The organism is Actinomyces sp. ICM47, assembly GCF_905369875.1.
In the GTDB taxonomy this organism is placed as follows: Bacteria; Actinomycetota; Actinomycetes; order Actinomycetales; family Actinomycetaceae; genus Pauljensenia.
This window is the reverse complement of sequence record NZ_CAJPJE010000007.1, coordinates 1-57,671: the sequence shown is the minus strand read 5'-3', so window position 1 is coordinate 57,671 and position 57,671 is coordinate 1. Positions and strand designations below refer to the sequence as shown.

38 protein-coding genes and 1 pseudogene (1 of these 39 running past the window's edge) are annotated in these 57,671 nt (G+C 66.0%); 10 read left to right on the top strand and 29 right to left on the bottom strand.

Going from position 1 to position 57,671, the window contains the following annotated elements:
• On the top strand, positions 1–1,376 hold the end of the coding sequence (locus tag QZ149_RS02735; protein ID WP_291449679.1) for an FAD-binding and (Fe-S)-binding domain-containing protein. Its footprint begins 1,885 nt before the window's first position; the window shows 1,376 of its 3,261 coding nt (coding positions 1,886–3,261); the start codon falls outside the window, past its left edge; the stop codon is at positions 1,374–1,376.
• A 428-nt stretch (positions 1,377–1,804) separates the two neighbouring features.
• Here the strand turns inward: QZ149_RS02735 and QZ149_RS02730 are convergent, their stop codons facing one another.
• From QZ149_RS02730 to QZ149_RS02690, 9 genes are all read right to left on the bottom strand, one after another.
• Positions 1,805–2,341 (bottom strand): hypothetical protein, encoded by a 537-nt coding sequence (locus tag QZ149_RS02730; RefSeq protein WP_291449719.1) that lies wholly within the window; start codon positions 2,339–2,341, stop codon positions 1,805–1,807.
• Positions 2,342–3,553: 1,212 nt separating this feature from the next.
• Complete coding sequence (locus QZ149_RS02725; protein WP_291449676.1) at positions 3,554–5,617, bottom strand: FAD:protein FMN transferase; 2,064 nt, start codon at positions 5,615–5,617, stop codon at positions 3,554–3,556.
• Positions 5,618–5,675: 58 nt separating this feature from the next.
• Positions 5,676–6,239 (bottom strand): FMN-binding protein, encoded by a 564-nt coding sequence (locus tag QZ149_RS02720; RefSeq protein ID WP_291449673.1) that lies wholly within the window; start codon positions 6,237–6,239, stop codon positions 5,676–5,678.
• Positions 6,236–7,048, bottom strand: a complete 813-nt coding sequence (locus QZ149_RS02715) for an ABC transporter ATP-binding protein (protein ID WP_291449671.1) — start codon at positions 7,046–7,048, stop codon at positions 6,236–6,238. The genes QZ149_RS02720 and QZ149_RS02715 overlap by 4 nt, the downstream gene beginning before the upstream one ends.
• A gap of 10 nt (positions 7,049–7,058) precedes the next feature.
• Positions 7,059–8,243: an FtsX-like permease family protein gene (locus QZ149_RS02710; RefSeq protein WP_009648271.1), complete on the bottom strand. Its 1,185-nt coding sequence runs from the start codon at positions 8,241–8,243 to the stop codon at positions 7,059–7,061.
• Positions 8,244–8,248: 5 nt separating this feature from the next.
• Positions 8,249–9,526 carry an ABC transporter permease gene (locus QZ149_RS02705; RefSeq protein ID WP_291449666.1) on the bottom strand — a complete coding sequence of 426 codons (1,278 nt, stop codon included), beginning with the start codon at positions 9,524–9,526 and terminating at the stop codon, positions 8,249–8,251.
• 10 nt (positions 9,527–9,536) lie between these two features.
• On the bottom strand, positions 9,537–10,856 hold the full coding sequence (locus QZ149_RS02700; protein ID WP_291449664.1) for a DUF2318 domain-containing protein: 1,320 nt from the start codon (positions 10,854–10,856) through the stop codon (positions 9,537–9,539).
• Between the two features lie 137 nt (positions 10,857–10,993).
• Positions 10,994–11,626, bottom strand: coding sequence for an iron transporter (locus QZ149_RS02695; RefSeq protein ID WP_291449661.1), 633 nt, complete (start codon positions 11,624–11,626; stop codon positions 10,994–10,996).
• Positions 11,627–11,682: 56 nt separating this feature from the next.
• Positions 11,683–13,308, bottom strand: a complete 1,626-nt coding sequence (locus QZ149_RS02690; protein WP_291449659.1) for an FTR1 family protein — start codon at positions 13,306–13,308, stop codon at positions 11,683–11,685.
• A 328-nt stretch (positions 13,309–13,636) separates the two neighbouring features.
• On the opposite strand from QZ149_RS02690, the gene QZ149_RS02685 reads away from it, so the two are divergent.
• Positions 13,637–14,428, top strand: coding sequence for a type II CAAX endopeptidase family protein (locus tag QZ149_RS02685; RefSeq protein WP_291449657.1), 792 nt, complete (start codon positions 13,637–13,639; stop codon positions 14,426–14,428).
• 1,099 nt (positions 14,429–15,527) lie between these two features.
• On the opposite strand, the gene ppdK is transcribed toward QZ149_RS02685, so the two are convergent.
• The 14 genes from ppdK to QZ149_RS02615 all read right to left on the bottom strand — a co-directional run bounded on the left by ppdK (position 15,528) and on the right by QZ149_RS02615 (position 41,551).
• The gene (gene ppdK / locus QZ149_RS02680) at positions 15,528–18,245 is read right to left on the bottom strand and encodes a pyruvate, phosphate dikinase (protein WP_291449654.1); all 2,718 of its coding nucleotides are present in this window, start codon (positions 18,243–18,245) and stop codon (positions 15,528–15,530) included.
• A 337-nt stretch (positions 18,246–18,582) separates the two neighbouring features.
• On the bottom strand, positions 18,583–19,602 hold the full coding sequence (locus tag QZ149_RS02675; protein ID WP_291449651.1) for a hypothetical protein: 1,020 nt from the start codon (positions 19,600–19,602) through the stop codon (positions 18,583–18,585).
• Between the two features lie 136 nt (positions 19,603–19,738).
• On the bottom strand, positions 19,739–21,229 hold the full coding sequence (locus QZ149_RS02670) for an FHA domain-containing protein (RefSeq protein WP_291449648.1): 1,491 nt from the start codon (positions 21,227–21,229) through the stop codon (positions 19,739–19,741).
• The gene (locus QZ149_RS02665) at positions 21,229–22,101 is read right to left on the bottom strand and encodes a protein phosphatase 2C domain-containing protein (protein WP_291449645.1); all 873 of its coding nucleotides are present in this window, start codon (positions 22,099–22,101) and stop codon (positions 21,229–21,231) included. The genes QZ149_RS02670 and QZ149_RS02665 overlap by 1 nt, the downstream gene beginning before the upstream one ends.
• A gap of 141 nt (positions 22,102–22,242) precedes the next feature.
• A complete protein-coding gene (locus tag QZ149_RS02660; RefSeq protein WP_291449642.1) occupies positions 22,243–23,778 on the bottom strand; it encodes a serine/threonine-protein kinase in 1,536 nt (511 codons plus the stop codon).
• Positions 23,775–26,456, bottom strand: a complete 2,682-nt coding sequence (locus QZ149_RS02655) for a transglutaminase domain-containing protein (protein ID WP_291449639.1) — start codon at positions 26,454–26,456, stop codon at positions 23,775–23,777. The genes QZ149_RS02660 and QZ149_RS02655 overlap by 4 nt, the downstream gene beginning before the upstream one ends.
• Positions 26,453–27,649, bottom strand: a complete 1,197-nt coding sequence (locus QZ149_RS02650; RefSeq protein WP_291449636.1) for a DUF58 domain-containing protein — start codon at positions 27,647–27,649, stop codon at positions 26,453–26,455. The genes QZ149_RS02655 and QZ149_RS02650 overlap by 4 nt, the downstream gene beginning before the upstream one ends.
• A gap of 50 nt (positions 27,650–27,699) precedes the next feature.
• Positions 27,700–28,665: a MoxR family ATPase gene (locus QZ149_RS02645; RefSeq protein WP_291449633.1), complete on the bottom strand. Its 966-nt coding sequence runs from the start codon at positions 28,663–28,665 to the stop codon at positions 27,700–27,702.
• 52 nt (positions 28,666–28,717) lie between these two features.
• Entirely contained in the window at positions 28,718–34,582 is a 5,865-nt protein-coding gene (locus tag QZ149_RS02640) for an Ig-like domain-containing protein (RefSeq protein ID WP_291449630.1), read from the bottom strand.
• Between the two features lie 186 nt (positions 34,583–34,768).
• Positions 34,769–37,237 (bottom strand): ATP-dependent Clp protease ATP-binding subunit, encoded by a 2,469-nt coding sequence (locus tag QZ149_RS02635; protein ID WP_009647610.1) that lies wholly within the window; start codon positions 37,235–37,237, stop codon positions 34,769–34,771.
• 787 nt (positions 37,238–38,024) lie between these two features.
• Complete coding sequence (dtd, locus tag QZ149_RS02630; protein ID WP_291449625.1) at positions 38,025–38,597, bottom strand: D-aminoacyl-tRNA deacylase; 573 nt, start codon at positions 38,595–38,597, stop codon at positions 38,025–38,027.
• Positions 38,597–39,766: a folate-binding protein gene (locus QZ149_RS02625; RefSeq protein ID WP_291449622.1), complete on the bottom strand. Its 1,170-nt coding sequence runs from the start codon at positions 39,764–39,766 to the stop codon at positions 38,597–38,599. Before QZ149_RS02625 ends, dtd begins: the two co-directional genes overlap by 1 nt.
• Positions 39,759–40,430 carry a heme-binding beta-barrel domain-containing protein gene (locus QZ149_RS02620; RefSeq protein ID WP_291449619.1) on the bottom strand — a complete coding sequence of 224 codons (672 nt, stop codon included), beginning with the start codon at positions 40,428–40,430 and terminating at the stop codon, positions 39,759–39,761. The genes QZ149_RS02625 and QZ149_RS02620 overlap by 8 nt, the downstream gene beginning before the upstream one ends.
• A gap of 200 nt (positions 40,431–40,630) precedes the next feature.
• Complete coding sequence (locus QZ149_RS02615; protein WP_291449616.1) at positions 40,631–41,551, bottom strand: hypothetical protein; 921 nt, start codon at positions 41,549–41,551, stop codon at positions 40,631–40,633.
• 19 nt (positions 41,552–41,570) lie between these two features.
• On the opposite strand from QZ149_RS02615, the gene QZ149_RS02610 reads away from it, so the two are divergent.
• Positions 41,571–41,801, top strand: a complete 231-nt coding sequence (locus QZ149_RS02610; protein WP_291449612.1) for a hypothetical protein — start codon at positions 41,571–41,573, stop codon at positions 41,799–41,801.
• Positions 41,802–42,206: 405 nt separating this feature from the next.
• On the opposite strand, the gene QZ149_RS02605 is transcribed toward QZ149_RS02610, so the two are convergent.
• Both QZ149_RS02605 and QZ149_RS02600 read right to left on the bottom strand, forming a co-directional pair.
• Positions 42,207–43,487 (bottom strand): adenylosuccinate synthase, encoded by a 1,281-nt coding sequence (locus tag QZ149_RS02605; RefSeq protein ID WP_291449609.1) that lies wholly within the window; start codon positions 43,485–43,487, stop codon positions 42,207–42,209.
• 97 nt (positions 43,488–43,584) lie between these two features.
• The gene (locus tag QZ149_RS02600; RefSeq protein ID WP_291449607.1) at positions 43,585–44,079 is read right to left on the bottom strand and encodes a DUF456 domain-containing protein; all 495 of its coding nucleotides are present in this window, start codon (positions 44,077–44,079) and stop codon (positions 43,585–43,587) included.
• A gap of 163 nt (positions 44,080–44,242) precedes the next feature.
• On the opposite strand from QZ149_RS02600, the gene QZ149_RS02595 reads away from it, so the two are divergent.
• Entirely contained in the window at positions 44,243–44,836 is a 594-nt protein-coding gene (locus QZ149_RS02595) for a hypothetical protein (protein ID WP_291449605.1), read from the top strand.
• Between the two features lie 8 nt (positions 44,837–44,844).
• A complete protein-coding gene (locus tag QZ149_RS02590) occupies positions 44,845–45,456 on the top strand; it encodes a hypothetical protein (protein WP_291449603.1) in 612 nt (203 codons plus the stop codon).
• A 112-nt stretch (positions 45,457–45,568) separates the two neighbouring features.
• On the opposite strand, the gene rlmB is transcribed toward QZ149_RS02590, so the two are convergent.
• From rlmB to thrC, 4 genes are all read right to left on the bottom strand, one after another.
• Entirely contained in the window at positions 45,569–46,546 is a 978-nt protein-coding gene (gene rlmB / locus QZ149_RS02585) for a 23S rRNA (guanosine(2251)-2'-O)-methyltransferase RlmB (protein ID WP_291449599.1), read from the bottom strand.
• 217 nt (positions 46,547–46,763) lie between these two features.
• The gene (locus tag QZ149_RS02580) at positions 46,764–47,312 is read right to left on the bottom strand and encodes a DUF1697 domain-containing protein (protein ID WP_291449596.1); all 549 of its coding nucleotides are present in this window, start codon (positions 47,310–47,312) and stop codon (positions 46,764–46,766) included.
• A gap of 892 nt (positions 47,313–48,204) precedes the next feature.
• Positions 48,205–49,662 carry a cysteine--tRNA ligase gene (gene cysS / locus QZ149_RS02575; protein WP_291449594.1) on the bottom strand — a complete coding sequence of 486 codons (1,458 nt, stop codon included), beginning with the start codon at positions 49,660–49,662 and terminating at the stop codon, positions 48,205–48,207.
• Positions 49,663–49,801: 139 nt separating this feature from the next.
• Entirely contained in the window at positions 49,802–51,259 is a 1,458-nt protein-coding gene (gene thrC, locus QZ149_RS02570) for a threonine synthase (RefSeq protein ID WP_291449591.1), read from the bottom strand.
• 324 nt (positions 51,260–51,583) lie between these two features.
• Between thrC and QZ149_RS02565 the strand changes: the two genes are divergently transcribed.
• The 5 genes and pseudogenes from QZ149_RS02565 to QZ149_RS02545 all read left to right on the top strand — a co-directional run.
• Positions 51,584–51,844, top strand: a complete 261-nt coding sequence (locus QZ149_RS02565; RefSeq protein WP_291449588.1) for a hypothetical protein — start codon at positions 51,584–51,586, stop codon at positions 51,842–51,844.
• Between the two features lie 15 nt (positions 51,845–51,859).
• Positions 51,860–52,363 carry a 2-C-methyl-D-erythritol 2,4-cyclodiphosphate synthase gene (gene ispF, locus QZ149_RS02560; protein ID WP_291449586.1) on the top strand — a complete coding sequence of 168 codons (504 nt, stop codon included), beginning with the start codon at positions 51,860–51,862 and terminating at the stop codon, positions 52,361–52,363.
• 69 nt (positions 52,364–52,432) lie between these two features.
• Positions 52,433–54,343, top strand: coding sequence for a hypothetical protein (locus QZ149_RS02555; protein ID WP_291449584.1), 1,911 nt, complete (start codon positions 52,433–52,435; stop codon positions 54,341–54,343).
• A gap of 88 nt (positions 54,344–54,431) precedes the next feature.
• On the top strand, positions 54,432–56,480 hold the full coding sequence (locus QZ149_RS02550) for a hypothetical protein (RefSeq protein ID WP_291449582.1): 2,049 nt from the start codon (positions 54,432–54,434) through the stop codon (positions 56,478–56,480).
• Between the two features lie 68 nt (positions 56,481–56,548).
• Positions 56,549–57,671, top strand: a pseudogene (locus QZ149_RS02545) (hypothetical protein); the annotation flags it as partial.

Below are 57,671 nucleotides of genomic sequence, written 5' to 3'. Positions count from 1 at the left end.
CCGCCGTCCACCGCTGCACCGGCGTGGGCAAGTGCCGCGCCGGAGTCTCCGGGACCTTCATGTGCCCCTCCTACCTGGCCACACGCGACGAGAAAGACGTGACACGAGGGCGCGCCCGCATCCTCCAGGAAGCCGCGAACTCGCAGCTCGTAAAGGCCATTGACTCCCCCGAAGTCCTCGAGGCCCTCGATCTGTGCCTGGCCTGCAAGGCCTGCTCCACCGACTGCCCCGCCGGCGTCGACATGGCACGCTACCGCTCCGAAGCACTCTTCCGCACCTACCGGGGACGCATGCGCCCCCTCAGCCACTACACGCTCGGCTGGCTGCCGCGCCTCACCCGCGTCACCGCGCGCGTGCCCGGCCTGGCACGCATCGCAAACGCCATCATGTCGGTCGCTCCCCTGCGGTCGCTTGCCTTCCGCATCATCGGCCTCGATCCTCGCCGAGGCATGCCCGCCCTCCAGTCCGGCACCTTCACCGCGTGGGCTCGCCGCCGCAACCTGCTGGCAAGTAACGTTCCTGCGTCTGCTTCATCGGATCCCATTTCTGAGGCCCGCGAGCGCGATGCAGCCCCGGCCTCGTCTGACTCTGCTCGTGAGCGCGAAGGGGCCACGGCCTCGTCGATGTCGGGTTCCACCGTCCTGAACGGCCCACGCGACCCGGGCGGGCGGCCGTATGCGCTCGTGTGGGCGGACTCGTTTAGCCAGACCCTGGACGACACGGGGGCGCGCGCGGTCGTCGACGTGCTCGAGGCGAACGGGTTTGCGCCCATCGTCGCTCCGGACGCGTGCTGCGGACTCACGTGGATTACGACGGGTCAGCTGACGGGCGCGAAGAAACACTTGACGTCGTTGCTCAGTGTGCTCTCTCCCTTCGCGGCGTCAGGAATCCCAATTGTCGGCGTTGAGCCTTCGTGCACGGCGGTACTGCGCGACGACCTGCTCGACCTGTTGCCCGAGGATCCGCGCTCGGCGCTCGTGTCGGGCGCGACGCGAACGCTCGCCGAGGTTCTGTCGGCCGTGCCAGCGTCCGCGCGTCGCCTGCCGAGCCTGGAGGGCGTCGAGATCGTCGCGCAGCCGCACTGCCACCACTACTCAGTCATGGGGTGGGACACCGACCAGGCGCTGCTCGAGTCGCTGGGGGCGCGCGTGACCCGACTCGAAGGCTGCTGCGGCCTGGCCGGTAACTTCGGCATGGAGGCGGGCCACTACGACTTGTCAGTCGCGGTCGCATCGCATTCGCTGCTGCCCACGCTTGATGCTCAGCCGGACGCGGTGTATCTGGCGGACGGCTTCTCGTGCCGCACCCAGGCAGCCCAGCTCGCGGGCCGCGGGGGCGTCCACCTGGCGACGCTGCTGGCTGGGTATTCTGGCTGATTGCCGACGGTGGTGTGTGGTTCCACGGGTGCTCCGGGCACCGTCGCACCTTGCCGTGAGGCCGGGTTGCTTGGCATGCCGGCGGGCGGCGGCCCGCCCGCGAGCCGTCCGCGCCGCGAGCTTCGCTCGGCGCGTCGTCTCGAAGCCCGGCCAGGCCCTGCCACCGCCCACCGGCACCGCAGCCAGGCCCCGCATGATTTCTGGTATTGCTACGTTGCCCCACGGGTGTTCCAGGCCCCTCCGGCACCCTCCACACCAGCGGCGCTCGGCATGCTGACGTACGGTTTAGCGCATCGTCCCGCTGCGGCATCTGATCGGGCACATATCCACGCATTCACTTGTTACCGATGAGGCGTTACACCCGATCCGTAGGCATTACACCCCTTCTGTTCGGGTGCAGCGCCACGTAACGGGTGCAGCGCCTCCGATCATGTGTATGACCCTTGCAACCGCCGTCGGGATGCCCCCGTGTGAAACCGCCGATTCGGTCCGTCGCAGGCCTGTGTTGGAACCGCCCACAAGCGCTGTGCCGATGCGGGGATCGATGCTTGGTATGGCGCTAATAACTCAGTCACCCAGGCTCTCAGTCGCACTAAGTCTTCATAATCCGGCCAGGACACCCGATAGATCGTCCAACCAGCGCTGCGCAGATCATTTTCACGTTGAATCCATTCACGTTTCGCCTGAGCAAAGTCAGCTTCATTCTTTCCGAGCTTTCCGATCCCATCGAACTCAAAAATGATCATGAGACCAGGAATCGCAATGTCTGCAAAGTACTGTCGCCCATTGACAACGATTTCATACTGGGTCACCACTTCGAACGCACAAACGGACTTCACAACCCATAGCAAGGCGGCCTCGGCAGGATTATCACACCCCGGATCAGCGGCTCGGATGAGGGCTGCTGCTCGGCGCGCCGGTATGTTGTCGTTATGTTGACGCCACTCCGTGAGCCTCACGAGCATCTCTGACCGAACCCCCTGTGCCCGATCGCGACACTCTTCCTGCGAAAAGAGGTCAAAGGACGACTGCCTATTCAGCACCATGCAGATCCCCACAAATGCGCTCAGGGACTCAGACCAACAAGCCATACGAACCGCCGCATCGATGACGCCTTCAGCCAGGACGCCACCAACAGTCTGTAGCTCTCTCTCGAGAGGTGATACAACAGACCATCGCACCGAGACCCCGGGTACGAGGACCCCTGCTGCGCGAACCGCGCGGAGAGGCTTACTCCCACGCCGAGTAGGAGCCCAGACGTATACGTCCGGATTCGCCTCCCACAGAGGAATACCTCGAGAAGCAAGTGAACTTGCACCAACGAATACTCGATCCCCGCTCCCCAACGCATGGACGGCGAGGAGACGAGCTCGCGCCACTGTTATCCAAGTGCGCCACGGAGTGTCAAGAAGACGCGTGTCTTCGACTCGAACGTAGCATCCTCGCATCACGTGTAAGAAAGCGCCTGATTCTTTTTCCTCATGCGCCATGCGACACGCCTCCGAGGAACGAATGACTGTCAATTGGTGGCTGCTCATATGTGGATTCTCGCAGCCCCACGAGTTGAGATCATCAAGGCGATCAACCCCTGTGGATAACCAGCGACACGAACAAGGGACTGTGGATAGAGTGCGAGGCAGCCTTCCCCCCTGTGCGAGGCAGCCCTCCCCCCTGTGCGGCACAGTCACCTCTGCACACGCCGACCACACTTTCACTTGTTCTGAGGGGCAGCGCACCCGATCCGTAGGCATTACACCCCTTCTGTTCGGGTGCAGCGCCACGTAACGGGTGCAGCGCCGGTGGCTCGCCCCCTGCACACCAGTCCACACACAACGGCGATAACGCGGAAGTATTCCTGAAGCACGTCGGCAATTATCGAGGCCAACCTCAACAACGATCCCGTGCCTCACACCGCCCAGCTGACGGTCATCACAGTTGCCTCAGTACTTTCTCAACGGGTGATCGATCACAGGGGCATCGGACAACACACGGTTGGCTCCAGCACTCATGGCTTCCGCCGCATAGAGGTCGTCAGCCGAGCGACAGCTGGAACGAACACGCCCTTCGAACCTTCGGTTGCGAGTCTCGGCAGTGTCACATCACGCCTGGCGGGTAGACCACCTGAGCCACGCCCCCTCGCACCGCAGGCACCGACCTGGCCGGACCGCGCCTGGACCTCACCCTTGCTCTGCCCGCGCCAGGCCAACGATCTGCGCCGAGGCCGGGGTGCCCGTCACGCGAGCCCAGCGCGCCACGACCGCGTCAACATCCAGCGACGGGTCAACGAGGAGCGCCGTCGACAGCGCTTCTGCCAGCACCCCCGACGTCGCCACCACGCTCACCTGGCGCACCCCCGCACGCGCCGGATAGCCTGTGCGCGGGTCGATAATGTGGTGATCGAGCAGGCGCGAGGAGGGTGCCGCCCCATCGACGTGAGAGGACGCGGTAGCATCGGTCGCGTACACGGGTGTTTCACGAGTTGTTTCACGCAGGGACGAGGCCTGCCCTCCCCCGGTGGGCGCGCCCGGCTCGGCAGCAATAACAGTGGCATGAGTACGGCCATCAGTGCGAGCCTCAGCAATCACACCATCAGAGCCAGCGCCACCCGCTACGGAACCCTCGCCCGACACGCCACCGCTGGCATCACCACCGGCACAGTCCCCACCACCCTGCGCACCGCCATGCACACAGCCACCCGCACCTGTTTCACGCGACGTTTCACGCGCGGCAGCGTTTACTGCGACGCTGCTACCAGCCCCGCCGCTACCATCGACGGGACGAGCGGCATCGCAGTGCTCGGGTGCGTACTCGCGAGCATGATCATCAGCAGAATCAGCAACCCCACGCTCGCCGTCGCGCGCGGCGCCAAGGCCGCCCAGCGGTCCCAAGTTGTCGCCGGACGTTGACAGGGATGCCATATCGCCCACGGGAAGTTCCACGACGCCAGAGACGGCCGTGGGCGCGCCGCGAGGGTCCCGCATGCCAACCCGCCACGCAGAACCGTCGGCACGAGTCCCAAACACGGCCACCGACGACGTCCCCACCGACACGAGGACGCCGCGCGCCCCCATAGACACCGCGAGATCGCGGCATGCATCGGCCGTGTATCCTTTCGCAATCCCGCCGAGGTCCACGCGCGGACTCAGTGCGTCACGCCCCTGATCGCCCGGAAGCACAGCCACGCCCGTATCCGTCTCGCAGCCCACCAGCGCACGCGCGCCCGAGGCATCAACGCGTGCCGCGTCTTGAGCACCGCCGGAACGAGCGGCACCGGCCCTTCCCCGCCCTAACGCGCCTTCACGCTGCTTATCGCGGGTACCGTCGCCTGGCACGCAGCGCGCGCCAGGTCCTGCGGCATCGGTCCTGCACGCAGAGTCGTCAACGCTGCTCAGCGCCCACTGCCTCTCGCCGACGCGCGATAACGAGCGCCACGACGAGGCATGCACCGCCGCCTCGACGACACGAGCAGACGGCGCGGGAGGTAACGGCGCACCCGCGACGAAGGCGGCCCGCATGGCCCGCACGTCCCACGCGGCAACGAGCGGCCCGACCAGCGGATTGAACGCTCCCCCGGTCGCCTCCGCGAGCGTCAGCGCGTCGCGCAGTAGCCGGTCGGTTTCTTCGCTGACGACGAGGCCTGGGCTGACCCCCGCATTAGAGGTTCCTTCGCGGGATGGTTGCGGGCGGTGACAGGAGGCATGCGGTGCATCAGAATTCTTGGTTGTGTCGGAGGACGTAGCGGACGCTCCAGCGGCTGTGGGGTCACCGCTCCCATGCGTGCCCCTGATCGTGAGAGTCCCTGAATCTGGCACGCACGAGCTATCAACGCGGAACGCAGCGTTGAGCCGCGATATCTCCGAGGAGGGCCGGAACACGCTCCACAGATCTTCGTGACGCGCCACGACCTCGACGAGAGCGTTCACGATAGCCATGCCCTCGCCGCCCCACCCGATGATATCGACACGGGTGCCCATCGCTGGGAAGGAAGAGCGCCACATCGGTGGGACGGAGGGAACCGCAGCCCCCTCATGAGCAGCGACACCGGTGTGCGATTCCTCTGCGGCGCCCGGCACGCCGGAGACGCCGCGAGAATCGGTGGCCGCATCGCCGCACGTCTCAGCCGCAGTATGCGACGCACCCGCCGCGCGAGCAGACCCCGGGAACATAGCCACGGCCTCGTCCCCCGAGCCGCCCGCAGAGCGCACGACACCCACGGAACCCCCAGAGCGCACAGGACCCACAGAGTCCACGGCACCTACAGACACCGCAGAGTCCACGCAGCCCACGGCGCGCACGGGCTCAGCTGTCGGAGCCGTCGACGTCGCTGTCCTTCATGGAGTCGTTCAGGCCGGGGATGTCGATGTCGTCGGCACCGTCCGGGGAGACGCCCTGTGCGGCGGCGATGGCGCGGATCGCGGCCTGCACGAACTGCTGGTGGGCGACGGTGGCACCGGTGATGACGTCGACCTTGGCGGGGTCGCCGACCTGGGTGAGGTTGTCGGAGTACTCCTGGTAGGAGGCGACGGCGGCCTGTGCCTTCTTGTAGTAGTCCTCGTTGAAGACTTCGCCCGACGAGCTCTTGCCGTATTCGGCACCCTTGTCGGTGCCGTCGGCGAGCGTCGTCTCGTAGGAGGTGGCTGTGATGCGCCCGCCTTCGACGGTGATGGTGATGGTGCCGATAGAACCCTGGTCGTCGGCGTTGGACTGGGCGGTCCAGGTGCCGTCGCTGAGCGGCTTGCTCATGTCGAGGCCGGTGGTGGGCGTGCAGGCGGCCAGAATGGTCGCGCCGAGCGCACCGAGGACCGCGAACGAGGCCGGGGCGACCCAACGGGACCGGGTATCGAGCGTGGTGGGCGTGGTCATCGCACCTTGTCCTTTCCGCTGCGCGCAACGCCATCGCGGCCAGGCAGAACCAGTCCGGAGGCGCGCTCTTCGAAATCGTGGTCGTGCCACGTTTCCTTGACGACTTTACCGTGGTCGAGCCGGATTTCGCGCTGGCCCTGTTCGGCGACGAGCGCGTCGTGTGTGACGACCATGAGGGTCGTGCCGTCCTGGTGGAGCTGGTTGAACAGGTCGAGGACGATTTCCTCGTTGGTTTCGTCCAGGTTGCCGGTGGGTTCGTCGGCGAGGACCAGCTTGGGGTAGTTGATGAGGGCGCGGGCCACGCACACGCGCTGCTGCTCGCCGCCGGAGAGCTGGCGGGGCAGGTGGCTGGCGCGGTCGGCGAGACCCACGCGGTCGAGAGCCTCGAGGGCTTCCTTTTCGTCGGGCATCGAATGGTAGTACTGCGCGACCATGACGTTCTCGAGGGCGGTCAGGTGGCCGATGAGGTGGAACTGCTGGAAGACGAGGCCGATCGTGCGGCAGCGGACCTCGGTGAGTTCGTCGGCGGTCAGGTCGGAGATGTCGTGCCCGTCGAGCATGACGGTGCCCTTGGTGGCCGTGTCCATGGCTCCGACGATGTTCATGAGGGTCGTCTTGCCGGAGCCGGAGGGGCCGACGATGGAGACCCACTGACCGCGCGGGATCTCCAGCGACACGTTGTCGAGGGCGTGCAGGTCGCCGTAGATCTTGGAGACGCTCTCCAGGCTCAGCAGCGCGTCCGTGGAGGCCGACGAGGCCTGGGCGGCCTCGGGCGCATCGGCGGCGGTGGGGGTGTCGGGGGTAGTCATGGTGGCTCTCTCATTCTCCGCGCAGGACGAGCGCGGGATCGACGGCCAGTGCGCGGCGCACGGGCGGGAGGCAGGCGAGGACGGCAATGAGGATGGAGCAGGCGACCGTGCCGAGGAGGATCACGGGGTGCAGCGAGATGGACCGGTGGAACACGGAGGTGGAGATGAGGACGGCGAGGCCGTAGCCGGCCCCGGCACCCAGGACTCCTCCGATGAACCCGAGCATGACGCCCTCACCCATGAACTCGCGGGTGATGGATCGGGCGGTCGCGCCCAGGGCCTTGCGCAGGCCGATCTCGTTGCGGCGCTCGGTGACGACGGCGATCATCGTGGTGGATACGCCGATCATGGTCAGTGCCAGGACGATGACGGTGATGACGATGAGCAGGGACCTCAGCATGGTGAGGACGCCCGCGTCGGACTGGGCGAGACGTCGCACGGTCTGGGCGTGAATGTCAGGGTTTGCAGCGTTCATCGCGTCCGCAACGGCGCTGAGCTGTTCGCCTTCCAGGGTGATCGAGTACTCGGCGAGCGACACAGTGCCGCTGGTCCCGGTCAGCGCGTCCATGTCCGAGGTGGACATGTACACGTAGCCGTCTTCGTTGCCTCCGGTCTTGAGGATGCCGGACACGGTCAGGGTGACGGTCCTCGGATCAACCTTGAGGGCCGAGGCCTGCGCCCCGGACTGCGCGGCAGCCTTCGACGAGGCGCTCGCGTCCAGTTGGCTGATTGTGATCGTGTCTCCGGCCTTGACGTCGATGGTCGAGGCAACCTGCTCGCCCACGAGGACCTGGCCCGAAGCCTCGGGCCACTCCCCGTCCACAAACCAATACGGGTTCATGGCATGCACGGCACCCAGGTCTGCCCCGCCCGCGACGTAGGGCTGGTCGTTGATGGTGACGGTCTCGTAATCAAACGCGGCGGATCCGACCAGAGCGCTCGCGGGCACCTGAGCGGTCGAGGTGGCCACGGCCTCGTCCGTGAGGACCCCATCACCAGCGGGCGTAACGACGAGGTTCGCGCCGTAGGAGCGGATCTCGCGGGCCATCTGCGCGGGCACATCCACCGCGATAGTGACGAGGCCGGACAGGGTCGTCGCGCCGATGGCGACGGCGAGAATCGCGATGAGGACGCGGGAGCGGCGGCGCAGGATGGAGGAGATGACCATCCGCCAGAACATTGCTCGTCTGGACATAAGCATCACCTTCCGTGCAGGACTTCGGCCGCGTTGAGGCGCAGCAGGTAGCGGATCGCCGGGATGGAGGCTCCCAGGACGACGAGGATGACGAGGACGGCGACAAGGCCGACGACGACGGGCGCGAACGCGATGGACGAGTGGAAGACCATGTATCCGATCGCCTGGGCCAGAGCGAGGCCTCCGCCGTAGCCGAGGACCCCGCCGGCCAGGCCCACGATGATCGTCTCCGTGAGGAACAGGGCGATGATCTGTTTATCTTTCGCGCCCACGGCCTTCATGAGGCCGATTTCGCTGGAGCGCTCCATGACGCCGGCGGTCACCAGGTTCGCGATCGCCAAGGCCGAGGCGATGAGAGCCAGGATGGTCACGAGGACCATGAGCAGCTGGGTCTTCTCCAGGATCGTGCCTTCGGACTGGGCGACCTGTCGGACAGGGCGGGCCACGGAGTCCGTCATGACTTCCTCGATCTGGTAGGCGATCGAGGAGACGTAGGCCGTGCAGTACCACGTTTCCTTCTCGGACACGCTCAGCGAGTTCGGGTTCTTCGCGGCCTTGCGAGCCAGGTCATTGTCGGGGGTCGTCAACGCCGAGACCTCGACGCTCCCGACGGCCCCCTCACGCCCAATGAATGTCTGGGCGGCGGGAAGCTGGATAAAGACGCCGCGGTCGGCGTCGTCACCGCTGGTGATGATCCCGCGCACCGTGAAATCCTGAGAGACGCCCTCGCGGGTGAGCGTGAAGGTATCGCCCACGTTCAGGCCGCGCGCCGAGGCGTAGGAGGTGCCAATGATCGCGCCGGTCGCGTCATCGTCCGCCGGCCACGCGCCCTGAAGGCCCCACCAGCCGCGCAGCTTGTCCAGACCGGTCTCGACGCTCTCACCGGTGGCCAACTCGAGGTGATGGCTGAACCACGTCCCCGTCGTGGGCACATGCTCGCCGCTGGCGTCGGTCGCCGACACGTTCAGCAGCGGCGCAAAGTCGAGAATGTTGTAGGTCCAAAAGATCGTTTTGATGTTGCCAAGCTCATCCTCGCGCAGGTACGAGCGCGCCTCTGAGGTCTCGCCCGTGTTGTACAGGTCGTCGAGGACGGCCGCGCCCTGCGGGCGCACCACGATGTTCGCGCCGTAGGACTTGAGTTCCTGGTTGACCTTGTCGCCCACGTTGAACATGACGGAGAGCATGGACGTGGCCACACCCGCGCCCAGGGCGACGGTCAGGGCGATCATGAGGTGGCGGTTACCGCGCCTCGTGAGGGCCCCTCGCAGCATTCGGAAAAACACGTGAGTCCCTTTACTTCGCGAAGATGGAGGCCGAGGCCTCAAGCGCCGAAATCGGCACGGTCAGTGTCCCGTTCGAGACCTTGTAGTCAATGGGGATGGGGTTACAGCCACCCTTAAAGCCGATGGTCGCGATGTTCATCGCCACTTCACACAGCTTGCAGATGACCTTGCCGTCCTTCTCGTAGTAGCCGGTGGGGCCGCAGATCTCACACGCATCCAGACCCACACCATAAGAGGAACCGGACTTTTGAATGACGATGAAACGCACCTTCACGCCGCCCGAGGTCGTGTACTCGAAGCGGTGCAGGTGGCCGTCAGAAATGTCGGCCAGGTTGACGCTCACCTGGTCCTCGACGACGCTGTACGACTCGGGGGCGGACAGCTCAACTTCCTGGCTACCGTAGGCGACGCCGACGGTGATGAGCAGCGCGCCGCACAGGTAGCCGATGGCGGCGGTGCCCGCCATGGACTTATACAGGCGCGAGCGGGCACGGCCCAGGCGGCCCTCGGCCGGGTTAGCTCCAACGGTCGGAATGGAGCGCGAGGCCACCCACGTCAAAACAACGACGACGCCCAGAGCCACGGCGGCCACGATGGTGAAAACGGCCTCATTGTTGATGAACCAGGAGATGACTGCCCACGCTTCCTTGGACGTCTTGATCCAGCGCTTCGCCTTGAGGATGCGCACGAACAGCAGCGCGTAGTTCGACAGCAGCGCAGCCAGGATTACGGCTGCCGGCCATACGCGGTTATTCCACGCGCACAGCCGGTACGACACCCACGTCAGGAAACACACGAGCACCCACGCCAGCGCATAACCGACAATCGCGAGCACCATCGGCGTCGAATACAGCTGCACGCCGCCCGACGTCATCATGAGCGCCTGATTCATCGCGGTGGGCACGGCACGGAACAGGGCGAAAGCAATGAAAAGCGCGCCGACCAGACGCACGAGGCCGTCACCGCGCAGGGCGGTCTCCATGGACGAGGCCGCCCGGGCCTCGTCGTCCATCGTGTTCGTCAGGTGGGCGCGCATCCGGCGTGCGCGTACAGCAACCAGAGCGAGGAAAATCAGGGCGAGGGCCACCGCGATCGGCAGCGTATAGAGGCCCACGGTCTGGCGGTTAACAGACTTGGGGGCTTCAACGTTGATAATCGTGAGGACCAGGGAGGACGCCACGCCCACGATGATGCCGCCCCACACGGCCCTCGAGCGCGCCAACTTTCCGCGGCGTCCCCGTCCAGCTGCGGGCATGAAGCGGATGACGGCTCCGACGGCAAGCATCGTCAGCAGCAACGTCAGCGTCGCCTCACTCATCTGCACAAGCATTGGCTTTCCTCTCTCACCAAAGGCACACCGAAGTCATGCGGCTCCGGTGCCGAGTGTAGTCCCCCACGGGGGCACGGGGCGAGGCCAGTGATCCCGGGTGGAACCACGGCCTCGTCCCCGCGTTGCTTACGCGTCGATCACCACGAAACGGCGGTGGGGTCCCACTGCCAATCCGGGAACTCGGCGACGAGGGGCTCGGTCCAGAAACGGCCCTCAACGCCCGTGGTCTTATCGGTGTGCAGCAGCCAACCGCTGGGGGGCTTGATCGTGAAGGTCACGTCGTAGGTGCCGGCGTCGAGCTTGGGCAGGTTCAGGCCGTAGTGCGGGCCGTCGGACGCGTTCATCGGCATGAGCGTGCCCTCCTGGACGGCCGTGCCGGACTTGTCCTTGATCGCGTAGTCGACGGTCAGGCCGGGGACGAAGTCGCCCGCGCCGTAGCCAAGCTTGTTGTCAGCGGCGGCGGAGACGTCGGCCTCAATGTGCATCGAGGACTCGGCGGCCGGGGTACCCATCTCGGGCTCCATATCGACGGGCTGGAAGTAGACGCCGCCCACGACGAGCGGGCCGACGTGAACATCGTCACCCAGGGGCTGCTCCTCGAAGCCAGCGTCCTCGCCGGGCGCTGCACCCTCGGAGGCCGAGGTGGAGGTGGAGGTGGAGGTGCCCGTCTTGGAGGTGGACGAGGAGGAACCGGCGGAGCAGGCCGCCAGAGTACCTGCGAGTGCCAGCGTGGCCAGGGCCGCGCCGACGCGGAACAGAGAACGCTTCATATGATGATCTCCTGTGCGTGTTGGTTGGGTAAAACGTCGGTGTCGCTCGAGAGGAGTCAGTCCTCAGCCCGCGACTGGGCGGCGGCCTCGCGGGCGAGGCGAGCTTTTCCGAAGAAATAGAGACCGACGATGATGACGAGAACGATGGCTTGCGCGGCCAGGTTCTCCACTCGGGGGTAGATCCCCAAGAGGTCAATGGTGGGGAAGCCGGAGATGGGCGTCAGAGACACGACGTCCGCCTCCTGCAGTTCCCCGATACCAGAACCCGTGAACGTGAAGGCCATGAAAGCCATCAGCAGCGAGGTAATGGTGAAGAAGGGGCGCAGCGGGATGCGAACCGCCGCGAACTGGATGAGCAGGTAGATGACAACGAGGGCCACGAGGCCGACCGCCAAGCCGATCCACACGTAGTGGACCTTGTCGCCCGCGGCGGCGACGATCGGGACATAGAAGAGGATCGTCTCGGCACCTTCGCGCAGGACCGCGAGGAAGGAAATGAAGGCGAGGCCCAGCAGGGAGCCGCTGCTCAGCGACGCATCCGTCTGCTTCTTGATGTACTCGTCCCAGGCCTTGTTGGACGACTTGTTGATCATCCAGTTGGAGACCCAGATGAGCATGACGACCGCGAAGAGCGCAGCGAAGCCCTCGAGGAGTTCCTGGTTCGCGCCCGCCAGGGAGGTGACGTAGCTGAAGAGGACGGCCAGGCCGATGGACAAGGCGAAAGCGAGCGCCACACCGCCCCAGACGATGGGGGTCTTGTTCTTGTGTCCGGCCTTGGCCAGGTAGGCCAGGACTGCGGCGACGACAAGGATCGCCTCCATGCCCTCACGCAGGATCACGAGGAGGGAGGGCAGGAACTGGGCGAGCCACGGGGAGGTGCCCGAATCCTGAGTGGCCTTGCCAGTGTAGCCGTCGAGGCTGTTGGCATCCTCGCGGATGTAGTTCGTCAGCGTCGCGAGGTGCTGGTCGACCGCCGCCGAATCATCATCGGTCATGGCCTTCTTGAGGAGAGAGAACTCCATTTCGACCTGGGAGACGCGCGAACCGGAGATACGGCTCATGACCTGCTTCTCCATGCCGGTGATCTCGTAGTGCTTGTAGTAGGCCTCGTTGACCTTGTCCTTACCGGCCTTGGCGTCGCCGCCCTTGTAGGCGTTGGCACCGTCATTAAGGATGCCGTTGATAGTCTTGGCGACCTCGCCCCACGCGCCGGGGCTGTAGTCGTCCGACGAGGCCTGGGAGGACGTACCGGGGGCTACACCGTCCAGGGACGCGGCGTCTTCAACAATGTACTGCTTGAGGGTCGTGGCATGACTGTCGACGCCCGCGCTATCACCGTCCGTCATGGCCTTCTTGAGGAGGGAGAACTCCATTTCGACCTGAGAGACACGCGAACCGGAGATGCGGGCCATCACCTGTTTCTCCATACCGGTGATCTCGTAGTGCTTGTAGTAGGCGTCGTTGACCTTATCCTTGCCGCCCTTAGCGTCGCCCGCCTTAAAAGTGGACACGCCTTCGTCGATGAGGCCGTTGATCGTCGTCGCGACGTCGCCCCACGTCTGGTTGGCCGCGCGCGACGGCACAGCGACAATCGCCACGACGAGAGACGCCATGACCAGGGCGACGAGAAGACGAATAGACCGCTGGACAACATGATCTGCGCGAGCACGAAGCACTGCCATCGCTTGCCTCCTGATGGACCGGCGTGATGGGCGCGCCGGGTTGATGAAATTCCTATCAAGCAGCGTAGCCACATCTGTGCCAGGACGATAGTAGTCCGATTAGGTTCTCCTAAATTGCAACCCCGTCGTAACGTTATTTAGCGCCCTCTCGCACTCACCTTCTGGGACCAAAGGCCCGCAATTATTGTTTAGTGACACGATGCCATAAACGCGCTTGCTTGCAGCGATTAGTCAACGTCACCACTCCCCCGCCAGACGCCGTTCTATTTCAAAGTCTGTCAGAATATCCCCGCACCACCCTTCAACGACAGGAAGCAGGCAACAGCCCGTGACCACCGACCCTCGCCCCACCGAAATCTCCCTTTCGCCACAAACACCGACCGAATTCCCCAGCCCCCTGCCTATCGTCACCACGACGACGTACGCCACCCCGGCCTCGTCCCCCACGCGCCCCACCCGCACCGACTGGGGGCGCATCGCGATCTTCGGGATCCCCTACGCAGCGTTCTTCCTGGTAGGAGTGCCGACATGGATCTTCCCCGCATCGTGGAGCCTGACCGCCATCAACCTAGCGATCGACACGGTTTTGTTGATCGTCGTCCTCGCATTCTTCGCACGCGAGTTTTTCCCAGCGTTTTCCTATCTGCGCACGCACCCCTTCTTGAAGATCCTGCTGCTTTTCGGCCTGTGGATCCTGGTCGTCATCGTCCAGGCCGCGACCCGCATTGCCCTCTACGGAGGCAACCCGCCAGTTGCCGAAAACCAACAGCAGGTCATCAACGCCCTGAATGACGGGACCCTTGGCCTGGCGTTCTCCTTCTTCGTGACCGTTGGCGTGCCCCTGGTGGAGGAAATGTTCTACCGCCACATCCTCATCGGCAAGCTCAGTGCGTATGCACCCACATGGCTCGTCGCATCGATCTCAGCGGCGCTGTTTGCGTACATGCACTCTCACCAGTGGCAGGACTTCTTCTCATACCTGCCGCTCAGCATCGTCCTGACGCTCATCTACGTGAAGTCCGGGAAGAACGTCGCCTACTCATGGCTGTTCCACACGCTCAACAACACGATCATGGTGGCCTTGATGTTCACCATGCAGGGAGCTTTGCAGAACGCCTGATTGATGGGTGTGGTAGTGCCCCGCCCGGCTTCGGGCGGGGCACTACCACACCCACGTGCGAGTCCGACAGGTCACGCGTTACACCCCGGCGATCACTGGCTATACCCCAACCAGCCACGCGCAAGCTGACAGGTGACAATCTGGTCCCCATCATGCGCACGTTAACCCGCTAATCCGCACGCGGGCCCTCTAATCCGCACGTTAACCGGCTAATACGAACCTGGGCAGCCCCGCCCACACTCCAACTAGCGGGTTTGTATGCGACGTAGCGGGTTACCGCTCGCAACATCGAGTTCGCGCGCGAACAACACACCCTACCAGACGCCGTTGTGCCCAAAACGCAGACCACCTCGCCCACAACAGCCCATTTTCAGCGTTTTTCGCCGAGGTGGTCTGCACTTTGAGCACCGCACCACCACGAACCGCGACCTCACTGCCTCAAAACGGGGGAATGGAACTATACGAGGACCCGACACGTCGGCGACACGCCGCCAGCTAGGTCCTCATGCTGCAAACCCCCCGAGCGGGCCAGATTGGAAACCAACGCAGGGCATACAGCCCCCGGCTGGTGCCCAACTGCGGTATCCGGGGGCAGCGGCGGGGCCTGGCCGACCTTCAAAGCGACGCCGATCACCCACCAACACACCAGGCACCGCCGGCGTGGAGGGCGACGCGTGAGCTGCGGGACGAGAGAGGCCTGGCTGTGGGGCTTGGCGGCGGTGCCCGTGGGCGGCGGGGCCTGGATGGGATGTGCACAGCAATGAAAAACCCCACCTGTGTGGAGGGTGCCGGAGGGTCCGGAGGGCTTGGCCGGGCTTCGAGATCGACGACTCCGAGCCGAAGGCTCGCGTGTGGCGATCTCGCGGGCGGCCGGACCCGACGGCACCCGGAACACCCGTGGGGCCACAAGCAACATCGGAAACCGGGCGGGCCGCCGCCCACCGGCACGCACAGCGACCCAGCCCAAACAGTCAGGCCTCGCGACGCCCGGAAAACCGGCGCACACAGCCCCACAACGACACGAGGCCGCGACCGGTTTCCCGGCCACGGCCTCGTCGCGCTCAATCAGTGCCACTCAGCAAAGCGGCACCGCCAGCGATCAGGCGGTCATGTCCACGTGGTCCTCGACCGCGGCGCGGCCGGCCTCGAGGCGGGCGACGGGGACTCGGAAGGGGGAGCAAGACACGTAGTCGACGCCCACGTTGTGGAAGAAGTGGATCGACTGCGGGTCGCCACCGTGCTCGCCACACACGCCGAGCTTGATGTTCGGCTTGGTGGAGCGGGCGCGACGCACGCCCTCGGAAACCAGGGTGCCCACGCCGTGGACGTCGATGGACTCGAAGGGGGAGACGCCGAAGATGCCGGCCTCGATGTACTGCGGGAAGAACACGCCTTCGACGTCGTCGCGCGAGAAGCCCCACACGGTCTGCGTCAGGTCGTTGGTGCCGAAGGAGAAGAAGTCGGCTTCCTCGGCGAGGTCCTCGGCCGTCATGGCGGCGCGCGGCAGCTCGATCATGGCACCGATGGAGACGCCGGACAGATCGACGCCGTGGGCGGCGGCGACGGAGGCGATGATGCCTTCGGCCTCTTCGCGCACGAGCTGGAGCTCACGCACGGAGCCGACGAGCGGGACCATGATCTCGGGACGCGGGTCGAGGCCGCGGCCCACGAGTTCGGCGGCAGCCTCGCACAGAGCGCGCATCTGCAGGGCGAATAGGCCGGGCAGGTAGATGCCCAGGCGCACGCCGCGCAGACCCAGCATGGGGTTCTGCTCGTGCATGCGGCGGACCTCGACGAGCATGGCCTCGTCGGCGGGGTCGAGGGTGCCGGTGGCCTTGCCGACGGCGACCTTGGTCTCCAGCTCGATAAGGGCGGGCATGAACTCGTGGAGCGGCGGGTCGATGAGGCGCACGGTCATCGACTTGCCGTCCATGACCTCGAGCATCTCGAGGAAGTCCTGCTTCTGCAGCTTCTCGAGCTCGTTGAAGGCAGCCTGGCGCTCGTCGGACTCGGGGGCGGAGAGGATCGCACGCTCGACGAGCGGGCGGCGTTCACCCAGGAACATGTGCTCGGTGCGGCACAGGCCGATGCCCTCGGCACCGAACTCGATGGCGCGCGTGGAGTCGAGGGGTGTGTCGGCGTTGGCGCGCACGCGCAGGCGGCGGACCTTGTCGGCGTGGGACAGGAGCTTGTCGACGGCCTCGACGAGCTCGCGGGTGCCCGCATCCTCGCCGGCGGCGGCGAGGCCGGCCTCGAGGCCTTCGGCGAGGTAGGTGGTGACGGGCGAGTCGGTCACGGGGACCTCGCCGCGGAAGATTTCGCCGGTCTGGCCGTCGATGGCAATGGTGTCGTCAGCGGTCAGGACGAGGTCACCGATGGTGACGGTGCCGGCGGCAGCATCGATGACGAGGGACTCGGCACCACACACGCAGGTCTTGCCCATGCCGCGGGCGACGACAGCGGCGTGCGAGGTCTTACCGCCGCGCGCGGTGAGGACACCCTCGGCGGCGACCATGCCGGGCAGGTCGTCGGGGTTGGTCTCGCGGCGCACGAGGACGGTCTTGATACCCTTTTCGGCGGCTTCGATGGCCTGCGCGTTATCGAAGGCAATCTTGCCGACGGCGGCACCCGGGGAGGCGGCCATGCCGCGAGCGATGAGTTCCTTCTCAGCCTTGGCGTCGAACTGCGGGAACATCAGCTGGGTGAGCTGGTCGCCGGTGACGCGACCCAGGGCCTCGTCGCGGGTAATGAGCTTTTCGCCCAGAAGCTGGGTGGCGATGCGGAACGCGGCGGCGGCGGTGCGCTTGCCGACGCGGGTCTGGAGCATCCACAGCTTGCCGCGCTCGACGGTGAACTCGATGTCACACATGTCGCGGTAGTGGGTTTCGAGCTTGCGCATGATGGCACGCAGCTCGTCGTAGACGGGCTTGTTGATGCGCTCGAGGTCGGACAGGGCCAGCGTGTTGCGGATGCCCGCGACGACGTCCTCGCCCTGCGCGTTCTCCAGGTAGTCGCCGTAGACGCCGGAGTGGCCGGAGGAGGGGTCGCGGGTGAAGCACACGCCGGTGCCGGAGTTTTCACCCATGTTGCCGAACACCATGGTGCAGATATTGACAGCGGTGCCCAGGTCGTGGGGGATGCGCTCGCGGCGGCGGTAGATGCGGGCACGCTCGGTGTTCCAGGAGCGGAAGACGGCCTCGATGCCCATGTCCATCTGGGTGCGCGGATCCTGGGGGAAGTCCTCGCCGGTCTGTTCCTTGACGATGCCCTTGAAGGTGTCGACGAGGCCCTTGAGGTCCTCGGCGGTCAGCTCGGTGTCGCCCTTCACGCCGCGCTCGGCCTTGAGGTCGTCGAGGGCGTCGGAGAAGAGGTCGCCGTCGATGTCGAGGACGGTCTTGCCGAACATCTGGATGAGGCGGCGGTAGGAGTCCCACGCGAAGCGCTCGTTACCGCTAACGGCTGCGAGGCCGAGAACGGACTCATCGTTGAGGCCGATGTTCAGGACGGTTTCCATCATGCCGGGCATGGAGAACTTTGCGCCGCTTCGCACGGAGACCAGGAGCGGGTCGGCGGGGTCGCCGAGGTGGCGGCCCATCTGATCCTCGACGCCGCGCAGAGCGCGGGTGACCTCGGTGGCAAGTGACTCGGGAACGGCCGACTCCTTGAGGTATGCGCGGCACGCCTCGGTGGTGATCGTGAAGCCGGGGGGAACAGGAAGGCCGAGCTTCGTCATCTCGGCGAGGTTCGCTCCCTTGCCTCCGAGCAGGTCCTTCATGGACTTGTCGCCCTCGGAGAAGTCGTACACATACTTGACCATCGTGGTCCTCAACTTCCATGTTTGCGATGATTGGCCCGACGCCGGGCCGCTACCACAGGCAAGGATACACGCCTCAAGGGACTAAGGTCACTTCAAGGCACACCCTCTTATGATTGTCCTGACATGAACGAGGCCGTGGTTGCTTGTCGGGTATCGTACCCTCGCGCGGGAGCGGGCGTCAGGCGGGTTGGTCAGCGGTATCGGCGAGGCTGTCACGCAGGCACCGGCGGGCGTGGCGTTCGGTCGGCGGGGCGGGTAGACGGACGTGGGGCGGGCCCGAAGGCCCGCCCCACGAGAGCTGCGAGAGCCGCGAAGGCGACGAGGCTCGCCTGGCCACCTACCAGCTGCCTCGGTCTTCGACCCTCTGTCGGGTGATCGTGAAGACGATGTACCGCTGGCCAGCCTCATCGAAGCAGACCGCGCCACTCACGTCCAGCCAGATACGGTACTCCCGTGTGATCACCGTGATGTTGTAGGCCGCCAGGCTCCCCGGCAAGCTGTCACTGACCTCCCCTACGTCAATTGACTCAACATCCGCAACATTAAGATCGGGACACAGGGCCTGCTCCTGATTTTCCCCACGAATGCACGATTCCAGAAGAGGCACGAATTGCTCCTGTTGCCAGGCCTTCGTTTCCTCGTTCAAGACGATGTCAATTTGGTGAGGTTCGTGATCATCGATCAAGTCGATTATGGCGCCCGACGGAACGGAGTCGACACTGTACTCGGTATCTTCACTGACCCGGGTGACACTGATGTCATAGACGCCGGGATACGCGTACACTACGCCGCCGCCTCCAGCGAAGTGCCACAGGTCGTCGGTTACGGGAGGAATCATTCGGTAATTCCCCTTGGTCGCTCCGACGTCCCCGAGTGACACTCCACCGATCGACAGGTCTGAGGCGTACCCTTCCGCGGACACAGTGACCTTACGCGCCGCACTGGAAACGACCCTCCACGAGCCAATGTACGGCCTGGGCAGACCAGAACGCTCCAGGTAAATCACGCGACTCGTCGAGCGGCCGTCGGCCGTGAAATCGATTGTTATTCCCTGCCGCCCGTTGCCATCCGGGTTGGTGTGCACCCACACACCGGTCACGCTCATCGCTGGGCTAGCCTCCGACACGCGGCCACGGCGCAAGTCGACGGCGTCGCCACGCCCCACGCCGCTGCCAGCGTCCGCATCGGCGCTCTCAACCGCCATCGCGTCCTCGAATCGTCCCTGCGCCACGGCCTCGGCATAGTAGCGCGCCGCTGCCTCCGCGCTCACGCTGAACGAATACACGAGGCCACCCACCACCGGCAGCACAACGAACACACACACGAGGACAATGATTATCCGCACGCGTTTCTTCATGACACGCTCACTCTCACCAGGCCGCTGGCAGCAAGCATCAGCGCGCGCAACCTCCAGCAGGTCTTAACAGCCACCCTAGTACATACGCGTGTGGGGTGGGCCAAGCGGTCCACCCCACACGCGTTTGAGTAGCAGATCAGCGCACGCGGAACTCAATCGTGGTGCCCTCACCGACGTCGATGAGGTCACCGTCGTTCAGGGCAATCGTCACCATGGGGGTGACATCCTGGAAAGAGCCGTCTGCGTGACGCAGGACGGTGCCATTGGCGCTGCCCAGGTCCATGAGCGCCCACGAACCCGGCGTCGTCATCATGACGGCGCAGTGGGAACGCGAAATCTCGGTGGCCGGGCTGGGCACGCGCAGCACGGTCGCAACGGGGCGGCCGGTCAGGGCGCGGGCGTCGGGGTCGCGGCCGATGACGACGTCACGCGAGACCTCAACGGGCACGGTGCCGCCGTGGATCAGGAAGGCGACGGGCGCGGCGGGGCCAGAGTTGACGGGGGCGAGGCGCAGAATCGTGGCCTCGGTGTCGGTCTCGGCACCCAGGTCGGCCAGGCCGGCGGCGCTCATCGCCTCGGGTGCGGCGGGCGGTTCGGGTGCCGTCTCCGGCTCGGGTGCCGTCTCCGGCTCGGGTGCCGTCTCCGGCTCGGGGGCAGGCGCGGGTTCCGGCTCAGGGGCGGACTCACGCTCCGCTTCCGGCTCAGGAGCAGGCTCGAACTCGGGGGCAGACTCACGCTCCGCTTCCGATTCAGGAGCAAGTTCGGTGTTTTCCTCCGACTCGAACTCGGACGAGGCCTGGGCGGGTTCCACGAAGGCGGCACCACGGTCGATGGTAGCGGTGCGGTCGAGGGACTCAGCCGTATGGATCGGTGGCTCGACGGCGTCGGCGACGACGTAGAGCTCGCTCGAGGTCTGTTCGAGGTCCTCGGAGGGCACCTCGTCCTGCGCATCATCCGTGGCGTCCTTGGGCGCGTACGGATCGGGGGCGGTGCGGGAGGCACCGGGCAGCGAGACGGGTCCGTTGCTGGTGGCCGCGAGGAACTGGGCTTCGACGGCAGCCAGGTCAACCGCAGGCGCGTGCGTGATCGTAGGTTCGGGCAACTCTTCGCGGGCGTCGCGACGGGCGCGACGCTCGTGATCCGGGATATCCGGGTTGATGAGGAAGCCCATCGTATCAACGGGCATCGATGCGAGGGCCTCAACCTCGTCGAGCGCGCGACCGATGCGGATCTCGCCGGCCTCGACGCGGTCTGCGGCGGGCACCATCCACGTGATCTCGTCACCGTCAATGATGGTGGCCTCGAACGTCTGCCACTCGCCCGGGTTGAAGGGCCAGGCCCAGATCGGGTCGTTCCACACCTGCTCGGTGATCTGGCCGGCGGCGCGCATGCGCAGCTGAATATTGCCGAGGACTGTCAAGTAGGGTTGTTCGCCCGCGCAGTCGAGGAGCAGAACATCGCCCTGCTCTGCCTGCACGTGGGAGAGCCATGCCTGGGTGTCAGCGCGCCCCCACACGACGTCGGCCGCGGAATCCGCGAAATCGAGCGGCACCAACGCCGCGCCGAGGGGTCCGGTGACGAGCATCGCGCCCTGTCCGCGACACAAGAAGCGTCCAATCTGAAGCATCAGTCACTGCCTTCTCTACGAGGAACCCGGCGCGCTGTCTGAATCGACGCCGGACGTACTGGTTGAATCATCCGATTCATGACGTTCGTTGTCAATGCTACTCGTGATTCTTTTCCTGCGTAGACTACTACGGCTGTCGTGTTGTCGCGAGTGCCCGCTTCGAGGCTGGCTTTCACGAGTGCGTCAGCGGTCCCCTGCGGCCCATTGCCAGCAGCGACAATGGCCTGGATCTGCGAATCCTGTAGGACGCCGTGCACGCCGTCTGTACAGATGACCGCGCGGTCGCCTTCCTCCATCGGCATGATGGTGTAGTCGGCTTTCACACTTCCGGTTTGTCCGGCACCCAGCGCCTTGGTCACGACGTTGGCTGGAGGAATGACCTGGGGCGCGCCGGAGGTCGCCGCCAGATCGCGAGCCTCCTGCAGCGCGGAGTGGTCGTGGGTGAGCTGGCGGATGCCGCCGGCACCGACAACGTAGGCGCGTGAGTCGCCAACATTGAAGGAGAGCCAGTAGGCACCTTCGGCGGTCCACAGGACCATCAGACCGGAGAGTGTCGTGCCGGGGGCACTCATCGGATTGTCAGCAGGTGCCAGGGAGGCCACGGCCGTGGCGGCTGCGTCAATCGCGACGGACAGATCGACCAGGTCGACGGGACGGTCTCCGAGTCGATCAGGACTCAGGAACTCCTGCAGTGTGAGGACGGCCTGTGACGAGGCCCGGGCACCGCCGAGGTGGCCCCCCATCCCATCTGCGACTGCGAAGACGGGCGAGACCGCCAGCCAAGAGTCCTCGTTGTGTGAGCGGACCGGACCGACGTCGGTCGACGCACCCCACAATAGTGGAGCACGCTCGGCATGTTCACCCTGAGCCATCTACCTTTGTCCTTCTCGCTACGTTGTACGCGTGGGATAGCGCGTAACGCATTCATTCTACACGTGCATCATTAATGGTTACACAAAATGGACCGCAATTCGCCCTGGTCAGCCACGCGCTGGAATACGCTACACGGGTGGTCAGGGAACAGTTTGACAGGCCCTCACAGGCTCGGACATACGGCCCGAGGAACGCGACACCGTCGTGATTTCCATGCAGTTTTCGCCGGTGACTCCATCCACGCTCACCGTCGCCGCCTCAACGCTGCCGCGCGTCGTGCCCACGGGGCTGCTCCCCTCGTAGGAGTACGTCACATCCGCCGTTGCCAGGCCCTCGGGCACACTCCACGTCCACGTCACCTGGCCGTCGGCATACTCTCCTGCGAGCGAGGTGACCTGCGGGGGTGCTGCTCCGAGGGGGTTCTCCGCGTTCGTCGACGCACTCGTCGTCTCTTCAGCAGGGGCGATGCGTGTGAAGGATCCTTCGCCCCGCAGAATACCGACCACCAGCCCAGCGCCAATCACCGCGGCCAACAGAGCCAATCCCACCGCGGCGACGGGATTCAAGCCCCGCTTGGAAACGTCAGGATCGTCGACCGTACGACGGGCCGAAACCTCGGCCTCCTCCGTCGAGCGATCGGCCTTCCACGAATCAGCCACGGCCTCGACGCCGCCGGAACCCGCCCCACCCTCGAAGGAATAATAGGATGATGAGCGCATGCGCGTGTCGTCCGGGTCGATGGTGGGGGCACCACGCGGGCGCGTATTCTGGTCGCCAACAGAACCGGCCGAGGCTTTGGAGCGCTTCTCCTTGATTTCCATCTCGGTGCGCGCGTAGCCCAGCTCTTGTTGGACGCGCTGGAGGCCCTTGCCGAACTCCAACGCCGTGGGGGTGCGCTCATCCGGATTGATTGCCATCGCCGCGCGCAACACACGCTCAAGCTCCGCCGGCGCGTCCGCGCGGCCCAGGCCTCGCATGCGGCCCCGCTGCACGCGGTTCGCGATCGACGCCGCTGAGTTATCCCCGATGGGATCCTCGAAGGGGCTGCGGCCCGTGATAAACGTCCACATCGTCGACGCGAGCGCCCACACATCCTGCGTCGGCACGGCCGGCGAGTTCATGTCCTGCTGCTCCGGGGGTGCCCACAGCACCGAGAACCCGTCAAACGCGCCGACCTCCAGCTTGCCGATCTTCGAGGCGACACCGAAGTCCGCGAGGACCGGCTTCCCATAGGCATCCAGCATGATGTTCGACGGCTTGATGTCGCGGTGCACGTAGCCTTGGCGGTGGAACATTTCGACGACGCCGCACACCTTGATCATCGTGTCCAGCGCCGTCTCCAGCGACATTGGCCGCGCGCGCACCTGCGTCAGCAGGTCAGCAACCGGGCAGTACTCCATCACCAGGTAGGCGCGGCCGTCGGAGGTCGTGCCCACGCCGTGCAGCTCCACCACCGCGGGGTGGCCGGCCAGCAGGGTCATGGCGTCAGCCTCGCGGTGCAGCTCGAGGGTGCCTCGCTCGTCCCCTTTCGCGCGCACCACCTTGATGGCCACGTCGCGGCTGGGCAGCTCCTGGCGGTACAGGAACACGTCGGCGAAACCACCCTGGCCGAGTGGGCGAACCCACCGGAAGCCGGGAATCTGGGGGCCACACGTGCCCGCGACCGCTGAACTCACTGGTCGTTCTCCTCCTGCATCGTGCGCGCAACTGCTGCGCTCAACCGCAGCTTACGGCGCATTCGCAGGCTTCGCAGGGACAGCGCGCGACGCATGCGCGCAAAGAAACCCGCGTTCTTGCCGACCTGCGAGCGCAGCGCACTCACCTGCACCCACGCGTCACGCGCGCGGTCGCGGGAAGCGCCGTGAGACGCGAAGTCCGCGACGTCCGCATAACGGGCGATCACGACCGGGGTGGGAACGTCGTCACCGAATCGGCTCCACCCGTCGATCACATAGCGGCCCTTGGTCGCCGAGGCCTCGTCGAACTCGACCGAATCGGTCGAGCCGTCATCGCCATGGCGCACCGCACCCGTCACCAGGCTGAAGGGGTCACCCGGGTGCTCGCCGAGGTTCCACTGGGAGGCCAGCGACCAAGCGGTCTCCTGGCGGGTGCGTCCCACCTCGATGGTCAGGCCTGAGTCGGCGGCCAGGTCCACGACCTCGTCCCACGAGCCGATCAGCGCGTTGGCTGCGGCGGCTCGGCGGCGGTGGCGTCGACGTGCGGCCTTGTAGGCCAAGATCGTCAGAGGCGGCACCAAGATCAGGAGGATGCTGCCCGCGACACCGGCGACGACGCGCCAGGGGAAGCTCTCATCTGGTGTCTTTACCGGGTCCGCGTTCTGGTCGCGCATCGACGGCGGCAGCTCGGCGGGAGCCTCCGGGGGCTCCGGCGGCTGGAGGACCTGCGGGCGCGGTACACTGCGAGGCTTGGGCACCTGCGTCTGCGGCGTGTGGTCACGCGGAGGGGTGGGATCAAAGACGGCCCAGATGCCGTCTCCGAATTCGACCTCGACCCAGGCGCGGATGTCAGATCCACGCAGGGAAGCGGCACCGCCCTGCGAGCCGCCCTCGGGGTAGGCACCCATGACGACGCGAGCGTTGATGCCCAGCTGGTGGAGCATGAGGGCCATGAGGGCCGTGTATTGCTGGTCGTCGCCGATCAGGTTCTCGTCGCTGGAAATCATGCGCTCGAGGCGGTCGGCGCGCACGCCGGGACGCGAGAACTGCGTGTTTTCGTTGAGGTAGTAACCGTAGGTCGACAGGTGGTGCTCGATCGCGCGCGCGGCGGCCAGAGCCGTCGACGCATTCTGCGTCAGATCCGTGGCCATCGCGCCGAGGCCCTCGGGCACATGCGTGTCCTTCGACGTGTTGGGAGCAACTGAGAGGGAGGATAATTCCTCGTCGCGGATGGGTTCGACGAACGTGGTGAGCACGTCATAGGTCATCGTGCCCGCGCGCCCTGTCGTCAGGGCCGCGTTCCCCCACGTGTCAACAAAGAGGCCGTCCTTTTGCGTGTCCGCTCCGGTGCCGGAGAAAGTAATCTGCGAGGGGATTCCTAGGACGGGTACCCACGGGCCGGACAGGCCGTTGGTTGACACGGTGACGGTTGAATTGCCTTCGGCACGCCCAGGGATCGCCGTCTCGACGGGGATGTAGCCGGAGTGGCCATCCCCTCGGTTTTCCGACATGCCAAAAGTGGTGCCGTCGTAGACGTCCATCGCGGCGATGCGCACGCGCTGGTTTTCGGGCAGGTCGGAGACGGTAATAAGCGTCTCGTCCTTCAGGTCGGTCGTGTAGTGACGGAACGAGGCCATCGGCGAGGGGTACGCCTGGATGTCCAGCGGCGGCTCCACGAGGTCGCGGCCAACGACGCGCGCCCTGGACTCGCCCAGGTAGGAGGCGGCAGGCAGGGCCACGCCCACGGAAATTGCGAGCATGAGTGTCGCGCCGAGAATGCGCCTGCCCACGTAGACCGTGGAGCGAGAGCTGCGCCCGAGGGTATTCTCTGCCCCGGCCGCGCCGGAGCGGCCCACCAGGACGTCCTGCCCCAGCGTGATGCGCTGGTACTGAGCGGCTGCGGCCCACCACGCGCCCAGGAGCGCCCACCACAGCAGGACCGCCCACACGGGCAGCGCGTGGCCTGACAGGCCAAAGAAGATGGCGATCACGCCCATCGCGACGAGCGGGATGGACCCCAGGATGGCGCGCCCAGCACGGGCGGTGATGAGGCCTGAGAGCACGGCGAAGAGAAGGCCGCTCATCCACGGGACGAGGCCGGGGCCCGAGTATGCGGACACGGGTGCGGTCAGCGTCAGCAGGTCCTTCCACGCGCGGAAGGAACCCAGGACCATGACCTGCAGGGTCTTGCCGGTGGGCAAGAACCCGAAGAGGGCCTCGGCGCGCAGGGCTGCGGCGCTCCCAAGCAGGAAGTAGGCGACCAGGACGGACAGGACCGTCGTGAGCATATCCCAGCGCCACTTCGTCGACGCGTAGGCGATGAGCAGGCCGCAGGCCACGCCCGCGCCCGCCGCGATAGCGCCCACTCCCCCGCCGAAGACGGGTTCGAAAGCGGCGACCGGCCCGGCGAAGAGGACCGCGAGGACGAGCAGAGACCACATCGGCAAGCGCGTGCGGATTGTCGCGAAGCGCTCCGTAATTGTCAACAGGCGACTGCGCGTGGTCCTCGGCTTGGGCATGTGCGCCTCAGAGCGCGCGCCCGCGAGGGCGTGTGCTGCCGAGGGCTGTGTGGGTTCATCCACCGAGCGGCGGTCCGTCTTAATGGGAGAGCCGGGGACGGCCTCGCCCTGAGGATCGACGCGCTGGGCGCGGGGCTTGGTGTTCACGTTGCTGCTCATGCCAGACCCCCGGCGACGATAATGCGCGGCAGGTCATCCAGGGTTGCACAGTCGAGGAGGACTCCTCGGCCGAGGTTTCGGCGGGCGCGCGCTTTGTTCACGCCGATACGGATGATGGATACGGGCACGTCGATGGGCGCCAGGCGAGCCAGGTGAGCGGCGTCCGAATCAGTTGTCTCGGGGCCGACGATGAGCGTCAGTGCGGAGACTCCGGGGCGTTGAGCCACGGCCTCGCGCACGCGCAGCGCCAGATCCCCGAAGGAACGGTGCGAGATTTCGGACAGGGAGTCCAGGAGGCGCATGGCGACCGAGGACGGCAGCCACTCATCGGTCGTCGTCACCGACACCGGGCGCGAATCGCGCAGGTTCGCCAGGCCCAGGGAACCCGCGACCGACACGGCGGTCTCGAAGGAATCGTGGTCCCACGCGTCGCGGGAGGTATCCAAGACGATGACGTGGTGGGAACGGTGGGTCTCCTCGTACTGGCGCACGATGAGCTTGCCGAGGCGAGCGGTCGACTGCCAGTGCACGGCGCGGTGGTCATCGCCCGGCTCGTAGTCGCGCAGCGCGTGGAAAGACACGTCGGAGCTGGAGAGCTTACCGGTGGACACGCCCTCGACGTCCAGCTGGAAGCCGGTTGCGTCGAAGGGGACGCGGACCGTACGCGGGTGGACGTGCAGGACGACGGGTTCATCCCAGGAACGCACGCGGCGCAGCAGGCCGAGGGCATCGGAGCGCACGGAGCGCGCAGGGCCGACATTGATGAGGCCTCGGTGACGCGAAGAGATCAGGAACATCTCGTCCCACGTCGCGTGCGCCCCCAGCGGAGGAACGACGAACTCGCCCGTTCCCGTGCCGATCGGCAGTTCGATGATGCCTGCGCGCACCGGACGGGCACGCTCGTTGCGCACCACGAGCTCGCCGACTGCCGTCTGGCCTGCGACGATACGTTCGTTGGGCACGCGGATCGACACGAGGTGCGGGGGCTTCCACGCCACGCGCATGGCCGCAAGCACCAGGGCGACGACGCCCGCGAGGGCACACGCCAGGGCCTCGACCCACCGGAGGGTCGCCGCGAGAATCAGAGAGACCGCGACGAAGAAGACGAGCGCCCACCCGGTGGGCGTCACTAGGTCGGCCAGCGCCTTCAGAAGGTGCTGACGGGAGGCCTGCGCCTTACGCGGCGAGGCCATCGTTGCATTGTTCGAACGCTTCCCTTGCATCGTCGTTTCCGGTCGGCGCGTTACGCGCCCACCGCCGGGGCAGGCACCGACGTCAGGGCGCGCTGGATGACGCCCTCAGCGGTCGCGCCGGAGAACGCGGCGTCGGGGTCAACGATAATTCGGTGCGCCCACACGGGCACGACCAGGGCCTTGATGTCGTCGGGCAGGACGAAGTTACGCCCCTGCGCGGCCGCCCACACGCGGGCGCAGCGCACCATGCCGATGGCACCACGGGTGGACACACCCAGCAGCGAGGACTCATCGTCGCGAGTCGCTTCAGCCAGCGCCGCCACGTAGTCGAGGACCGCGCGGTCCGTGTGGTTCGCCGAGGCCAGGGCGGCCCAGGCGACGATGTCCTGACCGGTCACGAGGGGCTCGAGGTTCTTCGAGCGGTCGGGGGAGGCCGAGCCGTCGAGGACGTCGATCATGGCGGCGCGCGAGGGGTAGCCGATCGAGGTCTTCATGAGGAAGCGGTCTAGCTGGGCCTCGGGCAGCGGGTAGGTGCCTGCCTGTTCGACGGGGTTCTGGGTCGCGATGACCATGAAGGGCTGGGGCGCGGGGCGGCGCACGCCGTCGACCGTCACCTGGGCCTCTTCCATGACCTCCAGGAGCGCGGACTGGGTCTTGGGCGAGGCACGGTTGATCTCGTCGGCCAGGACGATCTCCGCGAAGACGGGGCCGGCGTGGAAGACCCACTCGCCCGTCTTCTGGTTGAACATGTTCACGCCGGTGATGTCGGAGGGCAGCAGGTCGGGGGTGAACTGGATACGCGAGTGCGTGCCGTCAATGGTCGCACTGATCGCGCGCGCCAGGGCCGTCTTACCGGTTCCGGGAGCGTCCTCGAGCAGGAGGTGTCCACCCGCGAACATCGTCGTCAGCGCGAGGCGCACCGCCTGATGCTTGTCCAGGACCGCGACGGACACGCCATCGACGAGGCCCTTGAAGACCTGGGCGAACCTGGTTGCATCTTCGATGGAAAGGGTCATGAGTTGTCCTACTGTCTCTCTCGTTGCTTGTAGTGGGTGAAAGTCTTGTGTTTTATTCGCCTCGGCAGTTCTTCACGACCTGCCGCGCATTCAGTTCTCGCTCGGTGATCGACTCCGTAAGGATACCCGGTATACTCGGCGTCCCCTGTGAGAAGCGGAACTCCGTATTTTGGCTCGGTCGTCCAGTCGCCACCGTGCAGACGAGCGTCTTGCCCGACTGGAACTGCGAGGCACGCGAGGCCGTCAGGGTCATCGAGCCACACTCTTGGCCGTTCGGGCAGGCGGTCATCCCGGTGAAGGATGCATCGATCTTGTCAACCGATTCACCCGTCGTAAACGTGACCGTCACCTTTCGGTCCGCCCCGCCGGTACTGACCAGCTCGACGACAGCCGTGTACTGGTGGACCGGCTCAAGAGGCGACGCATTCCACGATGTGATCGGACCACTGAATGTCTGCTTCGTGCCCGCTACACCCTCGATCCACACGTTGGTCTCCTTGACGGAGGTACCTTCAGGAGGGGTCCACACGATTGTTGCGCTGTTGGTATGTGGATTGGCGGAGACTGTAAAAGGCTGGATCGGCGAGTTGTCCGGCGGCTGAGGCTTTTCCTCGTCGCCGCCGTTACCACCGCCGCCGTTACCACCGCCGCCGTTGCCAACTATGCCGCTGACTAGTGTCGCCGGACTCCACACGTAATCATTCGGCCCTCGCTTACCACGCTGGCAGAAGTAGTAGGTCATCATGGAACCCGAAGGAAGCGGACCGAGATCGAAGTCGGCACGGTCGCCGTTATTGAAGCGGACGGGGTTACCGGGCGCCATGCACCCTGGCAGGCTGTCCGCGTAGAAGAGCTCCAGGTCGTTGACCGTGTAGCCGTTCCCCTCCTTCAGACGCGCATTATTGATGCGGATCGTACCCGCGGCATTGTCGGAGGTGGGACCCAACTGCGGCGCGTCCGGGGCCAGGGGAATCGTCTTTTCAGGCTGCGGAGTAACCTGCAGGGTAACCACAGCACCCGCAGATGGCTCGGAGTCTCCAACGGCACTGTGCGCCACGACCACCACCGTGTAGGTGAGGCCGTTCGTCAGGCCCGTGAGCGTACACGTGGTGTTGCCACCAGCCGGGCACGGCACATCCGATCCACCGGCGACGGAAGCGATCACCGTGTAGCCGGTGACCGGGGAGCCGTTCGCCTTGGCCGCAGCCCACGTCGCTGTGATGCTTCCGTCGCCGGCCTCAAGGTGAGGCACGCCGGGAGCACTCGGGACGTTGGAGATGGTGATGGGGTTCGAGGGTGCCGAGCGCTCGGACTCGCCCTCCTCGCTGACCGCAATCGCAGTGAAGGAGTAGGTCCTACCTGTGATCAGGTCGCCGACCTCGCACACCTCCTTGTCACAGGTGGCGACCTGCTTGCCAGTGTCGTCGAAGAGCCTGTAGCCGGTGATCGACGACCCGCCAGACTCGGAAGGCTGGAAGGTCACGCGCGCACCGCCCTTACCGGTGTTTTCGGCGCGCAGATTTGTGGGAGGATTCGGCTTACCCGTGACCGTGACGGTGATCGTGCCCTGGACGGCACGCGAGGGGTCGGCCAGCTTGTCGTTGACCTTGAAGCCGACCGTGATCACGCCGGAGGAGCTGGGCGTGATGGACACGGTCGTACCCGATGAGGTGACAGTCGCCTCACCCGAGGACACGAGGACCCCTTCGAGGGTGATCGGCGCGTCCGGGAAGGGGTTCGTCGCAGCCGACGCCACGTCCACGCTCACGGTCTGTTTCACCTTAGTGGTCAGCGTGTAGACGGGCAGCTGGATCAGGGGCTTGATCGACGCGACGACCTCGACGGGGATCTGGGCCGACACCGTGTGGCCGTCCTCGTCCGTGACGCTCACGGCGATCGAGCCGACCGGCCCCTGCGCGGTTCCCTCGGCGGCCGTGACCGACAGGGTCGCGCCCGACAGCGAGGCCTGAATCGAGTTCGGCGCAGAGTCCATGGTGTAGGTGAACGTGGAGGTATCCACACCCTCGGGGTCGCGCACGGCCAGCGCCAGGTTCTGCACCACGGCCTCGCCCCCGGCCTCGACGCGAATAGCGGTCGGGGTGAAGGTCGGCGGCTGGTTGACCGTGGCCTTGATGCGCACGGGCAACGACAGGGAGGCGGTGAGCGTCCCCGCGTCGGAGGAATCGCCGTCCGCGACCTGGATGAGGAACGCGGAGTTGCCGCTAAACGCGGCGTTCGCGTTCAGGGTCAGCTGCGTGTTGGAATCAGCGACGACCGAGTCGAGGCCGTCCTGGGCCACAGGACTCGACCCCTCGACGAGGCGCGGGCTGCGTCCCGAGCGAGTAATGACGTAGTCCGACAGGTTGATCGTGCGCGAGGTGCCCGCGTCCATCTCGATCGGCAGATTCACCGAGCTGAGGAACGGCGCGGTCGAGTCGCGACCGGGGACCCGGACAACAGCCGAGTTGGTCAGCCCATCGCGGTCGGTGATCGTGTAGACGACCAGGCGCGTGGATTCCGAGGTCGGAATCAGCAGATTCGAGCCGGAGACGGTCACGCCGGCATCGGCGGTGGTCAGGGTGACCTCGTCGATACTGCCGTCGGGGTCTTCGTCGTTCTCGAGGACGTTGACGGACACGGCGGAGCCGTCCGTGGGCAGCGCGTCATAGTCCACGAAGTCGTCGCGGGCAACGGGTGCCTTGAGGGGCGCGTCATCTTGGACGTAGACCGTCAGGGTGCCGCGCGCGGAGCCGCCGCGACCGTCGCTGACCGTGTAGGACGCGAGGTAGGTGCCAACCTTGGAGGGCGTGTGCACCTGGATGGTCGTGCCGGATCGGACCTGCGGGTCGAGTTCGGGCGTGGCCGTCTCGAGGCTGTCCTTCTCGAGGGTGAGCGGGTCACCGTCAGGGTCCAAGTCGTTCGACAGGACGTTGATGGTCACCATGCGATCAGGGCGCGTCAGGACGGTATCGGGCACCGCCACCGGGTTCTGGTTCAGCGAGGGAACAGGCGTGACAGCGACACGGACGCGAGCCGAGGCACGCGCGCCCTGGCGATCCTCGACCGTGTAGGTGAAGGAGTCAGTGCCGGACTCCGAGGCGTTGGGCGTGTACTCAATCCACGTGGCCTTCGCGGTCGCCGAACCCTTCTGCGGCGAGGAATCCACGCCGCGCAGGGTCACCGAGTCGCCGTCCGGGTCAATGCCGTCAAGCGAGACCGGGATGCGGGTGGTCTGACCGGCCGTGGCCCACGCGGTGATGTCGCGGGGACGCGGTGCCTCATTGTGGTCGGAGGCTGCCAGGATCTCGAAGGTGACCGTGCTGGAGGCGCGGTTACCGGCGGAATCGATGACAGAGTAGGTGACATCCATCGTGCCCGGGGTGTCCCCCGCCTCGAGACGCACCTGGTTACCCGTCACGAAGGGCGTCCCCAGGGCGGAGGCTCGGTCATACTCGAGTGTCGACTCGACCTGCAGGTTCAGGCCGGCCGGCGAGCGATCATTCGTCAGAACGGAGACCGTGCCAACATCGCCGACGCGCACCTTGCCACGATCCGGCTTGAGGACCGGCGGCAAGTCGGTGCGGTCAGAAGCACCAGGAATGACGGTCACGCTGGCGCTGGCGCTGCCCTGCCCGTTGGACACCGTGTAAGAGAAGGACACCGTCCCTTCGAGACCTGTCGGCGCAGTCACGCGCAGCAGGTGGCGGTCGATGAGGGCCACCTCCAGGCCGGGCACGGACGAGGAATCAATCGACGTGATCGACAGGACTCCACCCGTCGGGTCGTAGTCGTTAGCCAGCGGCGCAACCAGCACGGATCCGCCCTGCGGCAGGACCGCCGTATCGTTCTCGGCAACCGGGGGCAGCGCAACGGTCTCAACGACCACGACGCGCACCATACCCAGCGTCGTCGCGACGCCGTCGGAGACCGTGTAGGCGAAGGAGTAGGAACCCGGGGACGACGCCACGAAGTCAATGGTCCCGCGTTCCAAATCCGGCGTGATCGACGCACCCGAGGGCGCCCCGGACACAGCGGCCAGCATCAGCGGGTCGCCGTTGGGATCAGTGTCGTTCTTGAGTGGATCCAGAGTGAGGGTCTCGCCCGGGTGTGCCAGGAACAGGTCGCCGTTCGCGACGGGCGGCAGGTTGCCGGCCTCCTGGACGTTGACAATGAGTTCGCCGCGCGTCTCAGCGCCCTGATCGTCGGCGACGGTCAGCACGACGGTCTTCGGACCAGCCGCGGAGCCTTCCTCGGTGATCGTCATCGAGCCGTCCTCCATGAAGGACACGTTCAGACCTTCGGAAGCCTCGGCATTCTTCAAGAACAACGGGTCGCCATCGGGGTCACGCCAGTCGGACAGGGCCTGATACTGGATCTGCGCGCCCTGACCGATCTTGACCGACGACGCACGCAGCTGCGTGGGCGCCTCGTTCTGCGAATAGGGGTGGATCGTCACCTGCACCCGCGCGGAGGCGGTCGCGGTCCCGTCCGAGGCCTCGTACGTGAACGACGTGGAACCCGTCTGATCGGCATCGACGTCCACGATCTGCAGCGCGCGACCGGAGCGCGCGACGGCCACAGAACCCCATGCGGGCTGGCTGGTCGGGCTGGCGGTCAGCACGTCTCCGTCAATGTCGGAGTCATTGTCCAGGACCGGCAGGATCGTCGAACGGCCCGGGCGGATGCCGAATTCGTCATCCACGGCCTCGGGCGGGGTGTTCTCCTCGCGCTTTTCGGGGTCGGCAATCTCGTCCGTCAGCTCCGGGCTGTCCTGTTCGTCCTCGGACTCCTGGAGCTGGTTTTCGACCTCATCCCAGTTGTCCATGAGGACCATGTTGGAGTCGGGCAGCCACACGTTGCCCTGCGCAACGTCGTTGAGGACGATGGCCTTACGGTTGGTGCGGAAAACTATTTCCTGGGCGCTCTTGAGCGTATCGACGACTGTCTGCTGGTTGTTGGAGGCGTCGTCGCACGAGCGCATGAACGCGCCCGAGCCGACCCACGCGCCGTAGGAGCAGCCCTCGTGGCGCACGGGTGCTGCGGGGATGCCGCTGGGGGATCCCTCGGCGGCGGGGATGATCGTGGGGGCACTGCCCTTCAGGGGGATCCTCACCAGGGACGAGGCCGTGGCCACGAGGACGGAATCGTACGCCGGTCCGGCCTGCTGGAGGACTCCGCCCGCCTCGACGCCTGCGGCGCTGAGGTTGAGTGTCTTGCCGCCGGGCAGGAAGAGGGTGTTCGAGGTGGAGTCGAGGGCGACGACCTGGTCTCCGACGGCCGTCATCGACAGCGACGCGTCTGCGGGGATGCCCTCGATCACGGAGGTCTTCGCTTGATCGACGGCACCCTGCCGCTTAACAGTTGTGAGGGATCCGGAGGAGGACAGCGAGTAGACGGTGCCGTCCATGCCGGTGACAAACGCGCTCGCACCCATGTTCGAGGCGACGGCGGCATTGTCAGAAAGGTTCGCCGGGCTCGGCGTGGTGGCTGACGTCGTCCACAGTGTGCCATCTGTCGCATTCAGGACGCCCAGGACATCCCCACCCTGCATCACAACCGAGCCGGAGGGAAGGGCCGTCGGGGACCCCAAAGCGACCTGGGTAACATTGACCGGCGCAACAGTAAGTGAGGACAGGTCGGACACCGTAACAGTTTCGCCAGCCTGGCCGACATCGAAATTACTAGCCTCGGTGCGCAGCGCGCCGTCAAGGATGCGGGCCTCATAGTCGAGGTGACCGACCATCTGCTTGGACTTATTTGTTACCCAAATTCCGCCATCATTGACGTTTACCTGCGTAACTTCCGCACCCTTGTAGATGACGCCAGCGACGCAGAGCGCAACAACAACCAGCATGAGAACAAGCGCCGGCAGGCGTCGTCTTGCGCTGGTCAGGTTTCGGCGCGCTCGAGCGTTCATAGACCCTCTCTCGATCAATGATTAGTGCCTCGCAAATAGTGTGGCATGAGTTCGCAAGACGTTCATAGTTAATGAGAATCTATCAGAGCCACAATTACTTGACAACCAGAGAGCGACCCGCCGTTATTCGACGGGCCGCTCCCACAGAGACGAAGGTTTGTCAACCTTAGACAATTGGTGAGTAAATCACTCTCCGTTGAAGGTAAAAGTCCGTTCCTTACCCTCTCCAGTGACACCAACCGTGACAACCTGACCAGGTTGCAGCTCTCCGAAAAGGATCCTCTCGGACAGCGCATCCTCGATTTCGCGCTGGATCGCGCGACGCAGCGGACGCGCACCAAGCACCGGATCGAAGCCCACGTCAGCCAGCAGCTCGCGCGCCTCGTCCGTCAGTTGCAGACGCATATCCTGCGCCTCCATACGCTTGGCGAGCTTCGCGATCATCAGGTCGACAATGCGCGCAATCTCCGGCTTCGTCAACGGCGGGAACACAATTGTATCATCAACACGGTTGAGGAACTCCGGACGGAAGTGCTGCTTGAGCTCCTCCGCAACCTTCGACTTCATGCGACCGTAATCATGCGTCGAGTGATCCGCGGTCTGGAAGCCCGTCAGCACGCCCTTATTAATATCGCGGGTACCCAGGTTCGTCGTCATGATGATGACGGTGTTCTTGAAGTCCACCTTTCGGCCCTGCGAGTCCGTCAGGCGCCCCTCCTCCAGGATCTGAAGCAGCGAGTTGAAGATATCCGGGTGAGCCTTCTCAACCTCGTCGAAGAGGACGACCGAGAACGGCTTACGGCGAACCTTCTCCGTGAGCTGACCACCCTCGTCGTAACCGACGTAGCCGGGAGGAGCACCGAAGAGGCGCGACGCCGTGTGCTTCTCAGAGAACTCAGACATATCCAGCTGGATCAGGGCATCCTCGTCACCGAAGAGGAACTCGGCGAGAGCCTTCGCCAGCTCCGTCTTACCCACACCCGTCGGACCCGCAAAGATGAACGAGCCACCGGGACGGTTCGGATCTTTCAGGCCCGAGCGCGTACGACGGATCGACTGAGCGAGAGCCTTCACGGCCTCATCCTGGCCGATAACGCGCTTATGCAGCTCATCTTCCATCTTGAGCAGCTTCGCGGTCTCCGTCTGAGTAAGGCGCACGACCGGGATACCCGTCGACATGGCCAAGACCTCGGCGATTTCCTGATCCCCGACCTCGGCGATCTCGTCGGACTCGCCGCCCTTCCACGCCTCTTCCTTCGCCTTGCGCTCCTCGGACAGCTTCGACTCCTGATCGCGCAGCGACGCGGCCTTCTCGAAGTCCTGATCGTCGATGGCCGCCTCCTTGTTGCGGCGCACCTCGGCGATCTTCTCATCCAGCTCGCGCAGCTCCGGCGGCGCGGTCATGCGGCGGATGCGCAGGCGTGCCCCGGCCTCGTCGACCAGGTCGATGGCCTTATCGGGGAGGAAACGATCCGAGATGTAGCGATCTGCCAGCTCGGCGGCCGCCTGGATCGCAGCGTCCGTGATGATGACGCGGTGGTGCGCCTCGTAACGGTCGCGCAGACCCTTAAGGATCTCCACCGTCTCCTCAACGCTGGGTTCCTCGACCTTCACCGGCTGGAAGCGGCGCTCGAGAGCCGCATCCTTCTCGATGTACTTGCGGTACTCGTCGTTCGTGGTCGCACCAATCGTCTGGAGTTCGCCGCGCGCCAGCATGGGCTTGAGCATCTGGGCCGCGTCGATCGACCCCTCGGCGGCACCCGCACCCACGAGGGTGTGGATCTCGTCGATGAACAGGATGATGTCGCCGCGCGTGCGGATCTCCTTGAGGACCTTCTTCAGACGCTCCTCGAAGTCGCCGCGGTAACGCGAACCCGCGACCAGCGACCCCATGTCAAGGCTGTAGATCTGCTTATCCTTGATGGTCTCAGGCACGTCGCCGTGCACGATCGCCTGGGCGAGGCCTTCAACGACCGCGGTCTTACCGACGCCGGGTTCACCGATCAGGACCGGGTTGTTCTTCGTGCGGCGCGAGAGGACCTGCATGACGCGCTCCATCTCGACGCGACGACCGATGACGGGGTCCAGCTTGTTCTCACGCGCAGCCTGCGTCAGGTTGCGACCAAACTGCTCAAGGATCGCGGAATTCGAGCGCTCGGGTCCGCCCGAGCCACCCACGCCCGCACCCACCGACTCGCGGCCCTCGTCGTCGCCGCGCTGGTAGCCGCTCAGCATCTGGATGACGGTCTGACGCACCTGCGCCAGGTCCGCGCCCTGCTTGGTGAGCACCTGGGCGGCCACGCCCTCGCCCTCCTTCAGGAGGCCGAGCAGCAGATGCTCCGTACCAATGTAGTTGTGGCCCAGCTGCAGAGCCTCGCGCAGACTCAGCTCAAAGACGCGCTTGGCGCGCGGCGTGAAAGGAATGTGACCCTCGACCGGCTTCTCACCCTCACCGATGATCTCAATGACCGAGGCGCGCACGGCCTCGCCCTTGATCCCCATCGTCTCCAGGGCCTTCGCGGCCACGCCCTCACCCTCAGAGATCAGGCCGAGCAGCAGGTGCTCCGTGCCAATGTAGTTGTGCTTAAGACCGCGGGCCTCGTCCTGCGCGAGCACGACGACACGACGCGCACGGTCAGTAAAGCGTTCGAACATGTCTCTCCTTGTTTCAGGGGCAGCTGCCCCGCCGAACTCGGCGTACACCCGTCCCAGTTGACTAGTTACAGACTACGGAAAGCCCGAGCGCCGTGCGCGCGCTTTCGCCCTGGGCGCAGGGACGAGGCCGGGGCACATATCCGGGTCCGAGGCCGTGGCAGGTGAGGCATGCAGGGCTGCGACAGGCGAGTCCGGTCCCCACACCGGGCGAGTCATTCAGATTCAGCGGTCACATCGGGGGTTGGCGTCATGAGAAGCCTCGTGACGGTGTGTCGCCGGCGTGTCGAGCCTCGCATGATGCGATTCCCCCGCGTTACGCAGGGAAGAGCCCCGGTCACGACAGCCAACGGAGCCGGACGGGCAGGGACGGGCACGAGCGCCAGGCGACAGGGCCAGGCCGGGGCACTGGCGCGTCCACGCACACAAGTCACGCATAATTTCACCGGGTCGGTTGTCGACTAGGCTCACAAACGTTGGACTTGCAACGATCATCATTCAGAATCTGGAAGGTTGACAGGGACATGACGTGCGGGATTATTGGGAAACAGCGCCCATTGCCACACACAACAGAGGGCAGTTCAGCAGCACGCGAGGCACCACGTCCGGGACTCAACCCAATCGGGAGCATTGCACCCGATCAGGAGCATGACACCAGCTCCTCACTGGTGCAATACCCACCTAAGAGGTCTAACGCCACTTAGGCACAAGCAAAGCTGCGGACTCATCGTCGGCGCGTCACCGCACAGAGGAACAAGCACAGCCGCGGAAGGCCCTTCGCCCCCTGACGCTAGGCCTCCACGAGGACCGTGAAAGGCCCGTCGTTGACCAGCGAGACCTCCATCATCGCGCCAAACTGGCCGGTCTCGACGTGCAGGCCCTGGCCTCGCAGATCGGCCACAACCGCGTCGACCAAGGGTTCGGCTTCGTCCCCGGGGGCAGCGCGCGCCCACGAGGGGCGGCGCCCCTTGCGAGTGTCCCCATACAGGGTGAACTGCGAGATCACAAGGATCGGGGCGTGCACGTCAAGCGCGGAACGTTCGTCGTCGAGGATGCGCAACTCGGCGATCTTACGTGCAACGGTCGTGACCTGAGTGGGACCGTCGCCGCGCTGGACACCCAGGAGGACGACGAGGCCTTGGCGCGCTCCGATGGAACCCTCCCACACCGGGGTGGCCTCGCCGGTGGTTGCGCCGACGTCACCGGGGGCACCCACGCCACGCGACGAGACCTGAGCGGCAGACCCAGCCCCCGCCTCATCACCAGCAGAACCAGCAGAATCAGCAGGAAGCGCGAGGCGGCCGACGACCTCGCCGTCGACGAGAACCTCGCCCGAAGTTGCCCGCTGGATGACGGCGCGCATCAGCGCGCCCCCAGGGCCGAGCCGAGGCCGCCAAAACCCGTGGAGCCGCCGCGCTGGCCGGCCTCGCGGGAGAGGTCGGCACCCGGGCGGGTCTGCGGGGACACGGAGGACTTGCCGTGGATGGGCACGATCTCCTCCTGGGCGGCGGCGACACCGTCGATGTCGAAGACGGTCGTCACGGGCACGGCGCGCGCGATGAGCGCGAGTGCGATTGGCCCCTCGTCCGCGTGGCGCGCTGACGATGTAATGACGCCGACCTGGCGGCCACCCACCTCAATGGGTGTGCCCGGCGCGGGCAGGTCGCCGCGCGAGCCGTCCAGCTGCAGGTAGGTCAGGCGGCGCGGGGGGCGTCCCAGGTTGAGGACGCGAGCGATGGTTTCCTGCCCGCGGTAGCAGCCCTTCGCCGTGTGGACGGCGGTTCGCAGCCAGTCCACCTCGGGCGGGATCGCGCGGGCGTCGGTCTCGCGGCCCAGGCGCGGCTTCCACGCGGCGATGCGCATGGCCTCCCACGCCAGGTATCCGGCGCGGCGACGTGAGCCTGCCTCGGGGAACGCGGACAGCCACGCGGCCTCGAACTCGTCCGCGGCCTGCCGTGAAACAGCGTGAAACATCATGGGGATGCGCGCGCCGGGGTGGCGCTCGCCCCGGAAGTAGGCGGCCCCACCCTCCACCACGCCGGGCCACGGGTCCTCCCAGGTCCACAGGAGTCCGGGCAGGCCCACCACCGAATCGGCCGTGTTTGCACCCGCGCGGACCGAGGAGAACACGACGACATCGCACTCGGAAACCGCGACGCGCAGCGCGAAACGCATCGAATCAAGGAACGCCACGAAAGAATCGACGTCCGAGCGCTCCACGATCAGGTGCAGTGCCTCACCATCGTCGCTCGCGCCCGCCCAATGCTCGACGCGCCCCTCGGGTGAAAGGATCAGCAGCTCGCGGCTCTCACCGGGGACGAGGCCGGTGACGATCTGCGAGGCCAGCGACGTCAGCCACGTCAGTCGATCAGCCCCCGACACAGAAATGACCGCCAGGTCCGGGCGGCGCACTAGCGCGCGACCAGCCTCGAGGGCCCACTGCTCCCCCGACGGATCCCCAAAGTGCGGAGTCGCGCCGAAGGAGGCCACGGCCTCGTCGACGAACTCGGAATCAACCGAAGGCTCAGACAAGGAAGCCGCCCTGCGAGTCGTCGATGCCGTCGATGACCTCGCCGGATTCCGTGGAGGCCTGCTCGGTGCGGTGCAGGCGGCCCGAGATCTCGACGTCAGCTTCATCCTGGCCATCGAGTGTGCGTTCCTGCGTCCACATGAGTTCGCCGGCAACCAGGCCGAACATGCGGCCCACGTGCGTCAGACGGGGTGCGTCCACGCCGAGCGCGATCGCGTCGGAGACCATCTGCACGCGCGGGCCGACGCTCACGCCGTCCCACACGGCGCTGTGACCTTCGGTGGAGGCGGAGGTCGCCGTGAACTCGCGGGCGTTGTACTGGCCGGGCGGCGGCAGCGGCGCGTCGGAGGGGGCGACGGACACGTACAGGGTCTCTTCGCTGATCAGGTCGCCCTTCTTGATAGCAGCCAGGCCCTGCGCGGCGTCCCACGTGGGGTCGATCGGGGCGGCAGACTCACCCGCGTACACGCGGGTCACCAGGCGCATCTGCTCGCCGACGACGTCGCCGCGGATCTCCTCGATGACGGGCGAATCAGCAGGGGCCTCAGCGGAAGCTTCCTGGCCGGGGGCGGCGGGGTTTGCATGCATGCCCCAGCCCTCCCAGGTTCCAAGCATCCACGCGACGGGAGCAACGAGTGCGGGCAGGTCAGCAGGTATCACCATCATGACTCCAGCCTAACGCGTGGGGCAGGCGGGCACCGCGCGGCGCGGGGGCGCGCAGCTGGCGGCGAACAGGGACGAGGCCTGAGTCGCCTCCCCGGGCAGGTGCGGTTCAGGAAGACGCAGCGGGTAAAAACCTGGCCATCCAGCCGCTACCTCGTTAATGCAATGTCGCCAGCCACCGCCTCGTCGAGGCGATGCACGCCTCAGATGCCGCCGATGCGCGTCATCGCGTAGACGGGCAGGGCAGCGACAAGGAATTTGGCGGCACCACGACCGAGGAGGGAGGCGAGCTGGGCGGAGGCGGCGCGCTCGCCGAGGAGCGCGTCCACGACTGACACGGCGAAGCCGACGCCGGCACCGGTGATGCCACCCATGGTGAGGAATGCGGCGAAGTCGCCGAGGATCTTGGCGATAGAGGGGAAGACGACGGGCAGCAGGTCGGAGGTGTGCCCGAGCAGCCACGCGATCGAGGAAATAATGAGTCCCGCGAACAGGCCGAAAGCCGCGGAGTAGAACACCCCCGCGATCGAGGAGCGCCCACTATGCGCCGACACGGCTACGACGATGACGACCAGGGCAGCCATGGGCACGACGACCGACCAGCGCGCGTGGACCGTCAGGGACACCCACATGGACCCGGCTGTAATGATGAGGAGCGCGGTCACCGACGAGGTGAGGGCTGCGGTCAGCGACGTCGACCCCCAGTGTTCGGTCGTATGACCCACCGAGTGGTCGCGCGGTGCGGGCGCGTCAAGGATCGTCGCAGCCACCAGGAACACGAACATGATGCCGGTCAGGGGGATCGCAATGTCAAGGTTCTTCCAGTACGCGACGCCGATGGGGGTGAGCGCCCCACCGAACGCAAGCACAGCCTGCGCGAGCCACGGCATGTGCAGGCGCGCCAACGTCGGCCACGCGAACGCCAACAGGAACGAGGCGAGTGCAATGACCGGACCGACCGTCCAGCGCGAGCCGGGCAGCCACCACGCGGTGATTGTCAGCGCGGCCAGAAGGGTGACGGTGGCCGTACCAACGCTGACAGGCACTCGCCTGGTGGCCAGCGTGTCGCGGCGTACTCCGCGGCTCGAGTCGGTTCGTGTGCGCGTGGGAGAGGTCGATGTCATCACGCTTCCATGGTCCCACATGTCTGGACTCGACGAGGCCGTGGCCGCCCGCGCGGGTCTTCCTGAGGCGGCGGGCCGGGATTGTGGCGAGGTGGGTGCTCTCATGTCGTCGGAACGCCGCACCCACCCCAACGCTGTGGTGCGCGTAACCGAGAGACGCGGCCCAGGCCTCGTCGGAGAGGATCCGACTGTGGCGCATGCCCTGTGTGGGTTGATCCACGCCGCCACGGCGCGCGTTGGCATGGAGTGAGTCGTAGGGTTGAGGGGCACGCCGGACCGTTATGCCCCGGGCTCCAAACTCTGCCGCTACGAGCGGCCTTCGCGCCGACAGGCGCATTCGGTTCGGCGTGCTTTGTCGTATCTGCGCGCCGAAGCGCACGAGTGTTTCCGTCTCCTGCTGCGCAACTGTCCCCGTCTCGCGCCAGACTGCTAGATCCGTCCTTCCGTTCCTGCGAGCGTCCGACAGACACCGGGCCCGCAAATCAGCTTGTCCGCATGTCGGCCCTCTATTCCGCACGCAAACCCGCTATTCCGAGCGTGGGCAGCCCCGCCCACGTGCGGAACAGGAGGCCCACGTGCGGGTCAACAGGATCCCGCGCATAGGGTGAGGGCCGGCACCGCTGCGCGGCACCGGCCCTCACCCTGTCATCCCCTCTCACATGAGCGGGTAGCGCACAATGGTCGCCTCGCGGCCCGGACCCACGCCGATGGACTGGATGCGGCAGCGCGACAGCTCTTCCAGGCGCTTGATGTAGTCCTGGGCGGCCTGCGGCAGCTCATCGAAGGAACGGCACTGCGAGATATCCTCGCTCCAGCCGGGCAGCTCCTCGTACACGGGCACGGCGGCCTCGAAGCCAGCCTGGTCGAGAGGCATTTCCTCGGTGCGCACGCCGTCCACCTCGTAGGCCACGCACACGGGGATCGTCTCGTAGCCGGAGAGAACGTCGAGCTTGGTCAGGCAGATGTCGGTCAGGCCGTTGATGCGCGTCGCGTAGCGCATGACGACGGCGTCGAACCAGCCGGTGCGGCGCGGGCGACCCGTGGTCACGCCGAACTCGCCGCCCTTGGTGCGCAGGGCCTCGCCGACCTCGTTATCCAGCTCCGTGGGGAACGGGCCCTCACCGACGCGGGTCGTGTACGCCTTGGCGACGCCAACAACGCGGTCGATGCGGGTCGGACCGACGCCGGAGCCGGTGAGCGCGCCGCCCGCGGTCGGGTTGGAGGAGGTCACGAAGGGGTAGGTGCCGTGGTCGATGTCGAGCATCGTGGCCTGGCCACCCTCGAAGAGGACGGTGTCGCCGCGGTCCAGCGCGTCGTTGACGACGAGGGACACATCGCACAGCATCGGCTTGACGCGCTCCGCGAAGGAAAGCAGGTGGTCGGACACCTCAGCGGGGTCGAGCACCTGCAGGTCCACGGCCTCGAAAATGGTGTTCTTGGGGGCCAGGGCGGCTTCGACCTTGGCGCGCAGTTCCTCGGGGTGGAAGAGGTCCTGAATGCGCAGGCCGATACGGTTCATCTTGTCGGCGTAGGTGGGGCCGATGCCTCGGCCGGTCGTGCCGATGAGGTTGTTGCCGCGCGCACGCTCGTTCGCCTGGTCCATGAGGCGGTTGTACGGAGGGATGATGTGCGCGTTAGAGGAGATGAGCAGGCGCGAGCAGTCGACGCCGCGCGAGGTGATGTCCTCAAGTTCCTCGAAGAGCACGTCCAGATCGACGACGACGCCATTGCCGATGATGGGGGTGACACCTTCGGAGAGGATTCCGGCGGGCAGGAGATGCAGCGCGTACTTTTCCCCGTCAATGACGACGGTGTGCCCCGCGTTGTTTCCTCCGTTGAACTTGACGACGAGGTCGGTATGTTGGCCGAGCTGATCAGTGGCCTTGCCTTTGCCTTCGTCGCCCCACTGGGCGCCGAGCACGATGACGGCGGGCATGAGTATCTCCGTAAAGTTTGAGTCCGTCGCGCGGGTGTGCGCAACAGACCCATATTAGCGGAGATTGACGAGGCCGGGGTACCTCGATAGGCCCAGTTCAGTTCCCGGCGGCGGCCAGGGCGACGCCGATGCCCCACGCGGTTGCGCTGGTCAGGGCGGCTATCAGTTCGATGGCAATCGTCCAGCCGAAGGCCTTGAGGGCCTGGAGGGTGGACGCCCAGGCGGTTGTGGTGTCGCGGCTGCGCAGGTATTCGACGACGAAGGTCGTGGCGATCATACCGAGGACGAGGCCGAGGGGCAGGCCGATGAACCAGCCGACGACACCGCCGAGGGCACCCCACACGAGCGTCGATTGGGGGATACCTGCCTTGTTCATGCCGCGCGCGGGGATCACGTATTTGAGGAGCGCGCCGAGGACGAGAACGAGCGCTGAGATGGCGAAAACGATCCACGCGCTGGTCGTGCCGGTCAGCCACGCCCACACGAGGATCGCGCCGCCGACGAGGGGCGCGGAGGGCCAGACTTGAACGACGGCGCCGATGACTCCCAGGAGGATAACAACGCCGACGATAACGGTTCCGAGGACACTCATGGGGGCCATGGTAGCGGCTCGGTGTTTGGGCGGAGCGCTCGCACTGCTAGCCTGAGACCACCACACGACGGAGGGACGAGGCCGTGGCCGGGTTCACGCTCACTGCTGGGCGCGCGCTTGGGCACACTAGTTCCTCTACGACGCCGCGTTCTCAGGGAGACTGATGAGTGCTCTGTTTGCTTTCCGCCCGATGACTGTGTTCGACATATTGTGCCCGCCGCGCGAGGCTTTCGAACGCTGCATGGGCTTTTGGGCGACCGTCGGCATCCGTTCCGAGACCCCCGGGATGGGTGACCAGTTCGCGATGCGCGGCTGGACGGGCACCGAGATCGCAATCGGTCATCGTCGCGGGTCGGGTCCCGACGCGGATCTGGGCGATCTCGGCGCGATTGCCCCCGGCCTCGGAATTGCGTTGTTGGCCGTTCACCTGACGGAGCCGATGCGCAAGCCGATCGACTGGACGCGCCTCATCGTCGCCGCTCGTCCCGTCCCTGGAAGCCACCCGAGGTCCGAGCTGTGGTGTTTCCCCTGGGACGACACGATTCGGGGTCCGCGCCTGACGAAGGCTCCTCTCGACCGCGCGTTCGATAAGCTCGCTCAGACGCTCACCCGCCAGGGGGTCCTCCTGGGTCCCCCACGCCTCGTTAAAAAGAAGGAACTTCCCGGGGATTCTCCCCTCTCCGACGCCGACATCGCGACGATGCACCGCGCGGCACGCAAGGCGACCGGCACCAGCCCTCTCCATTTCCGACGCTAAGGACACCCATGAAACAGTTATTCTCCAGTGTCGGCCGCAGCCTCTCGCTCACTGCGTACCCGTTTACGGTCTTTCGCCTGGCCGTGTCCCCCGACGAGGCCGTGGCGCGCTGCGTCGCCCTGCTACACAAGAACGGCATCCGGGCCGAAACGCCCGGCATGCGCGAACAATTCGCGCGAATCGGCTGGGTAGGCACCGAGCTGGCTACCGGGAACACCGGGAAGGCTTTTCTCGTCGATGCGATTGCCTCGACCACCACGACAGGCATCATCGCCGAACTGTTCCCACGGGCAGTACCCGACCGCGTCAAGCGGGCCTTCCTTGAGAAGACACGCATCGAAGTCATCGCCCGACCGATCCCGGGCGGGATGAGACCAATGTGCGAGCTGTGGTGTCACTTCGACTACACGTCCACCAACGAGACCATGTTCGCGGAGGATTACATCGCGTCGATGTTGGAGGGGGTCGAGCAGTCCTTCCGGAACGAGGGACTCATGATGACCGCCCCCGAGCGCCTCAGATACCGCGATATGCCGCACAACGTTCCCCTAACTCTGCGGACTCTCGGAGCGATGCGCAAGGCCGCGAAAAAGATGACGCGCTCGAATCCCCGCCGCTAACCAACGGACCTGCGGGCCAACGCCACAGCGCAACCGCACGGAGGCCTCGCACACAGACTCTCGCCGCGGGCGCTGGTCAGCGCCCGCGGCGAGAGTCACGACAGGGAAAACCTCAGCCCTGCGCGCGTAGGGAAGCCACCTCGTACAGGGCGATACCCGTGGCGACGGCCGCGTTGAGAGACTCCACGGTCGACGCGATCGGAATCGACACGATCTGGTCGCAGGTCTCGCACACGAGGCGGGACAGGCCCGCGCCCTCGGCACCGGTCACGATGACGAGGGGGCCATCCGCCAGCGACAGGCCGCGCAGGGGCGCATCGCCTCCGCCGTCCAAGCCAACCACGAAATAGCCCGCCGACTTCGCCTCTTCGAGGGCGCGCACCAGGTTCGTCGCGCGAGCCACGGGCACGCGCGCAGCCGCACCGGCCGACACCTTCCACGCAGTCGTGTTCACGCCCGCGCTGCGGCGTTCGGGGATGATGACACCATCCGCGCCGAACGCGCCCGCGCTACGCAGGACCGCGCCCAAGTTGTGGGGGTCCGTCACCTGGTCGAGAGCAACCAGGAGCGGGTGGCCCAGCTGCTGCAGGGAACCCGCAATCAGCTCCGAGGCGTCGGCATACTCGTATCCACGCACCTCGATGGCGACGCCCTGGTGAACGGCACCGTCAGTCGCGACATCCAGGTCTCGGCGGGTGACCTCGTACACGGGCGCGCCCATGGCACTCGCGAGGCGCACAACCTCCTCCACGCGATCATCCTTCACGTTGTCGAGGATGAAGACGCGCTCGATCGGGACCGAGGCGCGGGCGGCCTCGGCGACCGGGTTACGACCGGCGATCAGCTCGTGACCAGGCTTGACGCGGATCGACGACTTGGCGCGAGCGCGCGCAATCGCGGCCTCCTGCGCCTCGCGGGCCTCACGCTTGACCTTGCGCTTGTAGGCCGGGTGGTAGGTGCGGTCCTCGGCCTTGGGGGTCGGCCCCTTGCCTTCGAGGCGTCGGCGCGAGTGCCCGCCGGTGCCGACCTGCGCACCCTTCTTGGTGCCCTTCTTACGGATGGCGCCGGGGCGCCCGCTGTGTGAGGCCATGGTGTCTCCTCGTTTTCTCGTGAACTGACACCAGGGTACGGCGTTCAGGCCGCATCGGGGCCACAGGGGAGCGCCCGGGGGCCAAAATCACGCTCTGACATGCATATTCCACGGTGGCCCCACTGCATCCTCGTCTCTTCCGGACCGACCCCCTGTCAGGCGCGTACCCGGACCCTGCCACGGCCTCGTCAATCGCGCACCCCGGCCGGGTTACACGTCAGTCACGCGCGAGCAACGACGCGATCTTCTCGACCGTCGAGCCGGAGCGGATCGTCACCTGCCGGTAGAAGTCCTCGCGTAGGAGACGCTTGTGGTAGGCGGTCTTCAGGAACTTCTTCTCGTCGAATTTGCCCCAAAACACGGCATGCTCGCCAAAGTACAGGGCTTCGTCACCCAGTTCCATGGCCTCGATACGCTCGCGCACGTGACCACGGTCAAGGCCCCGCGTGTAGAAGAGCGCGTCGCGGCGGGCGACCTCACCGTGCCACCAGTCGGGTAGGTTGTGTAGTTCCGCTAGGTAATCCTGCCCCGTCAAGAGGGCCAGTCGTATCGGAAAGTCGTAGCGGCGCGCCAAGACATGTTCGACGGCCTCCGCCACCTCGTCACGCGGGACATCAGCCTCAGCCTCGAAGAGGAGGTTGCCACTGTTGATGTAGGTGCGCACGTTCGCGAAGCCTTCAGCGGCGACCTGTTCGCGCAACTCGCTCATGACGACCTTGTTATTGCCGCCGACGTTGATGCCGCGCAGCAAAGCCACGTACTCCATGCGATTCCTCCCGTGTTCGCAACGCCTCGCGCCGTCGATTACCAGGGTATGGCCTCGGCTCGCATAGAGCTGCTCATCCCCACGTGGGCCCGCTAACCCGCACGCAGGCCCCTTATTCCGCACGTTAACCCGCTAATACGAGCTTGGGCAGCCCCGCCCACACTCCAGATAGCGGGTTAACGTGCGACATAGCGGGTTACCGCTCGCAATAGCGGGTTCGCATAGAGCACGCACACCCTGCCAGAACACCGCCGCGCCCAAAACGCAGACCACCTCGCCCACAACACCCCATTTTCAGCGTTTTTCACCAAAGTGGTCTGCGATTTGGGCGCCACACCGCCTCAAGTCGCGGCCTCGCCGTCGCCAATCGGGGGAATTGCACGACACGAGCCTCCGACACGCCGACGACACGCCGCCAGAAGGCGTCGTGTAGTGCAAAACCCCCACGACCGCCGGTGCGGAGGGCGCCGGAGGATCCGGAGGGTCGCGGGCCTGGCTGCGGTGCCCGTGGGCGGCAGCGGGGCCTGGCCGGGCTTCGAGGCGACGCGCCGAGCGAAGCTCGCGGCGCGGACGGCTCGCGGGCGGGCCGCCGCCCATGGGCACACAAAACAGCCCGGCCGAAACAACAGTGCGAGGGCCGCTGCACCCGTTACGGGGCGGTACACCCGATCAGAAGGGGTGTAATGCCTACGGATCGGGTGCAGCGCACCCAATCACAAGAACAAACGCGGAATCTGCGAGACAACCGCCGACACACACAAGGCCCCGGGAGCTCGCGCTCCCGGGGCCCTCAGCATTCAGCGATCACCAGCCAGCATTCAACAATCGGCGATCCGTCGTCACCAATCACCGATCAGCAGCCAACAGCCCCTCCACAATCATCAATCGACGATCAGCCGACACTCCACGTCGCGCCGTCGCGGCCATCCGCGACGGTAATGCCAGCGGTGGCCAGCCGGTCGCGTAGCTCGTCGGCGCGTCCCCAGTCCTTGGCGGTGCGGGCAGCAGCCCGCTCAGACAGCACGGACTGGATCAGCGCGTCCAGCGCCGAATGCTCGGCGGCAGCCGCACCAGAAGCACCCGCGCCGATGCCGGCCTGTCCGCGCCACTGCTCCGAAGCGGGATCGAGGCCCAGCACGTCCAGCATGGAGCGGACGAGGACCTGCTCACGGTAGAGACCGGAAACGTCACCGGCAGCAAGCGCAGCGTTACCGGCCTTGAGGTGTTCGTGCAGGACCGCGAGCGCGCCGGCAACGTTGAGGTCGTCGTCCATGGCGGCGACGAAGGCCTCGGGCAGATCGGCGGGACCCAGGGCAATCTCGGAGGTCGGAGCCTCGCCGGAGGCCTCGATGGCGCGGGCGACGAAGGTTGAGAACTTTTCCCAGGCGGCGTGCGCGGCGGGTAGGGTCTCGGGGCCCCATTCGATGGCGGAGCGGTGGTGGACGGTGGACAGGGCCCAGCGCACGGCGACTGCCGGGTAGTCCTCGGTCAGCGCCCCGATGGACAGGACGTTGCCCAGTGATTTGGACATTTTTTCGCCCTTGGTGGTGACCCACGCGTTGTGGACCCACAGGCGCGCGAAGGGCCAGCCTGCGCCGTGGGACTGGGCTTGTTCGTTCTCGTGGTGCGGGAAGCGCAGGTCGATGCCGCCGCCGTGGATGTCGAATTCGTCGCCGAGGTAGCGGCGCGACATGGCGGAGCATTCGAGGTGCCAGCCGGGTCGGCCGCGTCCCCAGGGACTGTCCCACGAGGCCGTGGCCGGCTCAGACGGCTTACTGGCCTTCCAGAGGGCGAAGTCGCGGGGGTCGCGCTTGCCGGCTTCGACGGCCTCGTCGATTTGGGCGTCGTCCTCGGTGGTGCGCATATCTGTCAGGCGTTGGCGGGTGAGCGAGCCGTAGTCGGGCTGGGAGCGGACGTCGAAGTAGACGTTGCCGCGCCCATCCGAATAGGCGTGTCCCGCGTCGATGAGGCGCTGGACGAGGTCAATTTGGTCGGGGATGTGGCCGGTGGCGCGCGGCTCGTACGTGGGGGCCTGCACGCCGAGGGTCTCGTACGCCTCGGTGAATTCGCGCTCGAAGCGATAGGCCCAGGCCCACCAGTCCCAGCCGGCCTCGGCCGACTTGTTGAGGATCTTGTCGTCGATGTCGGTGACATTGCGCACGTAGGTGACCTGGTAGCCGCTGCGGCGCAGCCAGCGGATCAGGGTGTCGAAGGAGACGGCGGCGCGCAGGTGGCCGACGTGCGGGGAGCCCTGCACGGTGGCGCCACACAGGTAGATGCCGACCTTCCCGGGGGTGACCGGGCTCAGGGGCTGGATGCGGGCGCTCTTGGAATCGTACAGGTGCAGCATGGCATCAATCCTACCTGTCAGGGAGAGGGGGCGAGGGAAAGGGGCACGTCCCGGGAGTATGTAACGAGGCCCGGGTCCCGTCGGGCGAAAGCGCGCGGCTTCGCGGGTGGGGCTCGGGCCTCATCGAGTGAGAGAAAACTCAGGCGCCGGGGCGCACGCGCTCGGCAATGAGGGCCTTGAGGTCCTCGGCGGAGTTGGCGAGCGGTGTGACGCGCTCCTCGCGGCCTTCGATGCCTTGGAAGCGCTCGGGCACGGGCGGGAGGTGGCCGGTGGCCTCGAGGATCGTGTCGGCGAACTTGACAGGCAGCGCGGTCTCCATGACGACGAGCGGCCCTTCGATCTGGGAGCGCACAGCGCGGGCGACGTGCACGCCATCGGCCGTGTGCGGGTCGAGGAGGTAGCCGCTCTCCTGTTCCGTGCGCGCGATCTCGGCGAGGCGGTCCGCGTGTGTGGAGGTGCCGGAGATGAAGCCGTAGGTGTCGCGCAGGGCGGCGAACTCGGGTGTGCCGGACAGGTCGAAGGAGCCGTCGCGGGCGAGGGCCTCGTCGAACAGGGCGCGGGTGGCATCCCCGTCGCGGCCGAGCAGGTCAAAGATGAAGCGTTCGAAGTTCGAGGCCTTGGAGATGTCCATGGACGGGCTGGAGGTGGCCAGCGTGTCTGCGGAGGAGCGAGGGCGGTAGACGCCGGTGCGGAAGAACTCGTCGAGGACGTCGTTCTCGTTCGTGGCGACGACGAGGGTGCCCAACGGCACACCCATCTGGCGGGCGATGTGGGCGGCGCACACGTTGCCGAAGTTGCCGGAGGGCACGACGACGCTGACCTTGGACGAGGCGTCGGCACCTTCCTCGGTGACGCGCAGCCAGGTGGCGACGTAGTAGCAGACCTGGGCGAGCAGGCGTGCCCAGTTGATGGAGTTGACGGCACCGACGTGCCAGGTGGCCTTGAAGTCGGCGTCCATGTTGATGGCCTTGACCAGGTCCTGACAGTCATCGAACACACCGTCGACGGCGACGTTGACGATGTTGTCATCGAGGAGGGAGAACATCTGGGCGCGCTGGAAGGCGGTCATGCGTCCGGCGGGGGTGAGCATGACGACGGAAAGTCCGGGGCGGCCGCGCAGCGCGTATTCGGCGGAGGAGCCGGTGTCGCCGGAGGTGGCACCCACGATAGTGAGCCAGTCGCCGCGGCGGGTGAGCTCATATTCGAAGAGTTCGCCGAGGAGCTGCATCGCCATGTCTTTGAAGGCGGCCGTGGGGCCGTTGGATAGGTGGGCGATGTGTAGGTCGGTGCCTTCCAGGGCGTCGACGGGCACGATCTGCGGGTCGGAGAAGGAGGGGGTGGAATAGGCACGGGCCGTGATCGCGCACAGGTCGTCGGCGGGGATGTCGTCGACGAAGAGCGAGATGATGCCAGCGGCCATCGCCGCGTAGCCTTCCTCGCGCAGGACGATCCGCAGCTCGTCCAGGTTGGAGGCCGACAGGGTCGGGTATTCCTCGGGCAGGTAGAGGCCGCCGTCGGGCGCCAGGCCCTCCAGCAGAATGTCGCTGAAGGAGCGGGTGGGCGCATCGGGGCCACGTCGAGTCGAAATATAACGCACGGACAGATCCTATCGGAGAGAAAGCCTGTGAAGCCAGATAGGTCGTATTTCGTCACGTTTTCACGAGGCCTGGGCGGGGTCGGTAGTGTGCGCGCAGCCCGCGAGCGTGTGATAGAAACAACGCGTGAGTAGCATGGATCCTCGCTGGAGCGGTCCGGGTCCTCCCGGCGCGTCGCGACAGACCCAGTCAAACATTTACGCCCCTAACCCTGACAGGTTGGTCAGAGCGGACGAGACGAGGGCGGGCAGCGGAAAGGCTGGGTTTCCTGGGATTCGACCTAGTTTCTGACCGAGGGAGATCCGCTCATCGTTGGCGACACGTTGGTGGACAAGAAGACGGGCGCGCAATCGCAGGCTGCCCCCTGCATCTTCGAGCCGACGCAGCTTCGCACCAGCGCCGACGGGAACGCGGCCTTCGTATGGAAGGACAGCGACAGCGCCACCTATTGCTGTGACATGACGAACGGGCAGGCCCACTCATCCAATCATCCGCGACAGGCATCGGCACTCGTGTGGGCGTATGACGACCTGCTCATCGGCGTCGTGGGATCGGACATCGTGGCCTTCACACCGACCTCGTCGTGAGGTTACTCTGGTGGCATGACTGATTTGCCTTTCCGCATCGGCCAAGCGGTCGACGTGCACGCCTTCGCAGCCCCTGATTCACAGCGCACCCTCATGCTCGCGTGCCTGGAGTGGCCGGGCGAGCGCCCCCTCGAGGGTCACTCGGACGCGGACGCCGCCGCGCACGCGCTGTGCGACGCGATGCTGCTGGCCACGGGCCTGGGCGAGCTGGGCACGGTCTTTGGCGTGGATCGCCCCGAGTGGGCGGGCGCGTCGGGCCGTGCGATGCTGCAGGAGGTGCGCCGCATGGCGACCGAGGCCGGCTGGGTGCTGGGCAACGCAACCGTCCAGGTCGTGGGCAACCGCCCGCGCATGGCCGCACGCCTGCCCGAGGCCGGCGCCGTCATGAGCGAGATCGCCGGCGGCACGGTGACGGTGTCGGCAACGACCTCGGATCGCCTGGGTTTCACGGGCCGAGGCGAGGGCGTGGCCGCGCTGGCGAGCGTCCTCATGGTCCGGGTCGCCCCCGCATCCAACTAGACGCGGCTCCCCACGTCGGCCCGACGCGGGTCAGGCACGCCGATGCTCCTCGCATGGTACAAACGTCCCATGAGTAACGATGATTCTCGCGTGACGCCTCCCGACGATACACAGCCGCGTTCATCGCGCGCACGCAGCGAGGAGTCCCCGAGCGGGGCCGACGCCTTCGTCCTGCCCGAGTTCGATTCCCTGCCGGACTTGGCGCCGCTGCCCGGCCTCGCTCCGCTGCCGGACTTAGCACCGCTGCCCGACCTTGACGAATTCTTGAAGGCCGACCCGCTCGCAGGATTCGACGAGGCCGTGGCCGCCCAGGCGGACACCATCAGTTCGCGCGACGATGACGCACTCCTAAGCGCCGCGCCCGCAGGCGACATCCCATCGCTACCCACAAGTCCGTCGACGCCCGCGGTCCCATCGCCGCCCGCGGTCTCGACCACACCGACGCAGAACACAGCTCCGACGTTCACCGCCGCCCCCTCCCAGGCCGACGCCGCACCCACTCACGCAGCCACGGCCTCGTCACGAACCAGTCCCGCCCAAGAACCGAACGAACGCGTCGCTCACCCTGCGGGTCGCCTGTCCTGGGGCGAGCAGAGGACCACGAATTCCGCCACCCCCATCGGTTTGGCAATCTCCGGTGCCGTCGTCGTAGTCAGCGGCATTATTTCCTTGGTCCACGCGGGCGGCAGCGATCACAAGCGTCCCACACTCCCTCCACCGGCCCTCGATACGAAACAGCAGGTCCTCCACGTGCCCGGATACCGTGGGGCCGCGACGAACACGCATTCCCTGTCGCCCGAGTGGGCCTCGGGCGTCGCCACTGCGTGGACGATCCCCACCACGAACGGGCCGGCGGGGACACCACCGCAGATATACGTCGACGGGTCGGTCCTCTACCTCGCCGCCGACGACCTGATGGAGGACCGGAGGAAATCGGCCGTCACAGTGTCAGCCTATGACCTGTCGAGTAACGAACCCACTCTCCTGTGGACGTCGACGGGTCCGACGGAGAACTCGGCGATTATGTCCTCCCACACGCCCGCGTTCCTCTCGGATGACGACCAGGTCTTTTTCCACGACGTCGTCATCGACAAGGCCACAGGCGCGCAAACCCAGGCTCCCTGGAAGAGGGATTATCCTCTCGCGGTAGCCGACGACATCGTGGTGACGTGCTCAACCACCACGACGTGCAGCGGGTGGACGCGCGAGGGCAGCGAGTGGACAAACCTGTGGACGACGACCACGGCGACACAGTCCGGATACGGGTTGCATAACCATGATCTGGGCTACGCACCTACGGGCACTGCGCTCGCCGGGAGCGGCGCACAGGCCGCCGTCCTGGTCCCCACCGCCCCCAACGAACTCCCGCAGATCCTCAACGTCCATACCGGCGAGGTGACAACCCTGAACAATCCCGACGGGAATGCCAACTATCGGAAGGTCGAGGTGGCCACCGACGGCTTCCTCGTCTACGAGCGCAGCGAACAGGTCGGGTTACTCTTCGAACCCAACGGGACCCTCCAGTCCACGTTCACAGCAGAGCCGCACCTGCCGACAGTCAGCCACGACGGGAGGCAGCCAACGACGTCGGACATCCAAACCTTCATGACAAGCACGAAGGCACAGTGGGCGGCGGGCACGATTGCGCTGACAGGCACGAACGAATGCGCCATCGAGTACAAGCTGACCGCCGACAGCGCCACACACACGATCTCCATACCCTCAGCAGCACGCCCGAATATGACACCGGGCTGCTACTTCGACCCGACCGACGCGCGTGTCAGCGTCGACGGATCGGCTCTCTACATCGACACCTTCAACTTCCAGGACATGAGCAAATATTTCATCGACACCGCCAAGGGACTGTCCTTCACGTCGAATGACCTCAACGAGGCCACACACCTCACCTGGGTCTTCGACGATATGCTGATCGGCCAGACCGACGGCGGAATTCGGGCGTTCGTGCCTGCCTCCTCCTGAGAGCGCACTGCTCACAGGGGCGAGGCCTCGGCCGACGAAAGCGAAGAACCCACGCCCGCGTTCCACACGGGTGTGATAGAAACGTCTCATGAGCAACGACGATGTCCTCGGAACCCCCGCCGACGGGACGCAGACACCCTCCGCGCGCTCGCGGGACGAGGAGTCCCCGGACAGCGGTGGCGTCTTCGCGCTGCCGGAGTTCGGGACACTGCCGGGCTTCGCGCCGCTGCCCGAACTCGCCCCGCTGCCGGATCTGGCCCCGCTGCCCGATATCGGCGACATCCTCTCCTCCCCCGCGTCGATGCCTGGCGACGAGGCCGGGGCCGGGCAGGCGGATACCGCGGGTTCTCGGGATGACGACCTGTTCCCGGGTGCCTCTCCCCTGCCCGGGATCTTGCCGCTACCTGACATCGCCCAGCTACTCGCAGACGCTCCCACCTCGTCCACCGTCGACGACACTCAACCCGTTGCGCCAGAGTCCAGGCCTCTCTCAGATACCGCTCCGACGCCCACCTCCGCTCCCCTCCCCGAAGCCGCTCGCCTGCCGGACGCGGCTCCCTCGGCTTCGGCGGCCGCCACCCAGATGGATACCGTCTCCACGGTCGCGGCCACGGCCTCGTCGCTGGCGGGACACGTGAGCGGCCGATCATCGAGCGGCCGCGCTCCCTTCCGCCTCAAGCCCGAGGAGAGTATCGGCGAGGCTGCCTCCGCCCACAAACGCCTGCCCCGCCCCCTGATCGCGCTCGGATGCGTCGTTGCGCTCGGCGTCGGACTCTCTTTCTGCAGCCAGCAAAGCGTCGAACCGACGACGACGTCGACTCCGTCGCCTACGGCCTCCTCGGCGCGGGCTTCGCACACGCCGACCGTGCAGGTGTCCGCGCAGGCACCGAATCTGCCTACTCGCGCGCCCGGCTACCGTGGGACCGCGACGAACACGCACACACTGTCGCCCGAGTGGGCCTCGGGGATCGCGACCGCGTGGACGATCTCGGTTGAGAACACATCGTCCACGTTCCTGCCACACATTTACGTCGATGGCTCAACCCTCTACGTTGCGTCCAACGCCACGATCAAGGGCGAGCCAGGGTACGCCGTCACGGTCACCGCCTACGACGTGTCGGGGGCGCAGCCCACTCAGCTGTGGTCCTCAACCGGGCACACGAAAAACAACGTGGCCTTGACCTACACGCCCACCTTTGTCTCAAGCGACGACCAGCTCTTCTTCCACGACGTCGTCATCGACAAGAAGACCGGCGAGCAAACCCAGGCCCCCTGGGGCATAGCGTTTCCCCTCGTGATGGCCGACGGCATCCTCGTGACCTGCTCGTCAACAACGACATGCAGCGGATGGACACAGGAGGGCGGCGAGTGGACGAACCTGTGGACCACGACGACGACGCAGCAAAATCCATCGGGGCTCCGTCAGCTCGACCTCGGATACTCGCCCTCAAGTAACGCTATTACCGGCAGCGGCGAGCACACCTCCGTCCTGGTTCCTATCTACAACGACCGGATTCCGCAGATCATCAATATCCACACTGGGAAGATCGCGTCCCTGAGCAACCCCGACGGGGACGGCGAGTACCGAACCGTCGAGGTCACGCCCGAAGGATACGTCGTCTACGAGAATATCGATTCCTACGGAATGCTCTTCGACAGCGACGGCACCCTCCAGTCCACGTTTAAGACCGCCCGCAACCTGCCCATAGTCAGTCACGATGAGACACCTCGCAGCGCGCCGGACGTCAAAGAGTTCCTGACGCACCAGAACGCGCCGTGGGCCGTAGCTACCCTGCGCATGACTGGCAGGCACCAGGATGAGTGCATGTTCGAGGTCACCTTCACCGCCGACGGTTCGACTCATACGTCCCCCGTCCCCGATGCGCTGACGCCCAGCTTACCGTCCACCTGCTACTTCGACCCGAAGCAAGTGCGTATCAGCGCCGACGGATCGGCTCTGTACATGGACGCCTTCGTCGGTGCCGACAAGAACAAATACGTCATCGACACCGTCAACGGCGAGGCCTACATGTCTCCGGAGCTCAACGTCTCGGAACAGCTCACCTGGGTCTACGACGACATGCTCATCGCCGTGTCCAAGGCCGGTGTCAAGGCCTTCGTGCCCGCCTCCTCCTGACGTCGGCAACGACTCGGGACGCTTTCCCTCGCGTCCCAACGCCCGGTGCCGCATGGTAGAAACGTCTCATGAGCAACGACGATTTTCGCGTGACGCCTCCCGGCGAGGCGCAGCCGCATTCGTCGCGCGCACGCAGCGAGGAGTCCCCGAGCGGGGCCGACGCCTTCGTCCTGCCCGAGTTCGATTCCCTGCCAGATTTGGCACCGCTGCCCGACCTCGCTCCGCTGCCGGACTTAGCACCGCTGCCCGACCTTGACGAAGTTTTGAAGGCCGATCCGCTCGCAGGATTCGACGAGGCCGTGGCCGCGCAGGCGGATACCGTCAGTTCGTCGGGGGCCGACACCTTCCCGAACGAGACGCCAGCCCCCAAGGCCTCGCCCACCGCGAGCAAAGCCACACCCGCGAGCGCGGCCACGGCCTCGTCCCGGGCGGTGCTCGATGATATCCCGCCACGCGGCGACAGCCCCGCCCCGGCGTCCAAGGAAACCGGGGACGCCAGCAAATCCAGCAAGCGCTCCGTGGCCGCCACGCTCGCGGCCCTTGGTGCCACGATTGGTACCGCGTTTTCCGCGGGCCACGTCGGTGGCAGTACCACCCCTCGCGTCCATACCCCACGGGTGCCGCACGGGTCGCTGCCGAGCGCGCCGCTGACGCACGCGCCGCTGCCGAGTCTACCGAGCCTGCCGTCGCTCCCATCAGCGGGATACCAGGGAAGCGCACAGGATACGCACGCCCTGTCGCCTGCGTGGGCATCGGGTGCCACGACCGCGTGGACGATCCCTGTGCCGGCTCAATCGGCCGACGCGACACCACAGTTCCACGTGGATGGGTCAACCCTGTACATTGCCTCTGATGCTGCGAACAGCAGCAAGAACGGCTCGGCCGTCACGGTGTCAGCCTACGACTTGTCGGGGAGTACACCCGCCCACCTGTGGACGTCGACGGGTCCCACACAGAGCTCAGCGATCTTGTCGTTCCACACGCCTGCGTTCGTCTCGGGCGGGGACCAGGTCTTTTTTCACGACGTCGTCATCGACAAAGCCACGGGCGCGCAGACTCCGGCTCCCTGGGGGACAGATTTTCCCCTGGCTCTGGCTGACGACGTCATGGTGACGTGCTCGACCACAACGACGTGCAGCGGATGGATGCGCGAGAGCGGCGAGTGGACGAACCTGTGGACCCAGTCCACGG

Coding starts and splice junctions, on each gene's coding strand:
- QZ149_RS02730 (WP_291449719.1), bottom strand. CDS start 2,341: ATGCTCGTGAGGCTCACGGAGTGGCGTCAACATAACGACAACATACCG.
- QZ149_RS02720 (WP_291449673.1), bottom strand. CDS start 6,239: ATGACCACGCCCACCACGCTCGATACCCGGTCCCGTTGGGTCGCCCCG.
- QZ149_RS02715 (WP_291449671.1), bottom strand. CDS start 7,048: ATGACTACCCCCGACACCCCCACCGCCGCCGATGCGCCCGAGGCCGCC.
- QZ149_RS02710 (WP_009648271.1), bottom strand. CDS start 8,243: ATGTCCAGACGAGCAATGTTCTGGCGGATGGTCATCTCCTCCATCCTG.
- QZ149_RS02700 (WP_291449664.1), bottom strand. CDS start 10,856: ATGCTTGTGCAGATGAGTGAGGCGACGCTGACGTTGCTGCTGACGATG.
- QZ149_RS02695 (WP_291449661.1), bottom strand. CDS start 11,626: ATGAAGCGTTCTCTGTTCCGCGTCGGCGCGGCCCTGGCCACGCTGGCA.
- QZ149_RS02690 (WP_291449659.1), bottom strand. CDS start 13,308: ATGGCAGTGCTTCGTGCTCGCGCAGATCATGTTGTCCAGCGGTCTATT.
- ppdK (WP_291449654.1), bottom strand. CDS start 18,245: ATGGTCAAGTATGTGTACGACTTCTCCGAGGGCGACAAGTCCATGAAG.
- QZ149_RS02675 (WP_291449651.1), bottom strand. CDS start 19,602: ATGAAGAAACGCGTGCGGATAATCATTGTCCTCGTGTGTGTGTTCGTT.
- QZ149_RS02670 (WP_291449648.1), bottom strand. CDS start 21,229: ATGCTTCAGATTGGACGCTTCTTGTGTCGCGGACAGGGCGCGATGCTC.
- QZ149_RS02665 (WP_291449645.1), bottom strand. CDS start 22,101: ATGGCTCAGGGTGAACATGCCGAGCGTGCTCCACTATTGTGGGGTGCG.
- QZ149_RS02655 (WP_291449639.1), bottom strand. CDS start 26,456: ATGAGCAGCAACGTGAACACCAAGCCCCGCGCCCAGCGCGTCGATCCT.
- QZ149_RS02650 (WP_291449636.1), bottom strand. CDS start 27,649: ATGGCCTCGCCGCGTAAGGCGCAGGCCTCCCGTCAGCACCTTCTGAAG.
- QZ149_RS02645 (WP_291449633.1), bottom strand. CDS start 28,665: ATGACCCTTTCCATCGAAGATGCAACCAGGTTCGCCCAGGTCTTCAAG.
- QZ149_RS02640 (WP_291449630.1), bottom strand. CDS start 34,582: ATGAACGCTCGAGCGCGCCGAAACCTGACCAGCGCAAGACGACGCCTG.
- QZ149_RS02635 (WP_009647610.1), bottom strand. CDS start 37,237: ATGTTCGAACGCTTTACTGACCGTGCGCGTCGTGTCGTCGTGCTCGCG.
- dtd (WP_291449625.1), bottom strand. CDS start 38,597: ATGCGCGCCGTCATCCAGCGGGCAACTTCGGGCGAGGTTCTCGTCGAC.
- QZ149_RS02620 (WP_291449619.1), bottom strand. CDS start 40,430: ATGATGGTGATACCTGCTGACCTGCCCGCACTCGTTGCTCCCGTCGCG.
- QZ149_RS02615 (WP_291449616.1), bottom strand. CDS start 41,551: ATGACATCGACCTCTCCCACGCGCACACGAACCGACTCGAGCCGCGGA.
- QZ149_RS02610 (WP_291449612.1), top strand. CDS start 41,571: ATGTCTGGACTCGACGAGGCCGTGGCCGCCCGCGCGGGTCTTCCTGAG.
- QZ149_RS02605 (WP_291449609.1), bottom strand. CDS start 43,487: ATGCCCGCCGTCATCGTGCTCGGCGCCCAGTGGGGCGACGAAGGCAAA.
- QZ149_RS02600 (WP_291449607.1), bottom strand. CDS start 44,079: ATGAGTGTCCTCGGAACCGTTATCGTCGGCGTTGTTATCCTCCTGGGA.
- QZ149_RS02595 (WP_291449605.1), top strand. CDS start 44,243: ATGAGTGCTCTGTTTGCTTTCCGCCCGATGACTGTGTTCGACATATTG.
- QZ149_RS02590 (WP_291449603.1), top strand. CDS start 44,845: ATGAAACAGTTATTCTCCAGTGTCGGCCGCAGCCTCTCGCTCACTGCG.
- rlmB (WP_291449599.1), bottom strand. CDS start 46,546: ATGGCCTCACACAGCGGGCGCCCCGGCGCCATCCGTAAGAAGGGCACC.
- QZ149_RS02580 (WP_291449596.1), bottom strand. CDS start 47,312: ATGGAGTACGTGGCTTTGCTGCGCGGCATCAACGTCGGCGGCAATAAC.
- cysS (WP_291449594.1), bottom strand. CDS start 49,662: ATGCTGCACCTGTACGATTCCAAGAGCGCCCGCATCCAGCCCCTGAGC.
- ispF (WP_291449586.1), top strand. CDS start 51,860: ATGACTGATTTGCCTTTCCGCATCGGCCAAGCGGTCGACGTGCACGCC.
- QZ149_RS02555 (WP_291449584.1), top strand. CDS start 52,433: ATGAGTAACGATGATTCTCGCGTGACGCCTCCCGACGATACACAGCCG.
- QZ149_RS02550 (WP_291449582.1), top strand. CDS start 54,432: ATGAGCAACGACGATGTCCTCGGAACCCCCGCCGACGGGACGCAGACA.